General features: G+C 74.8%; 48 protein-coding genes, 2 tRNA genes, 2 pseudogenes and 1 riboswitch (1 of these 53 running past the window's edge). Of the genes and pseudogenes, 24 read left to right on the top strand and 28 right to left on the bottom strand.

Annotated elements, in window-relative coordinates; genetic code table 11:
• Positions 1–204: pseudogene (locus ACIOGZ_RS08995) on the bottom strand (hypothetical protein) (its annotated part extends 317 nt beyond the left edge of the window); the annotation flags it as partial.
• Between the two features lie 152 nt (positions 205–356).
• On the opposite strand from ACIOGZ_RS08995, the gene ACIOGZ_RS08990 reads away from it, so the two are divergent.
• On the top strand, positions 357–1,223 hold the full coding sequence (locus tag ACIOGZ_RS08990) for a TIGR02452 family protein (RefSeq protein ID WP_400985423.1): 867 nt from the start codon (positions 357–359) through the stop codon (positions 1,221–1,223).
• Positions 1,224–1,302: 79 nt separating this feature from the next.
• Here the strand turns inward: ACIOGZ_RS08990 and ACIOGZ_RS08985 are convergent, their stop codons facing one another.
• Complete coding sequence (locus ACIOGZ_RS08985; RefSeq protein ID WP_063348325.1) at positions 1,303–1,638, bottom strand: hypothetical protein; 336 nt, start codon at positions 1,636–1,638, stop codon at positions 1,303–1,305.
• 113 nt (positions 1,639–1,751) lie between these two features.
• Between ACIOGZ_RS08985 and ACIOGZ_RS08980 the strand changes: the two genes are divergently transcribed.
• Positions 1,752–2,324, top strand: coding sequence for an RICIN domain-containing protein (locus ACIOGZ_RS08980; RefSeq protein WP_400985573.1), 573 nt, complete (start codon positions 1,752–1,754; stop codon positions 2,322–2,324).
• Positions 2,325–2,341: 17 nt separating this feature from the next.
• Here the strand turns inward: ACIOGZ_RS08980 and ACIOGZ_RS08975 are convergent, their stop codons facing one another.
• Positions 2,342–3,037 (bottom strand): tyrosine-protein phosphatase, encoded by a 696-nt coding sequence (locus ACIOGZ_RS08975; protein WP_400804497.1) that lies wholly within the window; start codon positions 3,035–3,037, stop codon positions 2,342–2,344.
• A gap of 55 nt (positions 3,038–3,092) precedes the next feature.
• Entirely contained in the window at positions 3,093–3,857 is a 765-nt protein-coding gene (locus ACIOGZ_RS08970; RefSeq protein ID WP_400804499.1) for an SDR family oxidoreductase, read from the bottom strand.
• Between the two features lie 163 nt (positions 3,858–4,020).
• On the opposite strand from ACIOGZ_RS08970, the gene ACIOGZ_RS08965 reads away from it, so the two are divergent.
• Positions 4,021–4,782: a DNA polymerase beta superfamily protein gene (locus ACIOGZ_RS08965; protein WP_400804502.1), complete on the top strand. Its 762-nt coding sequence runs from the start codon at positions 4,021–4,023 to the stop codon at positions 4,780–4,782.
• 37 nt (positions 4,783–4,819) lie between these two features.
• Positions 4,820–4,892 (top strand) — tRNA-Lys (locus tag ACIOGZ_RS08960).
• A gap of 129 nt (positions 4,893–5,021) precedes the next feature.
• Here the strand turns inward: ACIOGZ_RS08960 and ACIOGZ_RS08955 are convergent.
• Positions 5,022–6,104: a fatty acid desaturase family protein gene (locus ACIOGZ_RS08955; RefSeq protein WP_400985421.1), complete on the bottom strand. Its 1,083-nt coding sequence runs from the start codon at positions 6,102–6,104 to the stop codon at positions 5,022–5,024.
• Between the two features lie 465 nt (positions 6,105–6,569).
• Between ACIOGZ_RS08955 and ACIOGZ_RS08950 the strand changes: the two genes are divergently transcribed.
• From ACIOGZ_RS08950 to ACIOGZ_RS08915, 8 genes are all read left to right on the top strand, one after another.
• Positions 6,570–8,318: an LCP family protein gene (locus ACIOGZ_RS08950; RefSeq protein WP_363628072.1), complete on the top strand. Its 1,749-nt coding sequence runs from the start codon at positions 6,570–6,572 to the stop codon at positions 8,316–8,318.
• Between the two features lie 198 nt (positions 8,319–8,516).
• Complete coding sequence (locus ACIOGZ_RS08945) at positions 8,517–8,966, top strand: SRPBCC domain-containing protein (RefSeq protein ID WP_363581379.1); 450 nt, start codon at positions 8,517–8,519, stop codon at positions 8,964–8,966.
• A 237-nt stretch (positions 8,967–9,203) separates the two neighbouring features.
• The gene (locus ACIOGZ_RS08940; protein WP_363581377.1) at positions 9,204–10,004 is read left to right on the top strand and encodes a VOC family protein; all 801 of its coding nucleotides are present in this window, start codon (positions 9,204–9,206) and stop codon (positions 10,002–10,004) included.
• 179 nt (positions 10,005–10,183) lie between these two features.
• A complete protein-coding gene (locus tag ACIOGZ_RS08935; RefSeq protein WP_363581375.1) occupies positions 10,184–10,930 on the top strand; it encodes a beta-phosphoglucomutase family hydrolase in 747 nt (248 codons plus the stop codon).
• Between the two features lie 22 nt (positions 10,931–10,952).
• Positions 10,953–13,358 (top strand): glycosyl hydrolase family 65 protein, encoded by a 2,406-nt coding sequence (locus tag ACIOGZ_RS08930; RefSeq protein ID WP_363628074.1) that lies wholly within the window; start codon positions 10,953–10,955, stop codon positions 13,356–13,358.
• A gap of 114 nt (positions 13,359–13,472) precedes the next feature.
• The gene (locus ACIOGZ_RS08925) at positions 13,473–15,206 is read left to right on the top strand and encodes a pyruvate dehydrogenase (protein WP_363581371.1); all 1,734 of its coding nucleotides are present in this window, start codon (positions 13,473–13,475) and stop codon (positions 15,204–15,206) included.
• A gap of 83 nt (positions 15,207–15,289) precedes the next feature.
• The gene (locus ACIOGZ_RS08920) at positions 15,290–15,922 is read left to right on the top strand and encodes an XRE family transcriptional regulator (RefSeq protein WP_363581369.1); all 633 of its coding nucleotides are present in this window, start codon (positions 15,290–15,292) and stop codon (positions 15,920–15,922) included.
• A gap of 32 nt (positions 15,923–15,954) precedes the next feature.
• Entirely contained in the window at positions 15,955–16,152 is a 198-nt protein-coding gene (locus ACIOGZ_RS08915) for a DUF6126 family protein (RefSeq protein WP_363581367.1), read from the top strand.
• A 22-nt stretch (positions 16,153–16,174) separates the two neighbouring features.
• Here ACIOGZ_RS08915 and ACIOGZ_RS08910 read toward each other — a convergent pair whose 3' ends face one another.
• The 3 genes from ACIOGZ_RS08910 to ACIOGZ_RS08900 all read right to left on the bottom strand — a co-directional run bounded on the left by ACIOGZ_RS08910 (position 16,175) and on the right by ACIOGZ_RS08900 (position 19,532).
• Positions 16,175–17,602, bottom strand: a complete 1,428-nt coding sequence (locus ACIOGZ_RS08910; protein ID WP_363581365.1) for a PLP-dependent aminotransferase family protein — start codon at positions 17,600–17,602, stop codon at positions 16,175–16,177.
• Positions 17,603–17,653: 51 nt separating this feature from the next.
• The gene (locus ACIOGZ_RS08905) at positions 17,654–18,574 is read right to left on the bottom strand and encodes an undecaprenyl-diphosphate phosphatase (RefSeq protein WP_400985419.1); all 921 of its coding nucleotides are present in this window, start codon (positions 18,572–18,574) and stop codon (positions 17,654–17,656) included.
• Positions 18,575–18,719: 145 nt separating this feature from the next.
• A complete protein-coding gene (locus tag ACIOGZ_RS08900; RefSeq protein ID WP_400985418.1) occupies positions 18,720–19,532 on the bottom strand; it encodes an NRDE family protein in 813 nt (270 codons plus the stop codon).
• A 242-nt stretch (positions 19,533–19,774) separates the two neighbouring features.
• Between ACIOGZ_RS08900 and ACIOGZ_RS08895 the strand changes: the two genes are divergently transcribed.
• Positions 19,775–20,260, top strand: coding sequence for a carboxymuconolactone decarboxylase family protein (locus ACIOGZ_RS08895; protein ID WP_400985416.1), 486 nt, complete (start codon positions 19,775–19,777; stop codon positions 20,258–20,260).
• A 20-nt stretch (positions 20,261–20,280) separates the two neighbouring features.
• On the top strand, positions 20,281–21,105 hold the full coding sequence (locus ACIOGZ_RS08890; protein WP_400985414.1) for an isocitrate lyase/phosphoenolpyruvate mutase family protein: 825 nt from the start codon (positions 20,281–20,283) through the stop codon (positions 21,103–21,105).
• A gap of 154 nt (positions 21,106–21,259) precedes the next feature.
• Here the strand turns inward: ACIOGZ_RS08890 and ACIOGZ_RS08885 are convergent, their stop codons facing one another.
• The 11 genes from ACIOGZ_RS08885 to ACIOGZ_RS08835 form a co-directional block, all read right to left on the bottom strand.
• Positions 21,260–21,517, bottom strand: coding sequence for a hypothetical protein (locus ACIOGZ_RS08885; protein WP_400804517.1), 258 nt, complete (start codon positions 21,515–21,517; stop codon positions 21,260–21,262).
• 43 nt (positions 21,518–21,560) lie between these two features.
• Positions 21,561–22,667, bottom strand: a complete 1,107-nt coding sequence (locus ACIOGZ_RS08880; RefSeq protein WP_363581355.1) for a cytochrome P450 — start codon at positions 22,665–22,667, stop codon at positions 21,561–21,563.
• Positions 22,631–24,079 (bottom strand): cytochrome P450, encoded by a 1,449-nt coding sequence (locus ACIOGZ_RS08875; RefSeq protein ID WP_400985412.1) that lies wholly within the window; start codon positions 24,077–24,079, stop codon positions 22,631–22,633. The genes ACIOGZ_RS08880 and ACIOGZ_RS08875 overlap by 37 nt, the downstream gene beginning before the upstream one ends.
• Positions 24,076–24,711 carry a GTP-binding protein gene (locus ACIOGZ_RS08870; protein WP_400327462.1) on the bottom strand — a complete coding sequence of 212 codons (636 nt, stop codon included), beginning with the start codon at positions 24,709–24,711 and terminating at the stop codon, positions 24,076–24,078. The genes ACIOGZ_RS08875 and ACIOGZ_RS08870 overlap by 4 nt, the downstream gene beginning before the upstream one ends.
• Positions 24,689–25,036: a DUF742 domain-containing protein gene (locus ACIOGZ_RS08865; protein WP_350880532.1), complete on the bottom strand. Its 348-nt coding sequence runs from the start codon at positions 25,034–25,036 to the stop codon at positions 24,689–24,691. Before ACIOGZ_RS08865 ends, ACIOGZ_RS08870 begins: the two co-directional genes overlap by 23 nt.
• On the bottom strand, positions 25,033–25,446 hold the full coding sequence (locus ACIOGZ_RS08860) for a roadblock/LC7 domain-containing protein (RefSeq protein ID WP_063348307.1): 414 nt from the start codon (positions 25,444–25,446) through the stop codon (positions 25,033–25,035). The genes ACIOGZ_RS08865 and ACIOGZ_RS08860 overlap by 4 nt, the downstream gene beginning before the upstream one ends.
• Positions 25,430–26,698, bottom strand: coding sequence for a sensor histidine kinase (locus ACIOGZ_RS08855; protein WP_400985572.1), 1,269 nt, complete (start codon positions 26,696–26,698; stop codon positions 25,430–25,432). The genes ACIOGZ_RS08860 and ACIOGZ_RS08855 overlap by 17 nt, the downstream gene beginning before the upstream one ends.
• 233 nt (positions 26,699–26,931) lie before the next feature.
• Positions 26,932–29,205: a SpoIIE family protein phosphatase gene (locus ACIOGZ_RS08850; RefSeq protein ID WP_400985410.1), complete on the bottom strand. Its 2,274-nt coding sequence runs from the start codon at positions 29,203–29,205 to the stop codon at positions 26,932–26,934.
• Positions 29,206–29,287: 82 nt separating this feature from the next.
• Complete coding sequence (locus ACIOGZ_RS08845) at positions 29,288–30,418, bottom strand: PP2C family protein-serine/threonine phosphatase (RefSeq protein WP_079135705.1); 1,131 nt, start codon at positions 30,416–30,418, stop codon at positions 29,288–29,290.
• A 221-nt stretch (positions 30,419–30,639) separates the two neighbouring features.
• Positions 30,640–31,209 carry a TetR-like C-terminal domain-containing protein gene (locus ACIOGZ_RS08840; RefSeq protein WP_363581345.1) on the bottom strand — a complete coding sequence of 190 codons (570 nt, stop codon included), beginning with the start codon at positions 31,207–31,209 and terminating at the stop codon, positions 30,640–30,642.
• Positions 31,210–31,274: 65 nt separating this feature from the next.
• A complete protein-coding gene (locus tag ACIOGZ_RS08835) occupies positions 31,275–32,102 on the bottom strand; it encodes an alpha/beta fold hydrolase (RefSeq protein WP_400804529.1) in 828 nt (275 codons plus the stop codon).
• Between the two features lie 345 nt (positions 32,103–32,447).
• Positions 32,448–32,606: riboswitch (cyclic di-AMP (ydaO/yuaA leader) on the top strand.
• A 12-nt stretch (positions 32,607–32,618) separates the two neighbouring features.
• Between ACIOGZ_RS08835 and ACIOGZ_RS08830 the strand changes: the two genes are divergently transcribed.
• On the top strand, positions 32,619–33,452 hold the full coding sequence (locus ACIOGZ_RS08830; protein ID WP_363581341.1) for a M23 family metallopeptidase: 834 nt from the start codon (positions 32,619–32,621) through the stop codon (positions 33,450–33,452).
• Between the two features lie 60 nt (positions 33,453–33,512).
• Here ACIOGZ_RS08830 and ACIOGZ_RS08825 read toward each other — a convergent pair whose 3' ends face one another.
• Positions 33,513–34,394 carry a hypothetical protein gene (locus ACIOGZ_RS08825; protein ID WP_400985407.1) on the bottom strand — a complete coding sequence of 294 codons (882 nt, stop codon included), beginning with the start codon at positions 34,392–34,394 and terminating at the stop codon, positions 33,513–33,515.
• Positions 34,395–34,436: 42 nt separating this feature from the next.
• Here ACIOGZ_RS08825 and ACIOGZ_RS08820 point away from each other — a divergent pair, with 42 nt between their 5' ends.
• The 4 genes from ACIOGZ_RS08820 (at position 34,437) to ACIOGZ_RS08805 (ending at position 37,277) form a co-directional block, all read left to right on the top strand.
• The gene (locus ACIOGZ_RS08820; protein ID WP_400985405.1) at positions 34,437–35,009 is read left to right on the top strand and encodes a GNAT family N-acetyltransferase; all 573 of its coding nucleotides are present in this window, start codon (positions 34,437–34,439) and stop codon (positions 35,007–35,009) included.
• Between the two features lie 177 nt (positions 35,010–35,186).
• On the top strand, positions 35,187–35,927 hold the full coding sequence (locus ACIOGZ_RS08815; RefSeq protein WP_400985403.1) for a sensor domain-containing protein: 741 nt from the start codon (positions 35,187–35,189) through the stop codon (positions 35,925–35,927).
• A gap of 99 nt (positions 35,928–36,026) precedes the next feature.
• Complete coding sequence (locus ACIOGZ_RS08810) at positions 36,027–36,779, top strand: hypothetical protein (RefSeq protein WP_363628077.1); 753 nt, start codon at positions 36,027–36,029, stop codon at positions 36,777–36,779.
• 36 nt (positions 36,780–36,815) lie between these two features.
• On the top strand, positions 36,816–37,277 hold the full coding sequence (locus tag ACIOGZ_RS08805) for a GNAT family N-acetyltransferase (RefSeq protein ID WP_400985401.1): 462 nt from the start codon (positions 36,816–36,818) through the stop codon (positions 37,275–37,277).
• On the opposite strand, the gene ACIOGZ_RS08800 is transcribed toward ACIOGZ_RS08805, so the two are convergent.
• The 6 genes from ACIOGZ_RS08800 to ACIOGZ_RS08775 all read right to left on the bottom strand — a co-directional run bounded on the left by ACIOGZ_RS08800 (position 37,274) and on the right by ACIOGZ_RS08775 (position 44,283).
• The gene (locus ACIOGZ_RS08800; protein WP_400985400.1) at positions 37,274–38,443 is read right to left on the bottom strand and encodes a hypothetical protein; all 1,170 of its coding nucleotides are present in this window, start codon (positions 38,441–38,443) and stop codon (positions 37,274–37,276) included. The two genes, ACIOGZ_RS08805 and ACIOGZ_RS08800, sit on opposite strands and share 4 nt — an antisense overlap.
• Before the next feature lie 602 nt (positions 38,444–39,045).
• Positions 39,046–39,119 (bottom strand) — tRNA-Met (locus ACIOGZ_RS08795).
• 50 nt (positions 39,120–39,169) lie between these two features.
• A complete protein-coding gene (locus tag ACIOGZ_RS08790; protein ID WP_363581327.1) occupies positions 39,170–40,459 on the bottom strand; it encodes a PrsW family intramembrane metalloprotease in 1,290 nt (429 codons plus the stop codon).
• Positions 40,460–40,575: 116 nt separating this feature from the next.
• Positions 40,576–41,406 carry a tRNA (guanosine(46)-N7)-methyltransferase TrmB gene (gene trmB / locus ACIOGZ_RS08785; RefSeq protein ID WP_363581325.1) on the bottom strand — a complete coding sequence of 277 codons (831 nt, stop codon included), beginning with the start codon at positions 41,404–41,406 and terminating at the stop codon, positions 40,576–40,578.
• A gap of 55 nt (positions 41,407–41,461) precedes the next feature.
• On the bottom strand, positions 41,462–42,697 hold the full coding sequence (lhgO, locus tag ACIOGZ_RS08780; protein ID WP_400985398.1) for an L-2-hydroxyglutarate oxidase: 1,236 nt from the start codon (positions 42,695–42,697) through the stop codon (positions 41,462–41,464).
• A 158-nt stretch (positions 42,698–42,855) separates the two neighbouring features.
• Positions 42,856–44,283 carry a hypothetical protein gene (locus ACIOGZ_RS08775; protein ID WP_063348294.1) on the bottom strand — a complete coding sequence of 476 codons (1,428 nt, stop codon included), beginning with the start codon at positions 44,281–44,283 and terminating at the stop codon, positions 42,856–42,858.
• A 741-nt stretch (positions 44,284–45,024) separates the two neighbouring features.
• On the opposite strand from ACIOGZ_RS08775, the gene ACIOGZ_RS08770 reads away from it, so the two are divergent.
• From ACIOGZ_RS08770 to ACIOGZ_RS08760, 3 genes are all read left to right on the top strand, one after another.
• On the top strand, positions 45,025–47,175 hold the full coding sequence (locus ACIOGZ_RS08770) for an asparagine synthase-related protein (RefSeq protein WP_363581321.1): 2,151 nt from the start codon (positions 45,025–45,027) through the stop codon (positions 47,173–47,175).
• A 96-nt stretch (positions 47,176–47,271) separates the two neighbouring features.
• Complete coding sequence (locus ACIOGZ_RS08765; protein ID WP_363581319.1) at positions 47,272–47,793, top strand: universal stress protein; 522 nt, start codon at positions 47,272–47,274, stop codon at positions 47,791–47,793.
• Positions 47,794–47,937: 144 nt separating this feature from the next.
• On the top strand, positions 47,938–48,642 hold the full coding sequence (locus ACIOGZ_RS08760; RefSeq protein ID WP_363581317.1) for a DsbA family oxidoreductase: 705 nt from the start codon (positions 47,938–47,940) through the stop codon (positions 48,640–48,642).
• A gap of 75 nt (positions 48,643–48,717) precedes the next feature.
• On the opposite strand, the gene ACIOGZ_RS08755 is transcribed toward ACIOGZ_RS08760, so the two are convergent.
• Positions 48,718–51,021 (bottom strand): sigma-70 family RNA polymerase sigma factor, encoded by a 2,304-nt coding sequence (locus ACIOGZ_RS08755; protein WP_400985395.1) that lies wholly within the window; start codon positions 51,019–51,021, stop codon positions 48,718–48,720.
• A 338-nt stretch (positions 51,022–51,359) separates the two neighbouring features.
• Positions 51,360–52,223 (bottom strand): TetR/AcrR family transcriptional regulator, encoded by an 864-nt coding sequence (locus ACIOGZ_RS08750; RefSeq protein WP_400804564.1) that lies wholly within the window; start codon positions 52,221–52,223, stop codon positions 51,360–51,362.
• Between the two features lie 573 nt (positions 52,224–52,796).
• Between ACIOGZ_RS08750 and ACIOGZ_RS08745 the strand changes: the two genes are divergently transcribed.
• A complete protein-coding gene (locus tag ACIOGZ_RS08745; protein WP_380380867.1) occupies positions 52,797–54,134 on the top strand; it encodes an NAD(P)/FAD-dependent oxidoreductase in 1,338 nt (445 codons plus the stop codon).
• Positions 54,135–54,302: 168 nt separating this feature from the next.
• Positions 54,303–55,589 (top strand): annotated as a pseudogene (locus ACIOGZ_RS08740) (PP2C family protein-serine/threonine phosphatase); the annotation flags it as partial.
• Between the last annotated feature and the right edge of the window lie 477 nt (positions 55,590–56,066).

The following is a 56,066-nucleotide window of genomic DNA, read 5'->3' as shown; positions in this document are numbered from 1 at the left end:
GACGACCACCGCTCCGGCGGCCGTCCGCAGGCCTCCGGTGGTGGCTTCGGCCGTGACCGTGACGACCGTGGCGGCGCCCGCTCGGGTGGCTTCGACCGCGACCGTTCCGGTGGCTTCAACCGCGACGACCGCAAGCCGCGCTGGAAGAACTGACGCCGTACGGCCGGTGGTTGACCACCGGTAGCTGAACACCTGAACACACACGACGGGCCCGCTCCATGCACTGGAGCGGGCCCGTCGCGTTCCCCCGATGCCCCCGGTACCTCCCCCGGTACCCCTCGCGCCCCCGAGGCGTTGTTCTGCGGCTGAGAATAACCTGTGGCGCGGCCCGGCGGAAGTCCCGTAGCGTCCCGGACATGAGCAGCAGACTGCACGACGTGGCCCGGGTGAACGAGGAGATCGCCGAGCGGGGGAGCTACCGGGCGGCCGGTGGCGAACTCGTCACGGTGGGGGAGCAGTTGGCGGCCGCCAGGGCCGGCACGGTGTCGTTCGCGCCGCCGGCGCTGGACGCGCTGCTGCGGGGCGGGGGCCCGGGGCCCGGGCCGGGTGGGCCCGGTGGGCCCGTCGGGGCGGTGGAGGTGACGGCCGAAGGCAGCATCGAGGCCGCCCGGCGCTTGGTCGAGGGCGGGGCGGGCCCGGTCGGGGTGCTCAACTTCGCCTCCGCGCGCAACCCCGGCGGCGGCTACCTGCGCGGCGCCCGCGCCCAGGAGGAGGACCTGTGCCGCAGCGCGCTGCTCTACACCTGCCTGCTGGAGGCGCCGGACTACTACGAGGCGCACCGCGCCTCCACCGACCTCCGGTACAGCCACCGGGTGATCGTCTCGCCCGACGTACCGGTGATCCGCGGCCGGGGCGGGGACCTGCTGGCGCGGCCGTACCCGGTCACCTTCCTGACCTCGCCCGCGCCCAACGCGGGCCAGCTGGAACGGCGCTCGGCCGACGTGGACGTCCGGGGCGTGCTCGCCGAGCGGGCCGTCCGGGTGCTCGCGGCGGCGGCCCGGCACGAGGTCCGCACGCTGGTGCTCGGGGCCTGGGGCTGCGGGGTGTTCCGCAACGACCCGGCCCAGGTCGCCGAGGCCTTCGAGGGCGCGCTCTCCCGGTACGGGGCGGCCTTCGAACAGGTGGTGTTCGCGGTCTGGGACCGCTCACCGGTCTCGGCGAACCGGGCCGCGTTCGAGGCGCGGTTCGGTGGAGCGGCGCAGCCCGGCGCGGCGGTGCGCTGAGGCCGCCGCCGGGTATCGCCGCCAGGTGTCGCTGCCGAGGCCGGTGAGCGGGCCGGCGCGCGGCTCGCGCCGGGTGCTGCTACCGCTTGCGGGCGGCCAGCGCCGTCGCGGCCGTCGAGGCCGCCGCGACCACACCGGTGACGGCGAAGACCGACGGCCAGGCGCCGATCTTCTTCGCCAGCGGATGCGAACCGCCGAACGCCGCCACGTACAGACCGGTCAGCGCCGCCGCGGTGGCCGCGCCCGAGCTGCGGTGCCACTGCGCGGCCGCCCCGGCACCGGCCACCGCCAGCACGGCGCCGCCCAGTTCACGCCGGCCGCTCCAGCGGGCGACGCCGTAACCGCCCACCAGGCCGCTCGCCGCGGTCAGCGCGGCGGGCGCGGCGGCCGAGAGCACGTTGGGGACCTTCGCCATCGTCGACTCCACTCGTAGAGGTTGTCCTGACTTCCTGTTCCGGCTTCCGACCATAGCCCGCCCGCCCCGCGCGCCGGTCCGGGCCTCCAGCCTCCAGCAGGCCGCCGTCCTCCCTGCCGTCTTCCCTGCCGTCTTCCCTGCCGTCTTCCCTGCCGTCTTCCCTGCCGTCTTCCCCGCCGTCCGCTCCGCCGTCCTCGACTCCGAGGCCTGTCGGCCCCCGGTGGCAGACTGCGAGCGTGACTGACACCGCGATCACCGACGGCCGCTACCGGATCCGCAACGTCGACAGCGGCCTGCTGCTCGAAGTCGCCGACGGCAGCCGGCGCAGCGGCGCCCGCGTCCGCCAGGGCGCGGACGACGGTTCCGACGCCCAGCTCTGGCAGTTCACCGCCGTCCACCCGGGCGGCGCCCTCTGCCACCTGGAGAACGCCGCCAGCGGCAAGCGCCTCGACGTCACCGGCGCCTCCACCGACGACGGCGTCCCCATCCAGCAGTGGTCCGCCAACGCCTTCGGCGCCCAGGAATGGCTCCTCGAAGCCCACGTGGACGCCCCCGGCACCTACACCATCACCAGCTTCATCAGCGGCAAGCCCCTCACCGCCGCCGCACCCCCCGACCCCACCGTCCACCAGTGGGAGGACACCGACTCGCCCGCCCAGTGGTGGCGCTTCGAACGCCAGGAGTAGGTGCGTCCCCGGGCCGGTCAGGCCGACAGGTTGGCGCGCAGGGCGGTCAGTTCCTCGTCGGTGACGCCGTGGGCGCGGAGGTAGGCGGGGACGGAGGAGTACTGGGTGTGGATCCAGCCCAGGGCGGAGGCGAGGAGTTCGGCGGTGACGGGGCGGGAGACGCGTTCGGTGCCGGTCTCGTCGACGTAGGGGGTGGGACCCCGGTCGAGGCCGAGGCCGACGTTGGAGAGCAGGAAGTCGGCGGTGACGTCGGCCTCCGAGGCGCCGAGCAGGGACTGCAGGACGGCGATGGTCAGGCCGGTGCGGTCCTTGCCGACGGCGCAGTGCACGAGGGCGGGCAGCGCGCCGGGGGCGGCGAGGCGGCGGACGACGGCGGCGAGGGACGGGCCGGCGGTCCGGGCCATGAAGGGGTAGAGCGCCGCCTGGTCCTCGGGCCAGGGCTGGTCGATGTCCTCACGGTTGGCGGGCAGGGTCGGGAGGTTGAGGGCCTCGTGGTCGAGGCCGTGCCGCAGGTCGGGCCAGACCTCCAGCTCGACCGGACTGCGCAGGTCGAGGACGGTGCGCAGGCCGAGGGCCTTGAGGCGCCGGGCGCCCTCTTCGGTGAGGGTGTGGAAGGAGCCGGAGCGGTAGAGCACGCCCCGCCGCAGGGCGCCGATCCCGCCCGCGTCACGGAAGTTGCGCACACCGGGGATGTCGATGAAGGCATCGGTCATGGCCCCACGGTACGGGCGGGGGGCGGGCCGGCGGAAGGAAACCGGAGGGAACCTTTCAGCGCCCGCCGGAGACGTCCAGGAAGGCGTTGGTGGTGTACGAGGCGGCGGGGGAGAGCAGGAAGAGGATCGCCTCGGCGACCTCCTCCGCCCGTCCGCCGCGCCGCATCGGCAGCCCGGGGGCGACCCGGTCGACCCGGCCGGGCTCGCCGCCGAGGGCGTGGATGTCGGTGTGGATCAGGCCGGGGCGGACGGCGTTGACCCGGATCCCCTCGGCGGCGACCTCCAGGGCGAGGCCGCGGGTCATCGAGTCGACGGCGCCCTTGGCGGCCGCGTAGTCGACGTACTCGTTGGGCGAGCCGAGCCGCGAGGCGGCCGAGGACACGTTGACGATGGCACCGCCGCGGCCGCCGTGCCGGGTGGACATCCGGTGCACGGCCTGGGCCGCGCACAGGAACGGGCCGGTGATGTTGGCGGCCCAGATCCGGTTCAGCCGGTCCTCGTCGATGTCCTCCAGCCGGCACTGCTTCTCCAGCGTGCCGGCGTTGTTCACCAGGCCGGTGAGCAGCCCGAGTTCGGCGTCCACGGTGGTGAACAGCCGCTCCACCTCGGCGGTGCGGGTGACGTCGGCCCGGACGGCGAGCGCGGTGCCGCCCTCGGCCCGGACGGCGTCCACCACGGCGGTGGCCGAGGCCTCGTCCGTGCGGTAGTTGACGCAGACCCGGTAGCCGCGCCGGGCGGCGAGCAGGGCGGTGGCGGCGCCGATGCCGCGGCCGGCGCCGGTGACGATCAGGACGCCGTCGTCGGAGGTGGTGGTCGACATGCTCGGTACGCTACCCGGCGGACCGGCCGGGGCGGGCCCCGGAGCGGAAATCGTTCGCCCGGCGCGGCCCGGACCGGCGAGGATGCGGTAGCGGCGCCGCCACCGCAGCCCTGCCGACTGCCAGGTCGTGAGGCGTCGAGAGAGTCGAGAGAGGAGACCGGCGATGTCCGACGCACCCGCACCCGCACCTGCCGTCCCCGGCACCGTCCTGCTCGCCGGGGTGGTCGGCTCCACCGCGTACGGCTTCGCCCACGCCGGCTCCGACGTCGACCGGCTCGGCCTGTACGCCGCCCCCACCGAGGAACTGCACGGCCTGCACCGCCCGGCCGAGTCGCACGTCACCACCGGGCCCGACGTCACCCTGCACGAGGCCGCCAAGTGGTGCCGCCTGGCGCTGTCCTGCAATCCGACCGCCTCCGAGCTCGTCTGGCTGCCGGACGACCTGTACGAGATCCGCACTCCGCTCGGTGCCGAACTGGTCGAGATCCGCTCGAGCTTCCTCAGTGAATCGGGCGTCCGGAAGGCCTATCTCGGTTACGCAGAGCAGCAGTTCCGCAAACTGCTGACCCGCGACACGACCGACCCGGCCACCCGCCGCCGGGCCGCCAAGCACGCCCGGCATCTGGTCCGGCTGGTCGAACAGGCCGTCCGGCTGCACAAGACCGGCCACAACCTGGTCCGCCTCACCGACCCCGGACACGTCCGCGACCTCGGCGAACGCATCGCCGACCGCCCCGCCGTCGCCGAATCCCTGCTCGCCGACGCCGCCGACCGCCTCGCCCGCCCCGGCGTCCTCCCCGCCGCCCCCGACCCGCGCCCCGCCGAATCCTGGCTCCGCCGCGTCCGTGCCGCCCACTACGCTCCGCCCCCCGCCCCCGGCGCGCCCGCGCAATCCACTGGCGGAGCCCTGCGCCCCACCGGGTAGGATCACGGTGGCCCTCCCCAACCGGGACGAGGGCCGCGGGCCACTAGCTCAATTGGCAGAGCTGCGGACTTTTAATCCGTAGGTTCAGGGTTCGAGCCCCTGGTGGCCCACCGAACTGAGGCCAGGTCAGACACCCTCTGACCTGGCCTTTTGCATGTCCGCCGCCGGTGAACGCACTGCGGCACCCCGGCTGGTCGAGTAGCCGGGGTGCCGCGGTGCGGTGTGGGTCGTGGGGCGGATCAGGCCGCGGCGCGGATCGGGGCGCCGGTCTGGTGGAGGTGGGTGAGGATCTCGCGGTACGAGCGGAAGAGGCCGGTCTCGTAGTAGGTGATCTCCTTCTCGGCGCAGAAGTCGCGGGTGAGGACGGCGGCGCGGCGCAGGGCCGGGGTGGGCATGCTGGGGAAGAGGTGGTGCTCGACCTGGTAGTTGAGGCCGCCCATCAGGGCGTCGATGAAGTAGCCGCCGCGGACGTTGCGGGAGGTGAGGACCTGGCGGCGGAGGAAGTCGAGCCGCATGCCGGGCGTCACCATCAGCATGCCCTTGTGGTTGGGGGCGAAGACGCAGCCCAAGTAGACGCCGAGCAGGGCCTGGTGGACGGCGAGGAAGGCGAAGGCCTTGCCGACCGGGAGGGCGGCGAAGACCAGCCCGAGGTAGGCGGCGAAGTGGGCGACCAGCAGGAAGCCCTCCAGGTAGGGGCGCTTCATGATCGGGCTGCGCAGCGCGCGGAAGCTGTTGTAGCTGAGGTTGAGGCCTTCGAGCAGGAGCAGCGGGAAGAAGAGGAACGCCTGGCGGCGGCCGATGAAGCGGGCGATTCCGCTGGCCCTCCTGGCCTGGTCCTGGGACCAGACGACGAGGTCGGGGGAGACGTCCGGGTCCCGCTCCTCGTGGTTGGGGTTGGCGTGGTGGCGGGTGTGCTTGTTCATCCACCAGCCGTAGCTCATGCCCATCAGGAGGTTGGCGACGATGCGGCCGCCGATCTCGCCGGCGCGGCGCCCGGTGAACACCTGACGGTGCGCCAGGTCATGTGCCATTAATCCCAGTTGGGCGAAGACGATGGACATGGCGGCGGCCAGTCCGAGCTGGAGCCAGGTGTCGCCGAGGGCGAACATGGCCCACCAGCCGCCGAGGAACGCGGCGAGGACGAGGCTCGCGCGGACGGTGTAGTAGACCGGGCGTCGGTCGAGCAGGCCCTCGGCGGTGATCCGGCGGCTCAGTTGGGCGAAGTCGCTCCCGCCGGTTCCGGGCGGGGCGGTGTCCGGTGGTCCGGCGGGCGGCTGCGGCCGGGTTTTCGCGGTCGGCGTCCCCGCGGTGTCGGTGGTCATGGTGCTGAGTCTGGTCTAGCGAACGGGCCTTGAGAAACGGGGGCATCCCCCTGGGGTGGGGTGAGGAAAACCCCCGGACCGTCCTGGGTGGCTGCGGACGTGCGGCGCGTGGTGCCTGATGGTGCCGCAGGGGCGGGGAGAGGTGGCGTAGGTCACGTCGTAATCGGCTGGTTTCGGGCGTTCTGTGGCGAGCTTGCGCCGTGGTGGCCGGGGTTGGTGGTGGACCGGAGGTCGGTGATCGCGTCGGGCCTAAATATGATCGGAAGCCACGTTCATCGGTTTGTACCGATGTTCGTATGTGCAACCTGGGAACGGTCCCGACCGTCTCCCTGTGTGCGGTGCGCCAGATCGTCCGGGGCGTCGCTTCCGTCGGTGAAAGGTACGCGCATGTCAGGTCAGTGGGGCGAGGGCCCGGCTCGGGGCGAGAACGCACCCGGCGCGCTCACGACGGGGAGCGATGGGTCCGTGCCTCCGCCGCGTACCGGGGGCCGGGCGGAGGCCCGGCGCGCCGCCCAGGGCAAGGGCGGTGGCCGCGGTGGCAAGGACGGCGGCAAGGACGCGGGCAAGGACGGCGGTCGGGGCGCGGGCAAGGACGGCGGCAGGCCGGAGGCGGCGGCCGGCGGCGGCCGGGCGGCGGCGCGCAACAGCCGCAAGCCCAAGAAGAACGTGAAGAAGATCGTCGCCTGGTCGGCGGCCGGCGTGCTGGTGCTGATCGCGGGCGCCGGCGGGGCGATCTACTTCAAGCTGAACGCCAACATCAAGTCCTTCGACGGCGACGCGATAGCAACCGACCGCCCGCCGGAGGCGCAGGCCGACGCGGACGGCAACAAGCCGGTCAACGTGCTGCTGATCGGCTCGGACAGCCGCGGCAGCAACAACTCCGACCTCGGCGGCGGTAGCGCGGACGGCGGCGCCCGCTCGGACACCACGATCCTGCTGCACGTCTACGCCGACCACAAGCACGCCGTGGGCATCTCGATCCCGCGCAACGCGAAGGTCCCGATCCCGCCCTGCAAACTGCCCAACGGCAAGTGGACCAAGGGGTCGTCCAGCGACCTGTTCAACGCGGCCTTCTCGGTCGGCGGCAGCGACGGCGGCAACCCGGCCTGCGCCCAGAACACGGTGGAGAAGCTCACCGGGATCCGGGTCGACCACACCATCGTGGTCGACTTCAACGGCTTCTCCGCGATGACCAAGGCCGTGAACGGCGTCGACGTCTGCCTGCCGAAGGCCATCTACGAGGGCGACGTCAACCCCAACCTGCACAGGAAGGGCGACCTCGTCCTGCCGCAGGGCAAGCAGACCGTGCAGGGCCAGCAGGCGCTGGACTACGTGCGGCTGCGGCACGGCATCGGCGACGGCTCCGACATCGGCCGGATGAAGCGCCAGCAGGCCTTCCTCAGCTCGCTCGCGAGCAAGGTCAAGAAGGACGGGCTGAGCCCCACCAACCTGCTGCCGCTGGCCGACGCCGCGACCAAGTCGCTGGTGGTCGACCCGGGGCTGGCCTCCGCGGACAAGCTGCTCTCCTTCGGGCTGTCGCTCAAGAACATCGACATGCACGACCTCAAGTTCGTGACGGCGCCCTGGCGTTACCGCACCCAGGACAAGGACCTCGACCTGGTCCAGCCGGACGCCAACAAGCTCTGGGAGACCCTCAAGGCCGACCAGACCATCGACGGGCAGAACGCCACCGGCCAGCAGCCGGACGCCGCCGCCAGCCCGAGCGCACCGGCCGCGCCGCAGTCGGCCGCGCCCAGCGCGCCCGCCGCGCCGGTCGCGGACGCCGGCAACTCGTCGATCAAGGTGGCGGTCTACAACGGGACGACCGAGAACGGCCTGGCCGGCAAGGCGACCGCGCAGCTGAAGGCCGCCAAGTTCGCCGCCACCACGGCGGGCCAGGCGGCGAGCACCAAGTACAAGACCACCATGATCGAGTACGGCTCCGGGCAGAAGGCGAACGCCGACAAGGTCGCCGCGCTGTTCCCGGGCGCCAGCGTCGAGGCCGGCAACTCGGCGGGCGTGACCCTGATCGTCGGCAAGGACTTCTCCGCGGCCAACGGCGGCGGGCCCACCGGCCCGGCCACCGGGACGGGCGGCGCGGCCGCGAACGGCACCCCGGCGCCCCCGGCGCCGCTGCCCACCACCGTCACCAACGACGCCCGCTCGGCGGACGACGACATCTGCGCGAACACCTCCTACGGCAGCGGCGGCTGACCGCACCCGAGCCGTGGGGGCGACCCCCGGGCCGGCGCCGTCCAGGGCGCGCGGGCCCGGGGGTCGTGCCATGGTGGCCGGAGAAACCGGGGGGCGCCCGGCACGGGCGACCTGAGGGACGGGGGCCCGACGCACCGGACCCGGGCACACCGGACCCGGCCCACGGACGAGGGGGGCGCGCACCGAAAGGCGGACCCCATGCCCGAGATCGCCCTCCAGTTCGACATCGCCGCACCCCGGGCCGTCGTCCTCGCCGCGCTCAACACGCACGGCGGGCTGACCAGCTGGTGGACCACCGGCGTGGACCGGGAGGGCGACGTCCTGCTGTTCGACTTCCCCGGCGTCCCCGAGCCGTTCCGGCTGCGCCGCGAGCGGGCCGATCTGGACCGGGTGGTGTGGGCCAACGCCGGGGCCTTCCCGCCGCACTGGGCCGGCACCTGGATCAGCTGGGACCTCGCCGACCAGCCCGACGAGCCCGGCCGCACCCGGTTGCTGTTCCGGCACGGCGGCTGGCAGCCGGGCAGCGAGGACGGCGTCCCGCTGGTCGCCGGCACCTGGGCCGAACTGCTGGTCCGGCTCAAGGACTACGTGCAGAGCGGCAAGGTGCAGCCGTACTTCGTCACGGCCCAGCGGCACGACGCCGCGTGAACGGCCCCCGCGACGGCATGAGCGCCACGACGCCGCGTGAACGGCCCGCCGGCGGCTGAACGGGCCCCGGGCCCGTCCGATCGCCCGCCAGGGCGCCGTCCGGTGGCGGGATCGCGGCGCCGGGCCGATGGTGGGCGGTGTACCCGCCGTTCGCGCCGACGGCCGGCACCGGCAGCCCGGCACCGGGCGGCCGGGACCCGCCCGCCCCGACGACCACTGCCTTCGGGAGGCCCAGCAATGCCCGTAGTCACCGCTCCGTACAAGCCCGGCACCCCGTGCTGGATCGACCTGATGGCGAGCGACCAGCAGGCCGCGCTCGACTTCTACCGCGACCTGTTCGGCTGGCAGGGCGAGGTCGGCCCGGCCGAGTTCGGCGGCTACGCCGTGTGCATGCTCAACGACCGACCGGTCGCCGGGATCATGGCGCGGTCCGCGCCCGAGGGCCAGCCGCTGCCGCCCGTCGCCTGGACCACCTACCTGGCCTCGGACGACGCCGACGTGAGCGGGGCCGCCATCGCCGAGCACGGCGGCACGATCCTCTACCCGGCGATGGACGTCGGCGTGATCGGCCGGATGCTGGTCGCCGCCGACCCGACCGGCGCGGTGTTCGGCGTCTGGCAGGCGATGGACTTCATCGGCGCGGGCGTGGTCAACGAGCCCGGCGCACTGGTCTGGAACGAGCTCAACACCGCCGACACCGAAGCGGCCGGCCGCTTCTACCTGCCGGCGCTCGGGCTGCGCCCGGCGACCATCCAGGGCATGGAGGGGTACTTCTCGCTCAACGCCGGCGACCGTACGGTGGGCGGCATGCAGCCGATCCCCGGGTACCTGGGGGCGGGCACGCCCTCGCACTGGATGGCCTACTTCTCGGTGGACGACACCGACTCCACCGTGGACGCCCTGGTCAAGGCGGGCGGCTCGGTGATCCAGCCGCCGTTCGACATGCAGTCCGGCCGGATGGCGGTCGTCCAGGACCCGCAGGGCGCGGTGTTCGCGGTGGCGGAGGCCGCCGAGGCGCAGATGCCCGACTCGCCGTAACAGCGCCGGGCACCCCTCGCCGTGACAGTGCCGGGCACCCACGAGCCCACCTGGCCACCCACAAACCCACCTGGCCACCCACGAGCACCCGGGCACCCGGGCAACCGGAAGCCGCCCTTCCCGCGACGCGCCGCCGGGAAATGGGCGGCTTCCCCGCGTTCCCGGGTAAGACTGCACCCATGCTGGGGCTACCGGACGACATCCGCGCTTTCCTCTTCGACCTCGACGGGGTCCTCACCCAGACCGCCAAGGTGCACGCCGCGGCCTGGAAGGACACCTTCGACTCCTTCCTGCGCGCCGAAGCCGCCCGCACCGGCGGGCAGTTCGTCCCCTTCGACGCCGTCACCGACTACGACACCTACGTGGACGGCCGCCCGAGACTGGACGGCACCCGGGCGTTCCTGCGCAGCCGGGGCGTCGACCTGCCCGAGGGCACCGACGCCGATCCGCCCAACACCCGTACCGTGCACGGGATCAGCCGGGCCAAGAACGACACCGTCCTGCGGTTGATCCGCGAGCAGGGCGTCCAGCCGTACGACGGCTCGGTCGCGTACGTGCACCGGTTGCGCGCGCTCGGGCTGCCCAGCGCCGTGGTGTCCTCCAGCGCCAACTGCCGGGACGTGCTGCGGGCGGCGGGCATCGAGGGGCTGTTCGACGTGATCGTGGACGGCGTCGTCGCCCAGCGCGAGGGCCTGCCCGGCAAACCCGCCCCCGACACCTACCTGTACGCCGCCCGCACACTGGGCGTCGAGCCCGCGCACGCCGCCGTCTTCGAGGACGCGCTCGCCGGGGTGGCCTCCGGCCGTGCGGGCGGCTTCGGGGCCGTGGTCGGGGTCAACCGCACCGGGCAGGCCGCCGAACTGCGCCGGGACGGCGCGACCGTGGTCGTCGACGACCTCGCCGAACTGCTGGAGGAGCGGGCATGAGTGAGCGGAGTGAGGCAGTCGCATGAGTGGCTTGGACAACTTCTCCGTCGACCCCTGGCTGATCGCCGAGCAGGGCCTGGACCTGACCGCGATGGCCCGCGCCGAGTCGCTGTTCGCGCTCTCCAACGGCCACATCGGCCTGCGCGCCAACCTGGACGAGGGCGAGCCGCACGGCCTCCCCGGCACCTACCTGAACGGTGTCTTCGAGCTCCGCCCGCTGCCGTACGGCGAGGGCGGCTACGGCTACCCGGAGTCCAGCCAGAGCGTCATCAACGTGACCAACGGCAAGATCATCCGGCTGCTGGTCGACGACGAGCCCTTCGACCTGCGCTACGGCGAACTCGTCCGCCACAAGCGCTGGTTGGACTTCCGGGAGGGGATACTGCACCGCGAGGCCGAGTGGACCTCCCCGGCCGGCCGGACCATCCGGGTGCGCTCCTCCCGGCTGGTCTCGCTCACCCAGCGCGCGATCGCCGCGGTCGACTACAGCGTCGAGGCGGTGGACGGACCGGTGCGGATCGTGCTCCAGTCCGAGCTGGTCGCCAACGAGCAGCTGCCCGGCGGCCCCGAGGGCGATCCTCGGGCCTCCGCCGTCCTGGAGGCGCCGCTGCAGCCCGAGGTGCACCACGCGAGCGACACCAAGGCCGTCCTGGTGCACCGCACCCGCTACAGCGCGATCCGGGTCGCCGCCGGGATGGACCACGTGATCGAGGGCCCGGAGGAGCTCGAAACCGTCGCCGAGGCCGAGGCCGACCACTGCCGGATCAGCGTCACCACCGTGCTCCGGCCCGGACAGCGGCTGCGGCTGGTCAAGTTGATGGCCTACGGCTGGTCGGGGACGCGCTCGCAGCCCGCCGTCCGGGACCAGGTGGAGGCCGCGCTGACCGCCGCCCGGTACACCGGCTGGGACGGTCTGGCCGCCGAACAGGCCGCCTACCTCAAGGAGTTCTGGGAGACCAGTGACGTCGAGATCGAAGGCGACGTCGAACTCCAGCAGGCCGTCCGGTTCGCCGTCTTCCACGTCCTCCAGGCCGGCGCCCGCAGCGAGGAACGGGCCATCCCCGCCAAGGGGTTGACCGGCCCCGGCTACGACGGGCACAGCTTCTGGGACACCGAGACCTTCGTCCTCCCGGTGCTCACCTACTGCCTGCCCGGGGCCGTCAACCAGGCCCTGCGCTGGCGGCACACCACGCTGCCGCTGGCCCGCGAACGGGCCGCCCAACTCGGCCTGGCCGGAGCGGTGTTTCCCTGGCGGACCATCCGCGGCGAGGAGTGCTCCGGGTACTGGCCGGCCGGTACCGCCGCCTTCCACATCGGCGCCGACATCGCCGCCGCCGTCGCCCGCTACGTCCGGGCCACCGGGGACGCCGAGTTCGAGCGCGCGTACGGGCTCGAACTGCTGGTGGAGACCGCCCGGATGTGGCGCTCGCTCGGCCACCACGACGTCTCGGGGAAGTTCCGCATCGAAGGCGTCACCGGCCCGGACGAGTACAGCGCCGTCGCCGACAACAACGTGTTCACCAACCTGATGGCGCAGACGAACCTGCGCGCCGCCGCCGAGGCCGCCGCCCGCCACCCGCACGAGGCCGCCGAACTCGGCGTCGACACCGAGGAGACCGCCGCCTGGCGGGACGCCGCGGCCGCGATGTACATCCCGTACGACGAGGACCTCGGCGTGCACCCGCAGGCCGACGGCTTCACCCACCACCAGGTCTGGGACTTCGAGCACACCCCGCCCGAGAAGTACCCGCTGCTGCTGCACTACCCGTACTTCGACCTGTACCGCAAGCAGGTGGTCAAGCAGGCCGACCTGGTGCTCGCCATGCAGGTCCGCGGCGACGCGTTCACCGACGAGCAGAAGGTCCGCAACTTCGCCTACTACGAGCGGCTCACCGTCCGCGACTCCTCGCTCTCCGCGTGCACCCAGGCGGTGATCGCCGCCGAGGTCGGCCAGCTCGACCTCGCGTACGACTACACGGCCGAGGCGGCGCTGATGGACCTGCACGACCTCGGCGGCAACACCCGCGACGGCCTGCACATGGCCTCGCTCGCGGGTGCCTGCATCGCCCTGGTGGCGGGCTTCGGGGGGCTGCGCGACCACAGCGAGTCGCTGTCCTTCCGGCCCCGGCTGCCGGGCGGGCTGATGAGGCTCGGGTTCTCGCTGATGGTCCGCGGGCAGTTGCTGGGCGTCCAGATCACCCACGAGGGGACGACGTACGCGCTGCGCCGCGGCGAGGTGCTGCACCTGTGGCACGACGGCGAGCCGGTGCAGGTGAAGGCCGGGGAGCCGGTCACCCTGCCGACCACCGCGCCGCCGGCCCAGGAGCGGTGCGGCCAGCCGCCCGGCCGCGAGCCCGCCCGGCGGCAGGCGCAGGCGGGCCTGGTCAGCGGCAAGCTCGGGCAGCAGGACCACTTGGCGGCGGAGTAGCCGCGCCGACCGGTCGTTCACCTGTTCGGGCCCGCTCCGGGTGCGGGGCGGGCCCGGCCGTCGGAGGGTGCAGGTGTCCTGCGGCAGTCGGCGGCCGGTGATTGGAGAGCACCCGTGGCGAGCGTGGCCGAACAGATGGTGGAGGTGCTCCGGCAGGCCGGGGTCGAGCGGGTCTACGGCGTGGTCGGAGACAGCCTCAACCCGGTCGTGGACGCGATCCGGCGGACCGACGGCATCAGCTGGGTGCACGTGCGCAACGAGGAGGCGGGCGCCTTCGCGGCGGCCGCCGAGGCCGAGCTCAGCGGTCGGCTCGCGGTCTGCGCAGGCTCCTGCGGGCCCGGCAACACCCACCTCGTCCAGGGCCTGTACGACGCCCAGCGCAGCGGCCTGCCGGTGCTGGCGCTCGCCTCGCACATCCCGTCCGGGCAGATCGGCACCGGCTTCTTCCAGGAGACCCACCCCGAGCGGGTGTTCACCGACTGCAGCACCTGGTGCGAGATGCTCTCCACCCCCGCGCAGCTGCCCCGGCTGATGCGGATCGCCATCCAGCACGCGCTCGGCTCGCACGGCGTCTCGGTGCTGGCCTTCCCCGGGGACGTCGCCGCGCTCCCCGCCGCCGGACCCACCGGGACCAGCCACTTCCTCACCGAGCAGGCCGTCGCCGCGCCGCCGTGGTCCCAGGTGCAGGAGCTGGCCCGGCTGCTCAACGCGGCCCGCAAGGTCGCCCTGTTCTGCGGCGCGGGGGTGCGCGGGGCGCACGGCGAGGTGATGGAGGCGGCCCGGGCCCTGAACGCGCCGGTCGGGCACTCCCTGCGCGGCAAGGAGTGGATCCAGTACGACAATCCGTACGACGTCGGCATGAGCGGCCTGCTCGGCTACGGCGCCTGCCACGAGGCGCTGCACTCCGCCGACCTGGTGCTGCTGCTCGGCACCGACTTCCCGTACGACTCCTTCCTGCCGCAGGCGCACACCGTCCAGGTCGACCACGACGCCACCCGGCTGGGCCGCCGCACCGCGCTCGAACTGGCCGTCCACGGCGATGTCGCCGCCACCCTGCGGGCCGTCCTGCCGCTGTTGGACGCCAAGCGCGACCGCGCCTTCCTCGACGAGATGCTGCGCAAGCACTGCCGCTCGCTGGAGGACGTGGTCGGCGCCTACACCCGGGACATCGAGAAGCACCTGCCGATCCACCCCGAGTACGTCGCCTCGGTGCTCGACGAGGTGGCCGCCGACGACGCGGTGTTCACTGTGGACACCGGCATGAACAACGTCTGGGCCGCCCGCTACCTCCAGCCGAACGGCCGCCGCCGGGTGATCGGCTCCTTCCTGCACGGCTCGATGGCCAACGCCCTGCCGCACGCCATCGGCGCCCAACTGGCCTGCCCCGGGCGGCAGGTGATCGCGATGGCCGGCGACGGCGGGATCGGCATGCTGCTCGGTGAACTGCTGACGGTGGCCAAGCACCGGCTGCCGGTGAAGACCGTCGTCTTCAACAACGGGGCGCTCGGCATGATCAAGCTGGAGATGCTGGTCTCGGGCTACCCGGAGTACGAGATCGACAACGGGGACGTCGACTACGCGGGGATCGCGCGGGCGACGGGCATCCCGGCCAAGCGGGTCACCGAGCCGGCGAGGGTCCGGGAGGTGCTGGCGGAGGCGCTGGAACGGCCCGGCCCCGCCCTGGTGGACGTGGTCACCGACCCCAACGCGCTGTCCATCCCGCCGTACATCACGGCGGCGCAGCTGAAGGGCTTCGCGCTGGCGGCCGGGCGGACGGTGCTCTCCGGCGGGGTCGGGCGCATGATCGACCTGGCCCGCAGCAACCTGCGCAACATCCCGCGGCCCTAGCCGAGAACGGGGATCCGATCCGGGCCTCTTGCCTCTGAGGCAAAAATCTTGCCCGAGCGGCACGGCGGGTGTCCACTGGTCACATGACCACCAGCCCGACCGGGGACGCCGCCCCGGGAGACCGGCTCGACGACCAGGAAGTGGCCGGCCTCGCCGCCCGCCTCCGGGAACACCGGCTCAGCAGCCGCCTGACCCTCGAAGTGGCCTCCGCCCGGGTCGGGCTCTCCCCAGCCTATCTGTCCCGGCTGGAGACCGGCCGCCGCCAGCCCTCCCTCCCCGTCCTGCTCGGCCTCGCCCGCGCCTACGGCACCTCCGTCTCCGGCCTGCTCGGCGAGACCATGGCCGAACCCGACCCGGTCGTGCGCGGCGGCGCCATCGAACCCGGCCGCGCCGGGGGCTGGGGCTACCGCCGGGCCGGCGCCCCCGGCCGGGCGATGCAGGCGCTGCGCGTCCACGTGCCCCCGGGCGTGCAGGACACGGTGGTCCGGGTCCACCCCGGCGAGGAGTGGCTGTACGTCCTGCAGGGCCGGCTCAAGCTGACCCTCGGCGACCGCGTCCACCGCCTCGACGTCGGCGACTCCGCCCACTTCGACTCGCTCACCCCGCACTGCATCGCCGCCGACGCACCGGACGGCGTCGAACTGCTCTTCGTCCACACCCTGCTGCAGAGCCCCGGCGGCGAACTCTGCCTCGGCGGCCCCGCGGCAACCCACTGACCCAACGTCAGAACCCTTGGAGGAGATCCCTCATGGCCGATCCCACCAGCCCCGAGAAGGCCGCCGCGGCCACCGCCCCGGCCGCTCCGACCCCCGCCCCGCTGACCGTCGACGCCGGCATCTCGGCCAACCGCCGGGTCGGGATCCGCCTGGTGATCTACACCGCCGGCATCCACGCCTTCGCCGGCTTCATCATGCTGCTGTTCGAACTGGGCAACCGCAACAAGTAGTTCACCGGGGTGGTCGCGGCCCTCACCGCTCGCGCAGCAGTTCGCAGAGGGCGTCCAGCGCGGCCGGGAAGGCGTGCTCGGGCGGGGACGCGTAGCCGATCACCAGAGCGGGAGCGGCGTCCGGGGCGGCGGCCGACCGGTCGGCGAGGTGCCAGGACAGCCCTTCGAGGGCCAGGCCGGCGGCCTCGGCCCGGGCCAGCAGCTCAGCCTCGGACGCGGAACCGGGCGGCAGTTGGAGAACGGCGTGCAGCCCGGCGGCGATCCCGGTGACCCGCACGCGCGGGGCGTGCTCGGCGAGCGCGGCGACCAGCCGGTCCCGCCGGCGCCGGTAGTGCAGCCGGCAGCGGCGGACGTGCCGGTCGTACGTCCCGGAGGTGATCAGCTCGGCGAGGGTCAGCTGGTCGAGCACCGGGGACATCGTGTCGGCCAGCGTCTTCAACCGGGCCACCGGCTCGACCAGCGCGTCGGGCAGGGCCAGCCAGGCCAGCCGCAGGCCCGGCGCGAGGCTCTTGGCGGCCGTCCCGGCGTACACCACCCGCTCCGGGTCGAGCGCCTGCATCGCGCCGACCGGCTGCCGGTCGTAGCGGAACTCGCCGTCGTAGTCGTCCTCGACGACGTACCCGTCCCGCTCGCGCGCCCAGCGCACCGCGGCGGCCCGCCGGTCGGCGGCCAGCGGCGCACCGGTGGGGAACTGGTGCGCGGGGGTGAGCAGGACGGCCCCGCACCGGCCGTCCAGCCGCTCGACCCGGGCGCCCGCCCCGTCCAGCGGCACCGGGACGGTGGCCAGCCCCGCCGCCCGGGCGACGGCGTGCTGCGGCGGCAGCCCGTACTCCTCGACCGCGAGGGCGCGGTCCCCGCGCTCCCGCAGGGCGGCGCAGAGCAGGCCCAGGCCCTGGGAGACACCGGTGCAGATCAGCAGGTGGTCGGGGTCGGTGCGGACGCCGCGGACCCGCGCCAGGTAGTCGGTGAGCGCCCGTCGCAGCTCGATCCGGCCGAACGGGCTGCCGTAGCCGAAGGCCTCGTGCGGCGCGGTGGCGAGGGCCCGGCGGGCGGCGGCGAGCCAGGCGGTGCGGGGGAAGAGCGAGAGGTCGGGCCGCCCGGCCATCAGGTCGTGCCGGACGGCCCGCCGCCCCGCCGCGGGCCGGGCCACCCGCCGGCTCCGGCCGGGCGCGGCCCGCCGGGCGACGGTGGTGCCGGAGCCCTGCCGGGAGGTGAGCCAGCCCTCCGCGGTGAGCTGCCCGTACGCCTCGACCACGGTGTTCCGGGCGATCCCGAGGTCCTCGCCGAGGGCCCGCGAGGACGGCAGCCGGGTGCCGGGCACGAGCCGCCCGTCCTGGACGGCCTCGCGCAGCGCGTCCTCCAGAGCGGCCCGCAGCCCGGCCCCGGCGGCGCGCCGCTCGGTGAGGTCCAGGTGCAAGTCGCCGCCGAAGGAGGTCCAGGAGCTGCTCACGGGCCCGATTATCGCGCGGCCCGGCATCCTCGACCGCGAGTCGGTGGCGGATCAGACCGACAGGTAGACCGCGCTGCCGACGCCGGCGAGGAAGCAGTAGAGCGCGAACGGCGTCAGGCTGCGGGTCTCGAAGTACTTGGTGAGGAAGCGCACCGAGACGTAGCCGGCGACGAAGGCGGCGATGCTGCCGGCGACGACCGGGCCGAGGACGGCGGAGTTCTCCGGCTTGAACAGCTCCGGCACCTTCAGCACGGAGGCGGCCAGGATGACCGGGGTCGCGAGCAGGAAGGAGAAGCGGGCGGCGTCCTCGTGGTGCAGGCCGCGCAGGATGCCGGCGCTCATGGTGACACCGGAGCGGCTGATACCGGGGAAGAGCGCGAGGATCTGGGCGGCGCCGATCCAGGCGCCCTGGACGAAGCCGAGCCGGGCGAGGCGGTGGTCGGAGGCGATCGCCGGGTCGAGGCCCGGTTCCTCGGCGGGCGGGGCGGCGTGCCCGGCCCGCCGGCGGCCGGTGCCGCCGCGCTTGAGCCGTTCGGCACCGAGCAGCACCAGCCCGTTGAGGGCCAGGAAGACGGCGGCCGGGACGGGCTTGCCGAGCGCGTTGCGCAGCGCCTTCTCCAGGGCGAGGCCCGCCACCCCGACCGGGATGGTGGAGATGATCAGCAGCCAGGCGAGCTTCTCGTCCCGGCTCTCGACCCGGCGGCGGCGGATCGAGCTGAAGAAGCCGCCGATCACCCGGACCCAGTCCTTGCGGAAGAACACCACCAGCGCGAACGCGGTGGCCAGGTGCAGGCCGACCAGGACGGCGAGGTAGGAGGAGCCCTCGGCGGTCATGTCGAGGTCCCGCTGGATCTTCCCGCCGATCAGGGCGGGGAGCAGGATGCTGTGGCCCAGGCTGGAGACCGGGAAGAGTTCCGTCACACCCTGCAGCAGGCCGACGCCTATCGCTTCCGGGTAGGTCAGGGTGGACATCGCGCACCTTCGCTCGGGGGTCTGGATCCGGGGGAGCCCCGCGAAGCTACTACGGGCATGTAGACGCCCGGCAGCCCCGCCGCCAGAAGTTCATCGAGCGGACGTCTGGGCGCCACCGCCGCCGGTCAGCCGCCGGTCACGCCGGTCAGTCGCCGGACCGCGCCGCCGACCCGCCTCCGCCGAGCGGCACCCGTCGCCACGCCCCGCCGCCGGCGGGCACCGGCGCGGGGGCGAAGTCGTAGCGCGGCCCGTCCGGCCCGAGCGCGAGCAGAGAGATCGAGGAGGACCCCCAGATCCGCCCGTCGCCGAAGTCCCGCCGCTGGATCAGCGCCGCGTCGTCGTCCAGCGGCAGGCCGTCGCCCGCGACGATCGGCAGCCAGTCGCCCCAGGCCCGTTCGGCGGACCCGTCGCCGGTCGGCTCCGGCCGGGGCGCGGCGGCGAGGCGGGCCCGGAAGCGGTCGGCGCGGGCGGCCATCAGCGCGCGGATCCGCTCGGAGGCGGTCCGGTTGGCGGCCGCGCCCTCCAGCCCGTCGTTGAGCACCACGCTGAGGCCGACCGGCAGTTCGCGCTCCTCCAGTCGGCCGCCGCCCCAGCTGGCGACCCGGGCGCCGTCGGGCCGGACCAGGACGAGGTGGAACGGGTCGTACGGGGTGAGGTCGAGGTGGCCGATCCCGCCGTCCCGGACGGCGGTGAGCGGCAGTTCGCCACGGGAGAGCCGGGTGTCGGCGGGGGCGAGCGGCCCGAAGCCGTTCAGTAGGCAGGCGGCGGTCCGCCGCCCGGGGTCGACGGCCAGCCAGGTGCCGCCGGCGGCGAGGTCGAGTCCGCCGACCAGGGCCGGCCGGTCCGGCCAGTGGTGGTCCGGCGGCAGCCAGTCGCGCCCGAGGTACTCGTCCCGGACGGAGAGGAGCAGCACCGGCACAGCCGCCCCCGGTTCGATGCTGACGAACGCCGTACACACGATCGCGGCCCCCTGACCTCGCCCGGCGGGGGCACGCGTGGTGGCGCCCCCGCGGTCGATCCTCGCACTCCCGTTCGCGCGCCGGGAGTGCGCGTCCGCGCCCGGAGGTTCCCCCGGGCCCTCCCCTTTCGGCCGCCGCCGTGCCACACTCGCCCCACGGCCGGGCGCACGCGAAGTGGCCCAGGATTCTGTGGTTCGAATGCACCAGGAAACGGGTCCACCAGGTCCCTAGGCTGGCGGTCATGACGACGAACGAGCACCAGCCGACCGAAGCGCCCGTCCCGGCCCCCGCCCAGCGCCTCGCGCTGCACAGCCTGGCCCCCGACTTCTACCAGGCCATGATCGCGGTGGACCGCGCTGCCCGGAAGGGCATCGACCACACGCTCGCCGAGCTGGTCAAGGTGCACGCCTCGATGATCAACGGCTGCGCCTTCTGCATCGACATGCACAGCACCGACGCCCTGAAGGGCGGCGAGCAGGACCACCGGCTGCTCTCCCTCCCGGCCTGGCGCGAGACCCCCTGGTTCACCGCCCGGGAGCGGGCCGCGCTGGCCCTCACCGAGTCGATCACCCTGCTGACCCAGGGACACGTCCCGGACGCGGTCTACGCCGAGGCCGCCGCCCAGTTCGACGAGACCGAGCTGGCCCAGTTGATCGCGCTGATCGTCACCATCAACGCCTGGAACCGGATCGGGGTGGCCTCCCGGCTCAGCCCGGCCGCCAAGTGAGGCCCGGGAACATGGCGGACATGACGGATATGGCGGACATGGTGGACGTCCAGCAGGAGAAGGCCCGGCTGCTCCGGGAGCTGCACCGGCCGGGCGAGCCGCTGGTGCTCGCCAACGTGTGGGACGCGGCGAGCGCCCGTCTGGTCGCCGCCGCCGGAGCGCGGGCGGTGGCGACGGCCAGTGCGAGCGTCTCCTGGTCGCTCGGCAGCCGGGACGGCGGCGGCGCCGACCTCGAACAGGTCCTTGTACGGACGGCGCAGGTGGTCCGCGCGGTGGACCTGCCGGTCACCGCCGACCTGGAGAGCGGCTTCGCGCGGACCGCCGCCGGCGTCGGCGAGTCCGTCGCCGCGCTGCTGGCCACCGGCGCGGTCGGCGTCAACCTGGAGGACGAGGGCCGGCCGGCGGCCGAGGCCGCCGAGCGGATCGCGGCGGCCCGGGCGGCGGCGGACGCGGCGGGCGTGCCCGCCTTCGTCAACGCGCGCACCGACGTGTTCCTGCACGGGATCGGCGCGCCGGAGGGCCGGCTGGACGACGCGGTGCGCCGGCTGCGGGCCTACGTCGAGGCGGGCGCGGACGGCGTGTTCGTGCCCGGTGTCGCGGACCGGGAGACGATCGCCGCGCTGGCCGCGGCCGTCCCGGTGCCGCTGAACGTGCTGGCGGGGCCGGGCGCGCCGTCCGTCCCGGCGCTGGCGAAGCTGGGCGTGGCCCGGGTGAGCCTCGGCCCCGGGCTGGCCGAGGTGGCGTACGCGGCGGTGCGCCGGGCCGCCGCGGAGGTGTACGCGAGCGGCACCTACACCGCGCTGGAGGGCGGACTGACCTACCAGGAGCTGAACGGCCTCTTCTGAGCGGGCTTCTCGCGGTCCGTCCAGCGCTGAGCGGGCCCGGCGGCGCGGGCTGGACGGCGCCGGGCGGGCCCGGGTACGGCGAAGCCCCGGCTGCCGTCGACGGGGGTGGCGGCAACCGGGGCGGTGCCCGGTGGGCGTGGTCGGCCGATCCGGGTCAGCCGATCTGACCGCTGAGCCCCGGGTGGGTCATCTGGTTGGTGCCGACGGCCTCCACCTCCTGGGCGGCGTGGCCGACCACCGGCAGCCGGCCGGCGGCGTGGATGGCGAGGTCGGCCGGGGAGAGGTTGAGACCGTCGGTGAGGCCCCCGGTGGCGTCCGGGGAGCTCGCGGTCTGGGTGGTGGCGGACGCCGCCGGGGCGGCGAGCGCGAGGCCCGCCATGGTGAGGGCGGCCAGGGTGGCGAGTTTCTTCATGCACTGCCGAACGACCCGGGCCGCCTTCAGGTAACCGGACGGCTCAGACCGTCACCCGCAGGGTTCGCACGCTGTTGCTGATGAAGGAGCCGATCGGCTCCGGCGCGTCGCCCTCGGCGAGGGCCAGCCCGGGGAACCGCTCGAACAGGTGCCGCAGCGCGGTCTCGGCCTCCAGCCGGGCCAGCCCGGAACCGAGGCAGAAGTGCGGGCCGTGACCGAGCGACAGGTGCCGGTTGGGCCGGCGGGTGACGTCGAAGCGGTCGGCGTCCGGGTGGTGCCCGGCGTCGCGGCCGGCCGCCGCGTAGGAGGCGAGCAGCGCCTCGCCGCGCCGGATCACCACGTCACCGACCTCGATGTCCTCGGTCGCGTAGCGCAGCGGGAACTGGCCGACCGGCGAGTCGTAGCGCAGCGTCTCCTCGATGACCGCCGACCACGGCTGCTCGCCGGAGAGCACCAGCCGCAGCTGGTCGGGGTGGGCGAGCAGGGCCCGGACGGCGTTGGTGATCAGGTTGAGCGTGGTCTCGTGCCCGGCGACCAGCATCAGCAGCAGGGTGCCGACCAGCTCGGCTTCGCTGAGCCGGTCCCCGGCCTCGCGGGCGGCGATCAGGTCGGTGGTGAGGTCGTCGCCGGGCGCGGCCCGCTTGGCCGCCACCACGGAGCCCAGCAGCGCGTACAGGGCCTGCTGCGCGGCGGCGGCCGCCGCCGGGGTGGCCGAGCTGGAGACCAGGGTGTCGGAGAGCTCGTGCAGCCTGTCCTGCTCGTCCAGCGCCAGTCCGAGCAGTTCGCCGATCACCTGCATCGGCAGCGGGTAGGCGAAGTGCTCGCGCAGGTCGAACGCGCCGTCCAGCTCGGCGACCCGGTCGAGCAGCGAGACGGTGCGGGCCTCGATCGCGGGCGCCAGGTCGGCTATTCGGCGCGGGGTGAAGGCCTGGCTGACCAGGCCGCGCAGCCGTCGGTGGTCGTCGCCGTCGGCGGTGACCATGCCGGGCACGGTGACGAAGTTGAGCAGCGGCCAGCCCTGGGGCAGCCGGCCCTCCCGGAAGGTCGTCCACAGCTGGGCGTTCTTGCCCACCCGGTGGTCGGCGAGCAGCGCCTGGAGGGTGTCGTGGTGGGTTATCGCCCAGACCACCACCCCGCCAGGGAGCTCCACCAGGACCGCGGGGCCGGCCGCCCGGAGGCGGGCGTTCTCCTGGTGCTGGTCGCGTCCGAAGGGGTCGAGTCTGACGGGCTCGGGTCGGGGGTCGACGGCGGTGTCCATGCGGGCCTCTCGGGGGCTGGCGGGCGGGGCGGGGTGAAGGCGCTGTACAGCACCGGCAGGCCGAGCAGGGCCCGTGACCACGGGGACGGGCGCCATCCCAGGTCGCCGGACGGCACGGCGAGTTGGAGATCGGGCAGGCGGTGCAGCAGGGTCTCGACGGCGGTCTCGACGATGATCCGGGCCGGGTGCTGGGCCGGGCAGACGTGCCGTCCGGCGCCCCAGGCGAGGTGGGCCCGGTTGCCGCCGAGCGAGCCCTGGGCGGCGGAGGCGACGCCCTGGGCGGCCGGGTCGGCGTTGGCCGCGGCCAGGCCGAGGACGAGCATGTCGCCGGCGCTGATGTACTGGCCGCCGAGGACGGTGTCGCCGGTGGCCCAGCGGCCGGGGAAGTTCTGCGTCGGCGGGTCGCGCCAGAGCACCTCCTCCAGCGCGTCGGAGACGGTGAGCCGCCCGCCGGTGAGGGTGGCCCGGAACCGGCGGTCGGTGAGCAGCAGCCGCAGCGTGTTGCCGGTCCAGTTGATGCTGGTCTCGTTGCCCGCGACCAGCATCACCACCAGGTGGTGCACGGCCTCCTCGTCGGTGAGCGCGGCCGGGTGGGCGAGCAGCCAGGAGGTGAGGTCGGCGCTGGGGGCGGTGCGGCGCCGCCGGACCAGGTCGACCAGGATCGCCTGGAACTCGGCGTTGGCGCGCACCGACTTGGGGCCGCTGTCCACGAAGTGGCTGATCAGCTCGACCAGGTGGGGCCCGGCCTCGCGGGGCAGGCCGACCAGCTGGGTGAAGACCAGCAGCGGCAGCGGGCGGGCGTACTGGGCGATCAGGTCGGCGGTGCCGTCCGGGCCCCAGCTGTCGATGAGGTCGTTGGCGCAGGCCTCGGTGGTCTCGCGCAGCTGGCGGTGGTCGATCTGGGAGAGGGTGTCCGAGACGGCGGAGCGCAGCCGCTGGTGCTCGGCGCCGTCCAGGTTGAGCAGGGTGGGCCGCCAGGAGGTCATCGGCAGCAGCCGGGAGTCGGGGGGCAGCCGGCCCTCGGCGGGCACCCGCCAGCGGCGCGAGTCCTTGGAGAACAGCGCCTCGTTGCGGGTGAGTTCGAGCAGTTCGGCGTAGCCGAGGACGAGCCAGGCCTCGACCCCGGGCTCCAGCTCGATCGGCGCGACCGGGCCGTAGCGCTGGCGCAGCCGGGCGTACAGGCCGTGCGGGTCCTCGGCGACGGCGTGGCCGTACAGCGGGGTCAGCGGGATGCCGGTGGGCATGCTGCCGCCGTGCGGGACCGGGCAGCCGGGGGAGGCGGTGCCGGGTTCGGGCGCGGTCATCCCTGGAGCTCCAGGATCGAGCTGCGGTGCAGGTGGTCGACGAAGTCGATCAGCAGGTCGTAGGACTGCCGCCGGTCGCGGGCGTCGCAGTGCAGGATCGGTACCTCCGGCAGCAGGTCGAGGGCGGAGCGCAGCTCCTCCTCGGGGTAACTCGGCGTGTCCGAGAAGGTGTTGACCGCCACGGCGAACGGGATGCGCTGCTCCTCCAGGCGGCCGAGCACGTCGAAGCTCTCGTCCGGGCGGCGCAGGTCGACCATGGCGATGGCGCCGAGCGCGCCGCGCGACAGGTCGTCCCAGAGCGGCCAGAACCGCCGCTGCCCGGGCGTGCCGAACAGGTACAGCGCGAGCCGCGGGTTGAGCGTGATCCGGCCGAAGTCGAGCGCGACCGTGGTGGTGGTCTTGTCGCCGCGCCCGGTGAGGTCGTCGATACCGCTGCTGGCGGCGGTCATCGTCTCCTCGGTGCGCAGCGGAGTGATCTCGCTGAGCGAGCCGACCAGCGTGGTCTTGCCGACCCCGAACGGGCCGGTGACCAGGATCTTCACCGCGCCCTGGACCGAGGACGGCAGGTACCGCGGCTCGGCGGGCAGGTCGGCGGTGGCCCCGGGGGCTTCAGCGGAGTTGGCGGAGGCCAACGAGCACCTCTTCCAGAAGGGTTGCGGGCAGGCGTTCGGCCTGCGGGACGGGCGGGAGGACCTGGACGGCGCCGAGGTCCCAGAGGTCGCCGACCAGCACCTTGACGACGCCGAGCGGCAGCCCCAGGTGGGCCGCCACCTCGGCGATCGACAGCAGGCTGTGGCAGAGCGCGAGGATGCGCCGGTGCTCGCGGTTGAGCAGGGCGTGGTCGGGGAGCTCCGGCGGCTCGGGTAACGCGCTGACCAGGCTCTCGATGGCCAGCTCGGCCCGGGTGGACCGGCTGCGGCCACCGGTGATGACGTAGGGCCGGACCGGCCCGCTCACCGGTGTCCCCCCGCCGCGTGGTCGACCCGCGGCGGGCTGGTGAGGTGGCTGCCGATCCGTTCGACCAGGACCTGCATCTGGTAGGCGACCAGGCCGGCGTCCACGGCGTCGCTGGTCACCACGGCCAGGTGCGCGCCGGCCCCGGCGGCGACGATGAACAGGTAGCCGCCGCCGTACTCGATGATGATCTGGCGGGTGGCGCTGCCCGGTCCGCCGAACCCGGTCGCGACGCCGCGGGCCAGCGACTGGAGTCCGGAGCAGGCGGCGGCGAGCCGTTCGGCGTCCTCGCGCGCGATGTTCGCGCTGCGGCCGATCTCCAGGCCGTCGTTGGAGACGACGACGGCGTGCTGGACCTGCGGGACGTTGACGATGTCGGCGAGCATCCAGCCGAGATCAGGGGTGGTGGTCATGGAACTCTCCGGAGCGCTGGGGAAGTCGGGGGGAAGCGGGCAGGGAAGGGTCGGGCTGGGCCTGGGCCCGGGCGGCCGATCGGCCGCTGGCGGTGCCGGCCTGGAACATCGCCATGAACGCCTGCGCGTCCCGGGCCGAGCGGTACGGCGGGGCGGGCGGCGGCGCGGGAGAGGCGTGCTGGGCGGGGCGGGCGGCGCGGTCGCGTCGGTGGCTCCGGCGGGGCAGCGGCGGCGGGGTGTCGGCGGCCGCGGGGGGTCGGCCGGCCGGCGGGATCTCCACCAGGGGGTGTCCGGCGGGGTGTCCGGTCGGCCGGAGGTCGGTGCTGAACGCCAGGTCGTCCGGTCCGAGGCCGGGGACGGTGGGCGGCAGCGGTTCGGTGAGCAGGGCGTTCGGCAGCATCACGACGACGCGGACGCCGCCGTACGGCGAGGGCGCCGAGCTGAGGGTGACCCGGAAGCCGTACTGCTCGGCCAGCCGGCCGACCGCGGCGAGGCCCAGTTGCGGCACCTCGCCGAGCCGGGAGACCTCCAGGCTGGTGCCGCCGGCGAGGGCGGCGGCGGCCTTGGCGACGGCCTGTTCCGGCATGCCGACGCCACCGTCGTCGATCTCGATGACGGCTCCGTTGTGCACCGGCATCAGGGTGACGAACACCTGGGTGCTGGGCGGGGAGTAGCGGGTGGCGTTGTCCAGCAGCTCGGCGACGGCGTGGATCAGCGCCTCGGCGGCGGCGCCGACCACCGCGGTCTCGATCCGGCTGCGGACCACCACCCGCTGGAACGGCAGGATGCGGGACTGGGCGCCGCGCACGACGTCCTCCAGCGAGACCGGCTCGGGCCAGTGGCGGCCGGCCCGCGCGCCGCACAGCACGGCCAGGGTCTGGGCCAGCCTGGCCTGTTGGGCGGCGGCGTGGTCGGCCTTGAGCAGGCCCTCCAGCAGCGCCGGGTCGTCGTGGGTGCGTTCCATCTCGTCGAGCAGGGCCTGCTGGTCGTGGGCCATGACGAGGATGCGGCGGGCGACGCTGAGGAAGGCCCGCTGGGTGGAGGCGGTGAGTTCCTGCTCCTGCTGGACGGCGGCCAGGTCGGCGCCGCGGCGGGAGAGTTCGGCGCCGAGCTGCTCCTGGAGCCGGGCGAGGTCGCGCCGCAGCCGGTCGGCGCGGCGGCGCTGGGTGACGGACACGACGCGGTACCGGGCGGTGGCCACGAGGGCGAGGGCGGCGAGTACGCCGGTTGCCGTTGCGCACCACTGAGTCATCGTCACGCCGCGAATTCTAGGGTGATGATCCTACGAAGGTGTGAACGGATCTCGCCAAGTGACCGGATCTCGTCAATATCCAGTCAATACGGCGTCAAACCGGCGCCGTTCGACCGCGATCCGGGCGGCCCGAGGACGTTCGTCCCCGGTGGGGCGCCTGCGGCGCGTCGGCCGGGCCGGGCGGGAGATGGCCGAGTCACGTCCTGGGATGTGTGGGGAACGTGTGCACGGTGTTACGGAAGGGGCGACGTCCGGTGCAGGAGCAACAGCGCCACGTCGTCCGGCCGGGACCGCCGCTCGGTCACGTTCAGCGTGAGCAGGTCGGCCAGCCGCTCCAGCGCGGGCGCCGCGCCGGCCCGGGCCGGGCCGGTCTGCCGGGCCCACAGCTCCAGCCCGCCGAGCATCCGCTGCACCGACTCGTCGTAGTCCTCCTCGCGGTCCTCGACCAGCCCGTCGGTGTACACCAGCAGCGTCTCGCCGACCGCCAGCCGACCAGCCGTCAGCGGGTACGGCTGCCCCGGGTCCACGCCCAGCGGCGGCCCGCCCGGCAGGTCGAGCTCGACGGCCCCGGCGTCCGCGATCCGCACCGGCGCGGGATGCCCGGCCCGGGCCGCGGTCAGCGCGCCGTCGGTCGGGTCCAGGGCCAGGAAGAGGCAGGTCGCGAACAGGTCGGTGTCCAGCTCGGTCAGCAGCCGGCTGGTCCGGGCCAGCGTGGCGGCCGGATCGTGCCCGTCCGTCGCGTACGCCCGCAGGCCGCTGCGCAGCTGGCCCATCACCGCCGTCGCCTCCGCGTTGTGGCCCTGGACGTCGCCGATCACCAGCCCGATCCGGCCGTCCGGCAGCCTCAGCAGGTCGTACCAGTCGCCGCCGATCTGCATGCCCTCGGTGCTCGGCAGGTAGCGGGCGGCGCTGGCGATCCCGGGCAGCCGGGGCAGGGTGCGCGGCAGCATCGCGCGCTGCAGCTCGGTGGCGCGGTGGTGGTGGGTGTCGTACAGCCGGGCCCGCTCCAGGGACTGCGCCAGGATCCCGGCGAAGGCCGAGTACAGGGTGCGGTCCTCCCGGCCGAACGCCCGCTCGGCGGAGAAGGTGATCAGGCAGGAGCCCACCTGCCGCCCGGAGGCGACCAGCGGCAGCACCGCCCAGGAGGCCGGGGTGAGCGGGCCGTGCCGGCCCCGGCCCGCGTCGGGCTCGCTGAACAGCGGGGCCGAGCGGGTCAGCGCGTGCTGCATCACGTTCTCGGAGAGGTCCGCCAGCCGGGTCAGCTCGGTGCGCCTCGGCCCGCCGTACACGGTGTGCGAGACGGGCAGCAGCCGACCCTCGTCCACCAGGTCCAGGACGATGCTGGCGGCGCCGAACGCCGGGCGGGCGACGTCGGTGACGGCGGTGGTGACGTCCCGGACGGTCACCGCCCGCGACAGCGACCGGGTGAGCGCGAGCAGCAGTGCCGTCCGGGCCCCGCCTGGGGTGGCCTGCTCCTCGGCCTGCTCCCGGGGGTGTTCCCGGCGCTGGTCCCGATCCTGGCCCTGGGCCCGGCCCTGGTCCCGGTCGGAGAGCAGCCCGGCGACCCGGACCGGCCGGCCGTGGACGTCCAGCATCACCTCGCCGGTCTCCTCGATCCGCGCCACCTTGCCGCCCCCGCGCAGCACCCGGTACCCGATCCGGTACCACCCGCCGGTGGTCAGCGACTCGGCGAGCGCGGCCTGCACGTCCGGCAGGTCCTCCGGGTGGACGATCCGGTCCAGCTCCGGAGCGGAGCCGTCGGCGGTGGCGGGCTGGCCGGTGACCCGGAACGCCGCGGCGTCCCAGTAGCTCTCGCCGGTGACCAGATCGCGCTCGAAGGCACCGTGCCCGGCCGCCCGGACGGCGAGCGACAGCATCGGGTGGGCCAGCCCGGCGGGGAGGCTCCCGGCCCCGTCCGGCGGTGCCCCGGCCGGATCCTGGGGTATCCGGGCGTCCGCGTGGTCGAGCAGGTGGGACAGCCGGTGGGCGCAGGCCTCGCCGATGGTCTCCAGGACGTCCAGGTCGCGGCGGGGGACGGTGCCCCGGTGGGCCAGCGCGAGGGCGAGGACGCCGACCGGCCGCTCGTCGACGACCATCGGCAGGGCGATCACGGCGACCATGCCGGTGCCCATGCCGACGTTTTTGTTCGGGTAGTCGACGCTGGTGTGCTCGGGACTGAGCAGGTAGGGGCGGCGTAACCGCAGGGCCATCGCGGCGGGGAGGTCACTGGCCGGATCGACGGTGCTGTAGCGCTCGTGGGCCCAGTCCGGCAGCCCGTGCGAGGCGGTCAGTCGGAGCATCCCGGCGGAATCCAGCAGGTAGAGCGCGGAACCCTCGCCGGTGATCCACCCCGGCCCCTCGGCGAGGACGGTGCCGAGCAGTTCGGTGGCGCTGGTGCAGCCGAGCAATAAGCGCACGCAGCGCATGGGGCTGCGGGCGGTGGGACTGCTGCGCGGCGTCCGGCTCTCGTCCTCGGAGGGGGGAACCCACGGAGAGCTCAGGTCCATCGGATACCCGGCCTTTCCGCTCTCGGGGGGTGGGTGCCCTCTGGGTGCCCGAACGGGCACTTAATTCTTAATACCTTATTTCTCAAGCGGGTGCTGAAGCGGGTGAATGGTGACCCAGACGGCGCACCAGCACCAGCGTCCGGTCGTCCGCCGCGTCCCGCGCCACCGTCCGGACCAGCCGCTCCGCCGCACCCCGGGTGAGCTGCTGCTGCGTCCGCCACGGCCGCACCACGGGCTCGGCCGCCGCCAGCAGCCGACCCACCCCCTCGTCCAGATCCCGACCCGGCACCTCCACCAGGCCGTCACTGAACAGCAGCAGCGAATCGCCCCGCCGCAGCCGCCCCGACACCGCCGGATACAGCGCGCCCGACACCAGCCCCAGCGCCGGGCCGCCGTGCCCCGACCGCGCCCAGCCGCCGCCGTCCGCCCGGCGGAACTGCGCGGGCGCCGGATGGCCTGCGTTGAACAGCAGGTAGTCGCCCGTCGCCGGGCGCAGCGCGAGGTGCACCGCCGTCGCGAAGTCGTCCTCCCAGCCCATCCGCACCAGGTGGTCGTTGGCCGCCGGCAGGAACGCCTCCGGCGGCACCCGCCCCAGCAGCATCGCGAACGCGCCCGACAGGTGCGTCGAGCGGGCCGCTGCCCGGCTGCCCTTGCCCGACACGTCCACCAGCAGCAGCTCCAGCAGATCCTCCTCGGGGCGGTGCGCGCACAGCAGGAAGTCACCCGAGAACGAGGTGTCGCCGGCCGGCGCCAGCGCACTGTCGAAGTGCCAGTCGAGCAGCCGCTCCGGAAGCCGGGCCAGCGTCCGGGTGTGCTCGGCCAGCTCCAGCAGCATCGAATCGCCCTGGGTCCCGCGCAGACCCAGCCGGTGCCGGAACCGGTTCGCGGCCAGCACCGTCACCGCGGTCGCGGCCAGTACCAGCGTCACCCCGATCCGCACCCCGAGCGGATCCCGCACCACCGCCCCCAGCACCCCGCCGGCCAGCGCCGCGCACACCAGCACCAGCAGCTGCCCGCGCCGCAACAGCAGCCCGCCGACCACCAGCGGCAGCACCAGCGCCGACGGCGGCCAGCTGTACGGCAGCACGATCGGCAGCACGCTCAGCACCGCGGTCACCCCGAGCAGCACCCCCAGCGCGTACCGCGCGGCCCGGGCGTTCCCGTCCAGCAGCCGCAGGTACCACCGCCGCGCCCTCGCTATCGGTGCGGGCACGTGGACCTCCGCCAAGGGGTCGGCGGTCCCCTGTCATGACCACCAGTCAGCCCGGCCACACTAACCCGTCCGGCCCCACCACCCCCAGGCCCGCTGCCTGCCCGCCGCACGGGAAGTCGGCGGGTCCGACTTCTCGCGCACGCCTCACCCGGTGCGCCGGCCGTTCCGTCGTCGTGGGAGACCGGGTGGGTCGTGCCGCGGCCGGTGCGGTGGCCGGCGTCTCAGGGGGTGGGCCAGGTGCGGAGCCCGGTGGTGAGGAGGGTGATGAGGCGGCTCTGGGTGGTGGCCAGGTCTTCGGCGAGCTGGAAGCCGCCGCCGATGGAGAGGGAGGCGAAGCCGTGGGCGACGGAGCGGACGGTGCGGGCGGCGTGGATCGCCTCCGCGCCGTCGAGGCCGTACTCCCGCAGGACGGCGATGATCACCCCGACGAGCCGTCCGGCCGCGCGGGTGAGGTCGTCGTCCGGCTGCGGGGCCTGCGGGAGGGCGTTGTAGCGGTGCGGGTACTCGGTGGCGTACGCGTGGTAGGCGCGCAGGACGGTGTCGACGGCGTCGTCGCCGCTGCGGCCGACGGCGGCCTCGGCGAGCCGGTCGGCGAGTTCCTCGGTGACCCGGACGGCGATGAGCCGCCGCAGTTCGGCGAGGCCGCCGCTGACGTGCTTGTACAGCGACGGGGTGGCGACCCCGGCCCGGGCGGCGACGGCGGCCAGGGTGAGGGCGTCGGCGCCCTGCTCGTCGATGAGGGCGATGGCGTGGTCGACGACCTGCTCGGGGGTGAGTCCTACTCGGGGCATGGTGTGGGCTCTCCGTCGGTGGAAGGCGTACGTGGCGTGGCGGGGCTGACGTGGGCGGGCGGGGCTCAGGCGAGTTCGGCGAGGAAGGGCAGCAGGGCGTCGGCGGTGGCCTGCGGGTTGTCGGCCATCGGGTAGTGCCCGGATCCGTCGATCATGACCTTCCGCGCGTTGAGCGCGATGGCCTGCCGGTCGGCGACGGCTTCCGGCTCGGGGAAGTCGGGGTCCTTGCTGCCCATGATGACGAGCGAGGGGCAGCGCACGGCCGCGGTCCAGCCGACGGGCGCGGAGTCCCCGCTGACGTGTCCGCGGGTGGCGGTCTTGCGGCCGGGGGTGCGCATGGCGGCGACGAGTCCGGCCACGTACGGGTCGAAGTCGGCGGGCTTGGCGCCCGGGTAGGCCAGCTTGCGGTGGTAGAGGCCCCAGAAGGCGGGCGAGTGGACGGTCAGGAAGCCCATGACGCGGAGGGCGCCGCGCATGAGGGCGCCGGGCGGGGGGTTCTCGATGAAGGCGTCGATCAGGGCGATGCCGGCGACCCGCTCGGGGGCGTCGCCGGCGGCCTTGACGACCGTCGCGCCGGTGTAGGAGTTGCCGACCAGGACGGCGCGGTCGATGCCGAGGTGGTCGAGCAGGGCGAGGACGTCGGTGGCGATGGCGGCGGGGGAGTAGTCGTCCCAGATGATCGAGGATTCCCCGAAGCCGCGCAGGTCCATGGTGATGACCCGGCGGCCGGCGGCGGCCAGCAGCGGGCGGAGGTGCCGGTAGGCGGCGCGGGTGTCGAGCATTCCGGGGAGCAGCACGACGGGGGCGCCGTCGCCCTGTCGGGTGTCGTCGTAGGCGAGGCGGCCGCCGGTGACGTCGAGGTACTGGGTGGTGGGGGCGCTGGTGGCGTTCATGGTGGGCCTCCGGAGGGTTGCCGGTGCGGGGCTTCGGCGCTGCCGCCGATAGCCATAAAGCTAAGGCTAATAGCCTTAGCCGTCAAGCCCTCGCGCCCTGCGGAGCGGGGGAGGCTGGCGGGGGGTGCGCGGATGAAGGGCCGTTCGTTGACGTCCGATCACGTGAGGTGGCGTCAACGGTGCTCAAGGGGGTGCAGGGGCGTCCAAGGGGAACAAAACGCCCGTCGTGCCCCGGAGTGCCCCGCCCGTCTCCGGTCGTCCCGGGCGAACGGCTTGGAATCAGGGCCTCCTAGGATTAACGTTTGATAACGCAGCGCGGTCGTCAACGCCGTACCCAGACGGCACCGTGCGCCGTCGCCTAATCCCGCCGACCGGCCTCCGGGCAGGTCAGGGAGCCGGGGAACCACGTTCCTTGGGGTGAATCGGCGGGGCTCCGGCCCGGCCGTAGGAGACCTTCCTGCTCCGAACCCGTCAGCTAACCCGGTAGGCGCGAAGGAAGGAAAGGAGCGCGCCTCCGTGGCGTCGACGCACACTCCGGCACACCCGGCCGGCCTCGCAGCAGGTACCCGGCTCCTCGACCACCCCGGCCCGGACGGCCCCGAGTACGCGGGCCCGGAGGCCGAGACCAACCGGCACCGGATGCCGCGTCAGGTCCGTGGGGCCTCCCCGCTGCTCGGCGTCACCGCCGTCGCCGCCACCCTGGGCGCCACCGGCTTCGCCTCCGCCACCCCGGCCGCCGCCCCCGCCATCGAGACCCCGGACGAGACCCCGGTCGCCCTCTCCGCCGACCCCGGCCTCGCGCTCGCCGCCCGCATCCAGCTGCAGGCCGACAGCCAGCGCACCGCCGCCGAGGAGGACGCCCGCGTCCAGGCCGCGAAGGAGGCGGAGGCCAAGGCCGCCGCGAAGGAGGCCGAGGCCAAGCGGGCCGCCGAGGAGGCCGAGCGGGCCAAGGCCGCCGCCCTCACCCTGCCGGTGCGCGACTACCACCTCACCGCCCACTACGGCCAGAGCGCCCGCTACTGGGCCCACCTGCACACCGGCCTGGACTTCGCCGCGGACACCGGGACCCCCGTCTACGCGGTCGGCCAGGGCACCATCACCTCGGCCGGCTGGTCCGGCTCGTACGGCTACCGGATCGTCGAGACCCTGCCCGACGGCACCGAGATCTGGTACTGCCACCTCTCCTCGATCATCAAGGGCTCCGGCAAGGTCGGCTCCGGCCAGCAGATCGGCAAGGTCGGCGCCACCGGCAACGTCACCGGCGCGCACCTGCACGTGGAGGTCCGCCCCGGTGGCGGCGCCCCCGTCGACCCGGAGACCTGGTTCCAGCAGCGCGGCGTCAACCCCTGACGCACCCGCGAAGCCCCGGCCGCCGGAACCAGAAGGCACCGCGGCCGGGGCTTCGCCGCGTCACTCCTGCGCCGGGTCTGCCAGCCCGGCCAGGTACGCGTCGATCTCCTCCTGCCCCGGCTCCGGCGCGAGGTCCGGGAACTCCTCCACCAGCAGTCGCGGCAGCCCGGGCACCGTCCACTCCCCGTACAGGTCGAGCGCGGCCTCCACCGCCGCCTCCTCGAACGCCCCGAAGTCCCCGGCCAGTTCGTCCGGCATCGGCCGGCCCAGCGCGGTCAGCTCGGCCAGGTTGCGGTAGCTGCGCCGCATCAGGCCCTGCTCCAGCAGCCGGCGCGCGCCGTCGGTGGCCATGCCGACCGAGATCACCCGGGTCGGGCTCCAGCCCTGCTCGTCCACCTCGTCCAGCCAGCCGGTCTGCGCCAGTGCGGCGAACACGGCCAGCCGCTCCTCCTGCGCCAGCTCCCGGAAGCCGGTCAGCCACTCCCGCACCGCCTCCGGATCCGCGACGTCCGCCCCGTACGCGTGCAGCAGCAGCGCGTACAGCCGGGGCCAGGTCACCAGGTCGGCGCGGCGCAGCAGCCCGGCCGCGACCTCGCCCTGCCACTCGGCCTCGGCGTGCAGCCGCTCCTGGCGCTTGGCGTTGAGCCGCTTGGCGGCCCGCTGGTGGTCGGTCAGCAGCCGGACGGCGGCGCCGTACGCCAGCGGGTCCGCCTCCGGTTCGGGTTGGACGTACAGGTAGAGCCGCTCGTACAGCAGGTGCTCCACCGCGTTCGAGGTCAGTTCGGGCCAGCCGTCGTGCATCCTGCCCTCGCCCAGCTCCAGCAGGGCCAGCACCGCGCGCAGCGGCGCTTCGGCCACCGGGGCGCGGTCCTCTTCCGCCGCCCAGGCGAGCAGGTCGGAGGCCCTGGTGCGCGGGGCGAGCCGCAGGTCTTCGTCGTTCATAGCTCGAACGGTAACCGCTGGCCGGGGGTAGGGTCGGCTGCCATGGTCCCCGTACGACTCACCGGCCCCCGGCTGGCCATCCGCGAGTATCACCACACCGCCGGCGACGTGGACGCGCTGTACGGGCTGTTCAGCGACCCGGAGGTCACCCGCTACCTCCCCTTCGAGCCGCGCGACCGTGAAACCTGCGCCGACCAGATCGAGCTCTACCTGGAGGAGGCGATGGCGCCGGAACGGGACACCTACCGGCTGGCCGTCACCCGGCGCGACGACGCCGAGGACCCGGTGGACGCCGTGCCGATCGCCCACGCCTCCCTCACCCTCGGCAAGCACCGCTCCGCCCACCTCGGCTACGTGCTGGGCCGCGACGTCTGGGGCCGCGGCTACGCGGGCGAGATCGCCGGCCTGCTCTGCGAGCTCTCCTTCGAGGCCCTCGGCGTGCACCGGCTGGCGGCCCGGGTCGACGTGGACAACGCCGCCTCGGCCAAGGTGCTCCTCCGGCTCGGGTTCCAGTTGGAGGGGCGGGTCCGGCACGACCTCTACAAGGGTGGCGCCTGGTCCGACTCGTACCTGTACTCGCTGCTCGCCGACGAGTGGAGCGGCGCGACCGGCTGACGGCCCGGCGTGGACGTCCGACGCGGACGTCCACGCGGACCTGGGGGCAGGCCTGCCGGGTCAGGCCCGGGGGGTTAACCCCACCCCCGATCCGCCAGGCCTCCGGATCCTCCCCGGCCCGCCGTTCGACCAGACTGATGCCATCAGCAGTCGAGAACGAGGGACCGGGGCCGGGACATGAGCATCAGCCGAAGCACGCAGGACCGCGAGTGGGACGTCCTCGGTGGTTACGGCGACGACCCGCGTCCCGCTCGGGCCCACCGGACCGAGGAGCCGCCGGCCGTCTGGCGGGCGCCGTTCTCCGGGCACTACTACCGCGAGATCGGCTACACGCTCACCGGCCTGCCGCTGTCGGTCATCGGCTTCTCCGTCTCGATCGTGCTGTTCTGCATGGGGATCGGCACCTTCGTCACCGTCCTCGGCCTGCCCGTCCTCGCCCTCCTGACCACCGTCGCCCGCGGCATGGGCCGGATGGAGCGGGCCCGGGTGCGCGGCATGCTGGCCCTGGACGTGCCCGCCCCGGCGCCGGTGCGCCAGACCCGCCCGGGCACCTGGGGGGCGATCACCGCGCGGCTGGCGGACCCGGCCGGGTGGAAGGCCGCGTTCTACCAGGTGGTGATGTTCCCGTGGGCGGTCCTCAGCTTCGTCCTGTCGCTGGTGTTCCTGCTGCTCGGCTGGGCGATGGCGCTGTACCCGCTCTACCACTGGGTCTTTCCGGCCTTCACCTCCTGGCGCGGGTACCGGGTCTTCGACTTCTACGACAGCGACAACGTCCAGCACGTCTACTACATCGAGGGGGCCTGGCAGATCGCCGGCCTCTCGCTGGTCGGGGTGCTGCTCATCATCCTCACCGCCCAGCTGGTCCGCGGCCTGACCAACGTGAACCGGGCCGCCGCCCAGGGCCTGCTCGGCCGCTGAACCCCACGGCCCTCCCCGGCCCCGCCCGCCTCCCCGGCCCCGCCCACACCCGGACGTGCTCCGGATGCGGGTGGGGCCGGCCCGTGTTGGGATGGCCGGGTGGCCGCCGCACACACCCCCGCCGACCCGGGCGCCCTGGGCCGGGACATCCTGGTCACCTCCCGCCCGCTGGACGAGTACTGCGACCTGTTCGACCTCACCCGGGCCCAGCTCGCCGCGCTGCCGGGCCCGGTGCTGGACTGTCCGGGCGGTGCGGCCGGCCTGGCCGCCGAGGCGCGTCGGCTCGGCTGCCGGGTGATCGCCGCCGACCCGGCGTACGCGCTCCCCGCACCCGAGGTCGCGGCCCACGCGCTGGCGGCCCGGGCGTCGATGGCCACCGCGATGGCCGCCCGTCCGCACCTGTACCCGTCACCGCGCTCCTGCCGGCCGGACCGCTACCTGCGCAGCTGGGACCGCGCCCGCCGCCTGTTCGCCGCCGACTCGGCCGCGCACCCGCAGCAGTACGTGGCCGCCGCGCTGCCCCGACTGCCGTTCGCGGACGGCGCCTTCGCGCTCACCCTGAGCGGCTACCTGCTCTTCGCCTACCCCGAACTATTCGGCCTCGAAAGGCAGTTGGACGCCCTGGTGGAACTCGTCCGGGTGACCTCCCCGGACGGCGAGGTCCGCGTCCAGCCGCTGCACGACGGCCACGGCCTCCGCTGCGCCCACCTCGACCCGCTGCGGTACGCGCTCGGCGAGCGCCGCGTCGCCAGCGAGATCCGCCGCTTCCCCCGCGCCGCGGACGGCCGCACCCGCCGGGTCCTGGTCCTGCGGGCCGCCGACCGCCGCCGCCGGTCTGCTGCCGAAAAGTAATGGTCTCTCCTGGTCAGCGCCCCTATACTCGCCCGCATGAACGAGACGACCGTCAGGCGTGCCAGGGCGGCCGACGCCGACCGGCTCACCGAGCTGATACAGGCCTCCACCGCCTACCGCGGCCACTACTCGGCGATGATCGACGGCTACCGGGTCACCCCCGAGTACATCGCCCGGCACGAGGTGTTCCTGGCCTCGGACCCGACCACCGACCGGCTGCTCGGCTTCTACGGCCTGATCCGCGAACCGGCCGAACTGGACCTCATGTTCGTCGCCGACGAGGCCCAGGGGCTCGGCATCGGGCGGAAGCTGATCGCGGACATGCTGGAGCGCGCCCGGGCCGCCGGGATCGCCTCGGTCAAGGTGGTGTCCCACCCGCCCGCCGAGGGCTTCTACCTCCAGGTGGGCGCCGAGCGCACGGGCACCCGCCCGCCGCAGGTCAAGACGCCCTGGGAGCAGCCCGAACTGCGCTTCACCGTCAAGGAGTTCGGCAGCTAGCTGGGGTCGCCCGCCGACGGAGCCGACTGGACGGGCTGAGCGGGCTGAGCGGGTGGGACCGGCTGTCCCGGCTGTCCCGGGTGGTCAGGCTCGGCGGGTCGGGCCGGCTGCGTCGGGACGAAGGCCGTCGCCTCCAGCCGGGACAGTATCTTCTCCGCCAGCCAGCTGCGGTCCGACCCGTACGGGATCCCCTCCGGCAGCACCAACTGCCCGGCCACCGCGTCCCGCAGCCGCTGCGCCTCGGCGCCGGGCAGCCGGGAGAGCAGGCCCCGGGCGGCCAGCAGCGCGTGGTACTGCTCGAAGCCGGAGCGTGGACGCTCGATCGCGTCCAGCAGGCTCGGCAGGTCGGCCAGCGACGGGTCGCCCTGCATCAGCGCGAGCGCCTGGATCCGGCGGCCCTCGGAGCCGTCCGCGTACAGGGCCCGCACCTGGTCGGCGGTCAGCGCCGAGCGCCGCGCCGTCGAGCGGACCTCGGCCACCACGCCCTCCGGCCCGGACGAGGGTGAGGAGGCGGGCGGCAGCTGCGCGGCGAGCGCGGCCGACTGCTCCGCGCTGCCCCCCAGCAGCCCGAGCTGCTGCATCGCCCGGACCCGCAGGTCGTCGGCACCCACCTTGTCGCCCCGCCGGTCGCGGTCCTGCCCGGCGAGGAAGAGGTCCAGGGCCTGGTCGGCGTCGGTCAGCACCTGCGGCAGTGCGAGCCTGGTCACCAGCCAGCCGGCCAGGAAGCCGAAGACCACGAAGTACAGCACCAGTGCCGCCGCGAACGGCACCGCGGCGTCCTCCCCGCCCAGTGCGGGGGCCAGCGCGGTGCCGAGCTGGTGCAGCCGCTCGCCGAGCGAGCCGAGCTGGGTCAGCCCGACGCCCAGCAGCACCTTGGTCAGCCAGTCGGACACCTGCTCCAGGTTGGTGTTCGGGGCGTACGAGCCCTGCGGCTCGCCGCTGCCGCTGCGTACCCGGGGCACCCCGAACAGGAAGCCGAGCGCGCCGCCGAGCACCGTCGAGGCCCCGGCCACCACCAGCCCGCCGCCGAACGCCTGCCAGGCCTGCTCCCGGCCGAGCGAGAAGAGCAGCAGCCCGAGCAGGCCCGTCCCGGCCAGCACCCCGGTCGCGGCCCACCGGGCCGTCCGCAGGGTCGTCGTGCCGCTCCGCCGCCGGGCCTTCGCCATCGCCTACCCCCTGTGCCTGCGCCGCTCCGCTCCGGAACCCGCGCCGACTCTAGCGCCGCGGCCCCACCCCGGGAACGACCCGGGGGCGCCCCGGGTACGACGCGGGGGCGCCCCGGGTACGACGCGGGGGCGCCCCGGACGGGGCGCGGGTGACGGCGAAGAGCGGCGGAAGACACCGGAGAGCGGTGGAGAACGCAGACAGCCCGCAGGCTGCTCCTCCGCGCCGGCCCGTGCACTGGCCTGGCGCCGAGGCACCGGGGATGTACCGGTGGGCCTGCGGGCCGGGTGACTGCTATGGATTTCGCCTGCCGGAGGCCTCAGGCCTCACCCCGCGCAGGCAGGGGCGGCTCTAGCGAGCAGCCACCTCACGCATCCTGATGGAACTCAATTCAGGATCACCTCCCTTCAGTGTGCCGCCACGATAGGCAGCCCACCGGCCGGAGGGCAACGGATTTATCGGCGGCCCGGCGGCGTCGTTCGGGCGGTCTCCGCTGACGGGGGCCCAGGTCCGTTGCGGCTTCGCGGCAGAACGTTCCTTCGCCGTGCCGGGGAACGCGAAGGGCCCGGAGGACGAATCCTCCGGGCCCTTCGTTGCTACTGAGTAGCGGGGACAGGATTTGAACCTGCGACCTCTGGGTTATGAGCCCAGCGAGCTACCGAGCTGCTCCACCCCGCGTCGGTGAACACAACAATACGGGGAAGTCGCCGAGATGGGAAATCGGTTCTTCAGACCACCCCGGCAGAGCGCCTGCCGCGCCGGGCGGCGTGCCGGGACGCCCGGGACCTGGCCCAGGCCGCGAAGCAGACCAACGCGGCGAAGCAGGGCACCATCAGTGCCCCGTACACCGCCAGGAAGCCGTCCGTGCCGAGGTCGGCGGCGGCGTTCCAGGTGCCGTGCAGCGCCATCGCCAGCAGCAGCCCGGTCGGCGCGGCCAGCCGGGCCAGCCAGCGCCGCCCGGTGGTCAGGGCGACGGCCAGGCCGATCCCGGTGAGCGCGGTGAACAGCGGGTGCGCGAAGGGGGAGAGCAGGGCGCGCAGCACGAAGGTCTGCACGGTGCCGTCGAAGTCGCGCAGGCTGGGCGGATCGCCGAGGCCGATGCTGTCCAGCCGCTGCCGCTGGTCGGTGGTGAACGCCCGGCCCAGGTAGAGGGCGTTCTCGGTGAAGGCGAAGCCGCAGGCGGTCATCCCGCCGAGCACCACCCCGGCCGCCAGGGTGCGGGGCCGGGAGCGGCGGTGCGGGCCGCCGCCGGAGGGCGGGGCCGGGCGCAGGTACGGCAGCGGGCGCAGGTACGGGCGCAGCCGCAGCCGGCCCCGGGCGTGCGGACCGGCCGGGCGGCGGGCGTACGTCCGGGGGAGCCGGGGGGCCGGCAGCCGGTGCAGCAGCGGCGCGCAGGGGCGGCCGGTGCGGCGGCCGTGGCAGCGCAGCCGCTGGCCGAGCGGCAGCAGCAGCACCAGCAGGGCGGTGGCCTTGGCGGTCTCCTCGATCAGCGGGGTGGCGATGCCGGCGCCCAGCAGTTCGCCGAGCGGGCCCTGGTGCGAGGTCAGGTAGCTGGCGGTCCAGTTGTTGGCCACGATGGCGACGGTGGTGGCCGCGCAGGCGCCCCAGGCGAGGCAGAACACGGTGTGCCGCAGCGGTACCCGGGCGGTCAGGTTGAGCCAGGCCAGGGCGCCGAGCACGAACGGCAGCGGCACCATCGCCAGGCCGACGCCGACCAGCAGCCCGACGGTGCCGGTCTGCCGCTGGACCAGGTGCAGGATCAGCACCCCGCAGCCGGCCAGGGTCAGTACGGCGGTGGCGGTGACGGAGGAGATTGCCACCGAGCGGCCGCGCCGGGGCGGTGCGACGGCTCCGGCCGGCGGCGGTGACGCGGCGCCGGCCCAGGGCGCGAGGCGGTGGGCCCGGCGCCTCCGGGGCCCCGGGATGGTCCGGGTGTCGCCGGTGCGCGGGACCGTCTCCGGTGCGTCAGCGGCGGCCTGGACGGTGGCCCGGGACCCGCCGCCGGCCGGGCTGCCCATGCGGCACAGGGTAGGCCACCGCACCCGCCCGTCGGGAGGACTCGGGACGAACCGTCCGTCCGGGGAACGGCCCACCGGTCATCGCGCGGTGGCCTGTTCGAACGGCCGGCGGCGGCTCAGCGGCGGCGGAACAGCAGGTCGTGGACGACGTGTCCCTTGGCCAGCCCGGCCCGTTCGAACTTGGTGACCGGGCGCCAGTCCGGCCTCGGCGCGTAGCCGGGGATGCTGCCGTCCGGGTGGTCCGCGGGCTCCAGCCAGCCGCTGCCGTCACCCTCGGGGTGCAGGTTCTCCAGCTCCGGCGAGGCGGACAGCACGGCCAGCATCTGCTCCGCGTACGGCTCCCAGTCGGTCGCGCAGTGCACCAGGGCGCCGGGGGCGAGCCGGGGCAGCACGAGCTCCAGGAAGGACGGCTGGACCAGCCGGCGCTTGTGGTGCTTGGGCTTGGGCCACGGGTCGGCGAAGTAGACCCGCAGGCCGGCCAGCGAGGCGTCCGCCAGCATGTCGCGCAGCAGGATCACGGCGTCGCCGGCGGCCGGCCGCACGTTCCGCGAGCCGTCGCGCTCCAGCAGGCCGAGCAGGTTGCCGTGGCCGGGGGTGTGGACGTCGGCGGCGAGGATGCCCATGGCCGGGTCGGCGGCGGCCATGGCGGCCGTGGTCTCGCCCATGCCGAAGCCGATCTCCAGGGTGACCGGCAGCTCGCCGAACAGCTCCCGCAGGTCGAGCGGGCTGCCGTCGATCGGTATGCCGTACGCCTCCCAGCCCCGGTCCAGGGCGCCCGCCTGGGCGTTGGTCATCCGGCCCCGGCGCGGCTGGAAGCTGCGGATGCGCCGCTCGCGGTGCTGGGCCTCGGTGGCCTTGTGCGGGTACATCGGCGCGGGGTAGCCGGCCGGTGCGGCGGACAACCGGGCGGACGGCGAGGGCTGGGGGATCGGGGCGGTGGCAGTCACAGTTCCCCGAGTCTACGGGGCCCCCGGGCCCCTCCCGAAGGTGCTGTGACCGGGCTCATCCGCCGGCCTCCAGTGCCGCCAGCGCCCGGCGGGCCACCTCGCGGCCGATCGGCAGCGAGGCCGTGGCGGCGGGGGAGGGGGCGTTCAGCACGTGCACCGCGCGGCGCGGGGAGCGCGGGTCGGCCGGGTCGAAACCGGCGAAGGCGAAGTCGTCCAGCAGCGAGCCGTCCCGGGCCACGGCCTGGGCTCGGACCCCGGCGCCGGCCGGTACCAGGTCCTCGGGGGCGACGGCGGGCAGCAGCCGCCGCACGGCGGCGGTGAACGCCCGCTTCGACAGCGAGCGGTGCAACTCGCCCACCTCCTGGCGCCAGTGCCGCCGGGCGATCCGCCAGGCGCCGGGGAAGGCCAGCGTCCCGGCCAGGTCGCGCGGGCGCACGGTGCGCCAGTCGTAGCCCTCGCGGGCCAGCGCGGGCACCGCGTTCGGGCCGACGTGCACGTCCCCGTGGACGCCCCGGGTGAGGTGCACGCCGAGGAACGGGAAGGCCGGGTCGGGCACCGGGTAGACCAGGCCGCGCACCAAGTCCCGTCGCCCCTCGGCCAGTTCGTAGTACTCGCCGCGGAACGGCACGATCCGCACCCCGGGCTCGTCCCCGGCCAGCCGGGCGATCCGGTCGCTGTGCAGCCCGGCGCAGTTCACCAGCACCTGGCAGCGCAGCTCCCCGGTGGAGGTCTGCACCGTCACGCCGTCCGCCCGTCGGGCCACCGCCCGCAGCTCGCAGCCGAGCCGGAGCTCCGCACCCGCCTCCCGGGCCAGCCGGGCGTAGGCGGTGGCGACGGCCGGGAAGTCGCAGACGCCGGTCGTGCCGACGTGCAGCCCCGCCACCCCGGTGACCTGCGGCTCGTACCGGGCGATCCCGGCCCGGTCCACCTCGGTGACGGGGATGCCGTTCGCCCGCCCGCGCTCGGCCAGCGCCGCCAGCCGGGGCAGTTCCTCCGTGCCGGTGGCCACGATCAGCTTGCCGGTGACCTCGTGCGGGACGCCCTGCTCGCGGCAGAACGCCACCAGCTCGCCGGCGCCCGCCACCGCGTACCGGGCCTTGTACGAGCCCGGCCGGTAGTAGACGCCGCTGTGGATCACCCCGCTGTTGCGCCCGGTCTGGTGGGCGGCGAAGCCGGGCTCCTTCTCCAGCACCGCGAGCCGCAGTCCCGGCCGGGCCCGGGTCAGCGCGTACGCGGTGGCGAGGCCGACGATCCCGCCGCCCACCACCAGCACGTCGAAGTCGTACGCCACCGCCCGCTCCTCGCAGTCCGCCCGGCTCCCCCGCCGCCGATGCTGCCACGCCGGGCGGGACCGGTCGAGGGCGCCCGGGCCCAGGTGGCGGTGCCGTACCTGAGCGCGCCCGGCCCCTCTCGCCGGTGCACCTCAACTGCCGCCGGGCACGCCCCCGGTCACGCCGGGGCGACCAGGACCGCGCGGGCCCGTTCGGTCAGCTCCCGGACACGGCGCTCGCCCTGGAAGGGCTCCAGGCGGCGCAGCATCTCCACCACGTACTCCCGGCTGCGCTGGGAGGAGATCCGGCCGGCCACCTCGACGGCGCGCTCGCCGGCGGCGACCGCGGCGTCCAGGTTGCCGGCCTCGGCCTCGGCCATCGCCGAGACCACCAGTCGCAGTCCGTGCGAGCGGACGAAGCCCTCGGTGGGCTTGGCCAGTGCCTCGCGGGTGAACTGGCGGACCTTGGAGGGCACTCCGAGGTCGCGGAAGCACTCGGCGGCGTCGGCGGCGAGCCGGTCGTAGGCGTAGAAGTCGATCCACGCCGGATCGGGATCCCCGGCGCGGGCCCGTTCGAGTGCGCTCTCCGCCGCGCCGAGCGCCGTCGCGCACGCCGCCGCGTTGCGGGCCTTGGCCTGGGCCCGGGCCTCCACCAGGTGGAAGAAGCTCATCGTCCGGGCGGTGGCCAGGCCCCGGTTGCGCTCCAGGGCGGCCTGGGCGAGGTCCACCGCCTCCTCGGCGAAGCCCCGGTAGCCGGCCTGGAGGCTCATCGAGGCGAGCACGTAGCCGCCGAGCGGCACGTCGGCGGCGGCCCGGGCGAGCCGCAGGGCCTGGATGTAGTAGCGCTGGGCGGCCTCGTGCTGCCCGGTGTCGAAGGCCATCCACCCGGCCAGCCTGGTCAGTTCGGCGGTCGCGCCGAACAGCGCCCGGCCGACGGTGTCGCTGTACGAGGCCAGCAGCAGCGGGGCCGCCTCCACCCGCAGGCACTCCGGCACCATCGACGAACGCCAGTCCCCGCCGCCGTACTTGGAGTCCCAGCGGCGGGCCTCCTGGGCGGCCTCGCGGAGCTTGGCGGCGTCCGAGTGGCCGACCCGGTAGGAGGACGCCTCACTGGGCGCGCGCGGCGCCTCCCGGGCGACCGAACCGTCCGCCGGGGTGATCAGCCAGCGGGACACCGGCGTCGCGTAGGCGGCGACCGAGAAGGTGCCGGCCAGGCTGTCGCTCCAGCGGCCGCCGCCGGGGCCGCGGCGCAGGTCGAGGTCGACCCGCCACAGGTCGGTGGCGGAGCGGACCGCCTCGGCGACGTCGCGGGGGAAGGCCAGGCCGAGTTCGGGGGCCGGGTCGGTGTCGCCGAGGCCGATCTCCTCCAGCGGCACCGGGCGGCCGAGCTTGCCGCCGATCGCGGTGGCGATCAGGTGCGGGACGGGACCCTGCGGGACCATGCCCTTGCTGACCCAGCGGGCCACCGAGGTCTTGTCGTACCGCAGGGTCAGCCCGCGCTGGGCGCCCAGGTCGTTGACCCGGCGGGCCAGTCCGGCGTTGCTGATCTGGGCGAGGGTCAGGAGCGTGCCGAGCCGTTCGTTCGGTCCTCGTGGGCTGACGGTCATGGTGGCGGCGGCACCTCCTGCGGCCTTGTGCTCGGGGCCCGGGCGGCACCGGGCCGTAGCTGCTGTACCTAGAGTAGTCGGACGCGTTCCGACGGTTAAGAGGCCGCATTCCGGATGGCGGGATCGTGCACCCGGCGGTGCGGCGCCGGCTCCTCGCCGGGGTTGGTCCGGACCACTCGGATCGGGCCGGGGGTGCCGCGCGCCGGAGCGTCGTGCTCCGGTCCTGTGTTCACGTGCGCCCGGCCGTGCCCCCTGGCTCGACCGGCTGGTCGGCGATTCGCTGGTGGTCGTGGGTCGGCCCGCCGTCGAGGACCCGGCGGGCCGGGGGATGCCGCCGCCTCAATCCCCGCGGGCGGCGGCTGAGTCCGGGAGGGCATGCGGATGCCCTCCCGGGCTGGGCGACGCCTTTCGGCCATCTCGCGATGCCCATGCCAAAGGCGGCACGGGGGGCGGTCCGGGCCGGGGAGGGGAAGGCCCGGCCCGCCCCGCGGACCACGCGAACACGTCAACACCCGTTGCCCGCAACGGGATCGCCGCCGGGCCCGGAACCGCCCCGCACCGGGACCACCGGCGGAACCGGAACCGGCAACACGGGCCACGGGAGCGCCAACCGGTGGCACGATGTCTCCTGACGGCGCGCCGGTACCCGGGGCGGCCGCCACGGCACACCGCGGACCGGCGAGGAGCCGCCCGGCGGCGGAAGCGCCGTACGGGTGCAGGTCCTCGTCCGGTGGAGGCGCGATGCGGTGGCTGACGGGCTGGAGCACGGGCACGCCCCGGGCGGGCGCACCAGCGCACGAGGCACTCGGTACGGTCGCACCGATCGCCGCGCGCCCCCTGTGGACCGGACCCAACCCGCTCTGGGCCGTCGGGGACTGGCGCCCCGAGGAGATCCGCCTCGCCACCCTCCGCCCCGGCGCCCCCGCCACGGTCACCACCGGCCCCACCGCCCCCGACCCCGTCGAGGACACCCCCGCCACCCTGCGCCTCGCCGTCCTCGGCCACTGCGGCGCCACCGACGCGGAACTCGCAGCCGGCCTCGCCGCCGCCCGCGGCGGCGCCGTCCGCCACCTCACCGCCTGGCCCGGCAGCTACACCGCCGTCCTGCGCACCGGCACCCGCTCCACCCTGCTGCTCACCGACCTGGCCGGCGCCCAGCCGGTCTTCCACACCCCCTGGGCCGGCGGCACCGCGTACGCCACCGCCGCACTCCCGCTCGCCGACCTGGTCGGCGCCCCGCTGGACACCGGACACCTCGCCGCCCGGCTCGCCTGCCCCGAATCGCCCGAGGCCCTCGGCGCCGGAACCCCGTACCTGGGCGTCCAGCGGGTGCCGCCCGGCCACGTGCTCGCCATCCGCAGTGGCCACCCCTACCTCTCCGCCTACGACGACCCCGCCGTCCGGGAGCAGCCGCGCGACGAGGCGCCCGCCGTCCGCGAACTCACCCGCGCGCTGCTGGAGTCCGTCCGCTCCCGGGTCCGCACCACCGCGCCCGCCACCGCGCGGGGCCCGGCCGGCCGCGCCCGGCTCGGCGTCGACCTCTCCTACGGCACCGCCTCCGCCACCGTCGCCCTGCTCGCCGCCGCCGTGCCGCTGCCGCCGGTGCCCGCGAGCACGGGCCCGGAGCGCCTGCCGGCTGTCGGCGCCGGGGCCAGGAACGGCGCGGTCAAGGGCTCCTGGGCCCGCGTCGCCGCCCAAGAACCCTCCACCCCGGAACAGTTGGCCGCCGTCACGCTCGGCGAGACCGAACCCCCCACCACCCTCGCGCTCGCCCCCGACACCCCCCGGCTACGGCACACCGTGCTCCACCCCGGCCCCGACACCCTCCCGTACGCCGGACTGCACGCCGACGCACCGCCCGGCCGGCTCACCGACGAGCCCGGGCCCGAACTCGTCGCCGCCGCCCGTGCCGAGGCCCGCTTCGACGCCGGCGGCACCGACCACCTCACCGGCTACGGTGCCCGCCAGGTCCTCGACGGCCACCCGGCCCGGCTCGCCGACCTCATCCGGGCCGGCCGCCCGCGCGAACTGTTGCCCCCGGTCGCCGCGCTGGCCGGTGCCGACCGGGCCGTCGTCGGCGTCCTGGCCGGCGCGCTGCGCACCCCGCTCACCGTGGTTCGGGCCGCCCACCGGCTCTCCCGGGTCCGGTACGCCGAGGCGCTGGACGACGCCGCCGCCAAGTTGACGGCCCGCCACCTCCCGGGCGGCGGCCGTACGGCGGGCGACCGTTCGGTCGGCGACCTCGCCTGGTGCGTCCCCGGCCCGGCCGCCCGCTGGCTCTCCGACGAGGCGCTCTCCTCCGTCGCCCTCCGGCTGCGACTGGCAGCGCGCAGACCGGCGCCCGACGAACGCCCGGGCGCACACCGTGCCCGGCACGCCCTCTACCGGCACGCGCGCTCCTACCGCACCCTCGTCCACGCCGCCGAACAGCCCGGCCAGCGGCTGCACGCGCCGTTCCTCGACAACCAGGTGGTCCGCGCCGCCCGCCTGCTCCCCGACGACGTCCGCCTCCAACCCGGAGCCCGGCACGCCCTCCTGCACGCCGTCCTCACCGGCGCCGGCCGCACCGACCTGCCCCCCGACTGGGGCCGCGGCCCCCGCCCCGACCGCACCGCCCCCGCCCGGGCCGGCCTGCGCCTCGCCGCCGACGGCCTCGCCGAACTCTTCGACGCCCCCCTCCTCGCCGAAGCCGGCCTCATCGACCTCCCCGCCGTCCGCGCCGGCCTCGCCGACCCCGCCACCCCCCTCTCCCCGGCCGCCCTGGCGGGCCTCGCCGACCTGGTCTCCACCGAACTCTGGCTCCGCCGCGTCCGCGCCCGCCGCCACGGAGCCTGCTGGACCGGCCTTCCCCTGGCCCAACCCCCGGCCCTCGGCCCCGTCCGGCCCTCCTGACCCCCTCCGGGCGCCGCGCCCGGCCGGGCGGCGGGGTCCGGGAGCCGGGGCAGGTGATGATGGCGGGCAATGAGTCCGTCGGTGAGGAGAGCCGTGGTGGCCAGCGTGAGCCCGGAGCAGTCCGTTCCCGTCGTGCTGTCGGTGTCGGGACGGCCGCCGACGGGGCGCCCGCCGGGGGTACTGGCGGCCTGCGACGGGTCGGACGGGTCGCTGTGGGCGCTGGACCGGGCGATGACCGAGGCGGAGTCGTTCGGGCTACCGCTGTACGTGCTGGCCGTGGTGAACCCGGCGCCGGCCGGCTACCCGCCGGGGATGGCGGAGCTGGTGCAGGAGAGCGTCGAGACGCTGGTGGAGAGCATGGCGGACGGGCTGCGCCGGGCGGTGGTGGCCGTGCAGGGGCAGCGTTCCCGGCCGTACGCGGGGGAGATGTCGCTGCACGTGGTGCTGGGGAACGTGATCGAGGTGCTGCTGGAGGCCTCGACCCGGCAGCACACGCTGGTGCTCGGCACGCGGGGGAACGGGGGGTTCGCGCGGTTGCTACTGGGTTCGGTGAGTTCGGCGGCGGTGCACCACGCGGCGTGCCCGGTGCTGGTGGTTCCGGCGCCCGCGGAAGGCTGATCCGGGGCGGGGTCGGGGTGCTGACCAGCCCGGGTCAGGGCGTCGCTGACCAGGGAAGCTGACCGGGGTGCCGGGAATGTACCGAGATGGTTCATCGTTCACCTATCCCGATACCCGTCCCCGCCCCACCCCTGGAGTCCCCTCATGAAGGTCGAGATCTGGTCCGACATCGCCTGCCCGTGGTGCTACATCGGTAAGCGCCGTTTCGAGCAGGCCCTGGAGGGCTTCGCCGGCAAGGAGGGCGTCGAGGTGGTCTACCGGCCGTACCAGCTGGTCCCGGACGCGCCGGCGACGGCGAGCCCGCACCGCGCGTGGCTGGCCGAGCGCTACGGCCCGCAGTCGGTGGCGATGGACGCACGGGTGGCCGAGCTGGGCCGCGCCGAGGGCATCACGTACGACTTCGACGCCGCGCTGCACGCCAACACCTTCCTGGGCCACCGCCTGCTGCACCTCGCCGAGACCGAGTACGGCGCGGCCGTCCAGGGGCGGCTGAAGGAGGAGCTGCTGAAGGCGCACTTCACCGACGGTGTCGACGTCGGCGACCGCGCCGCGCTGACCGACGTCGCCGTGGCAGCCGGCCTGGACCGGGCGCGGGTGACCGCCTACCTGGCGGGCGACGAGGGCGCCACCGAGGTGAGCGCGCAGCTGGCCGAGGCCCGGGAACTGGGCATCACCGCCGTGCCGACCTTCGTGTTCGAGGGCAAGTGGGCGGTGCAGGGCGGCCAGGACGCCGAGACCTTCCGCAAGGTGCTGGAGCAGGTCGCCGCCGAGATCGGCGAGACCCGCCCGGCGCCGGTGCAGGTCGCCCCGGCGGGGGAGGCCTGCGCGGACGGCTCCTGCGCGATCTGACCCCGCACAGGCCCACCCCGCACAAGCCCCACCCCGTGTGGGTCCCACCCCACGCAGCCCCCGCCGAGGCCCGTTTCAGGAACACCTGAAGCGGGCCTCGGCCCAGTCCGCCACGTTGAGCGCCGACCAGATCCCGTGCACCGGGGTGACCACCAGCCGGATCGACTTCTGCCCGGCCAGCGGCACGTGCACCGGTACCGCGTCGTCCCCCGCGGCGAGCGGGAGGGAGCGCCACAGGGTGCCGCCGTCGCCGCCCTGGACGGAGAAGACCACGCCGCCCGGCGAGAGCGTGGCGTCGTCGACTCCGGCGACCGCGTCGAAGGACGTGCAGCTGCGGTTGAGGTCGATCAGGGTGGTCGCCGGGGCGTGCACGGTGATGGCGTGCCCGTGGCGTTCGCCGCCGATCCAGGCGCTGTCGTGCTGCCAGAACCAGTCGCTGCCCTTCTGCCGGATGCTGGGGCCGGGCGGCGGCACCCGGTTGTTGCCGGGCTTGACCACGGGCAGTGAGTCGGCCCAGAAGTCGGTGGGCGCGGGCGGGGTGACCGTCGGGGTGGGCAGCGGCGGCACGGTGGGCGTGGGCACGACGGGGACGACCGGCGGCTCGGGCGTGGGCAGCGGCGGCACGCTGGGCGTCGGCACGGCGGGGACGTCCGGGGCCGGCGGCGGCGTGGGGGTCCGCTTGGGCGTCGTCGAGCTCGGCGTGACCGGCGACGCGGCCTTCGTCGTGGTCTGGGCGGCTGCCGGGGCGGGCGTCGACCGGGTGACCGGCGTCGGGCTCGGGCTCGGGCTCGGCTCGGACGGTGCCGGGGCGGCCGCGGTGCTGCTGGGCGCCGGGTCGGCGGGCGCGGGCGGCCCGGGTGCGGGGGCCTGCGGCCGGGGGGTGGCGGGGGCGCCGGCGGCGGGGGGCGCGGCCGTGGGGGGCTTGGGTTCGGGCGAGCCGGTGAGCGCGTACGCGGCGACGGCGGCTGCGGCCACCGCGACGGCGGCGGCGATCCCGGCCTTGGCGGCGGTGCCCAGGCCCTCGCCGGCCGCGGCGCCGGCTCCGGCCCCGCCTCCGCCGGAGGCCGCACCGGCGCCCGCACCCGCTGCACCCGCACCCGAACCGGCTCCCGCGGTTCCGGAGGTGGCCGCCGCGGTGCCCGCAGCCGCACCGCCGACCGCGGCGGCTCCGCCGACGGCCGCCGCGGCGGCGCCGAACCCGCCGACCCCGATCCAGACGAGCACGCCGCCGGGCAGCAGCGCGCGCAGGCCGGTGTTGATCTCGGTGAGTTCGAGGCAGGCGGCCGTGCAGCGGTCGCACCCCTGGAGGTGCCGTCCGACCTCCGCCGAGGCCCGCTTGCGCAGCGATCCGCGCGCGTACGCGCCGAGCCGGTTGGCGTACGCCTCGCAGGTGCGGTCCTGGCTGCCGGAGACGTGCGCCTGGAGGAAGGCGGCGGCGAGCCGGTCGCGGGCCCGGTGGGCCTGGACGGCGGTGGCGTTGGCGGTCTTGCCGAGCATCACGGCGACGGTCTTCGGGGACTCCCGCTCGACCTCGGTGTGCCAGAGCACCACCCGGTCGTCCTCGGGCAGTTCGGCGTAGGCCTGCATGACCATGCGCTGGTCGGCCATGGCCATCGCCCAGGCATCGGCGCCGGGGTCGGCCAGGTCGAGGTCGACGACGGCGGCCGAGGTCTGGGCGAACACGCTGAAGTCGTCGACGAGTTGCTCGCGCCGCTCGCTGCGGGTCCAGGCGGCGGCGACGTTCCGGACGGCGGTCAGCAGGTAGGCGCGGACGGCGAACTCCGGGCCCTTGCCCGCCCTCAGGGCTTGCAGGGTGCGGGCGAAGACCTCGCCGGCGAGGTCTTCCGCGGTGAAGCTGTCCCGGCAGCAGGTGCGGGCGTAGCGGCGCACCGAGTCGGCGTGCCGGCGGTAGATCTCCTCGTACGCGGTGTCGTCGCCGGCCCGGACCCGGGCGGTCAACTCGGCGTCGGAGGCCGGGCGCTCGCCGTCGACCGGGTCGGCGGGGGCGGGCACGGTGGGGCGGGCGGGGCGGCCGGCGCCGACGAACGCCTCGGGGGCGACGCCGCCCCGGCCGGCCGGGGCCTGGCCGGGCACCCGTCCGGGTGGCAGCGCGGCGGCGGAGGCGGAGAGGGACTCGCGGCTGGGCATGCCCGCCTGGTCGGGCACGTGTCCGGTGGTCGGGCCGGTGGCCGAACCCGGTGCGGCGCCGGGTACTTGGGCCGGGCCGCCGGAGGCCGTGGCGGGGCCTTCGGACGTACTGGACGTACTGGACGTACTGGACGTGCTGCCGGACGAGCCGTCGGCCAGTCCCCCGGTCAAGCCTCCGGACGGGCCGAAGTCGAGGCCGTACCCGTAGTCGTTCTGTTCCTCGGCGCTCACAACGGACCCCAGATTCCACGACAGCCCCCGCAGTGTGGCAGGGCGCGCGGGAGCGCGTGGGCGCACGGTTCCGCGCTGTACGGCGCCGAGGGCGCGCGAAGGGCGCGCATCGGGACATTGGCTCCAACCACGGGCAAAGGATGGCATAGCGCAGAGATGGGCGGTAGCCGGACCGGCCGGGACCCACTCTTCCGAGGAGCCGTCGCGGATGTGTTCGGCCAGCACAGGGCGGGTGGTTGCGTACCGCCCGCACCCGGCGCGCGTGACTGGTCCGCGCGCCGGTCTCCCGTCCAACTCCCGTCCCCGCCACCTGCGGGGGCCGCACCCGTGGTGGCGCGTCAGCGTGCCCGCAGGCCGTCCAGCAGGATCTCCAGCAGCCGGTCCGAGGGGCCGGCGGTCGGCTGCCCCTCCGCCTGCTGCACCCCGGCCGAGAAGCCGGCCGTGGTCGGCGCGGTGCGGGCCGCGTGCACCGGCACCGAGGCGGTCAGCACCAGCACGACGTCCGACACCGTGACGCCCGGCCGCAGTTCGCCGGCCGCGCCGACCCGGGCGACCAGGGCGGCCAGCAGTTGCAGCAGCAGCCGGGGATCGGCGTCGGCCGCCGACGGCTCGACGGCCGCACCGTTCTGCGCGTCCTCGCCGCGCAGGTCGAACCGGACGGCGGCCGGCTCGGGCACCCGCTGCTCGGGCACCCGGCCCAGCTCCTCCGCGTACCGGAACGCCTCCGGCGGCAGCAGCCGCCCGGCACCGGTGCTGACCGCCCGGGCCAGGTAACCGGCCAACGACTCCCAGGCGCCGCCGCCGCCGTACAGCGACTCCCGCGCCTGCGCGGTCAGCCAGGCCACCTCCTCGGCGGCGATCCGCTGGACCAGCACCTCCTTGCTCGGGAAGCGCCGGTAGACCGTCCCGACGCCGACCCCGGCCCGGCGTGCGACCTCCTCCATCGGCGCGCCGTAGCCGAACTCGCCGAACACCTCGCGGGCGGCCCGCAGCACGCTCTCCAGATTCCGCCGGGCGTCCACCCGTAGTCGGGCCCCGGGGACGTGCACGGTGGCCGGTGGTGGCTCCACCCGGTAGGGGACGCCCGGATAGGCGGCCCCGACCTCCGGTGGCAGGTCCACCGGGCCGCGCTGTTCCGGCACCATGCCCTGGCCGGCGTGCGGTGTTCCCGTTCGCCCCAACACCTGCTCCTGCTCCATCATCCCAACTCTCCCCCGCAGGCGCCCGAACCCGGACCCTGTCGTCGCCCGCCCCTGCACCCCCCGGTGCAGCTCAGCCCGTCAGAAATGACCTGATGACCCATCGCTCGTTGCCGCCCGTCCCGTTTCGTGACCACGGTTCGTGCCTCCGGGCCGGCTCGCGTCCGGCTCGGCGCGTCGGCACCGTCCGGGGCCTTGTCCGGGAACTACCCTTCCCCGGATGACTGTCCCGCAGTCGGGTTCTCGAGCCAACGCTGGAACTGGCCGTAGTGGCCGCTCCACGGTGCGTCGCCGCCGATTGTCATGGCGGTAACCGCTCCGGCACACAATCCGACCATAGTTCACGCCCGTTCGCGGCCGAAAGTCCGTCAGAAAGTCGCCCGGGCAGCACAACTGGCCCCACCCGTCGACTCCCGTCACATCCGGCGCGGTACGGACTGTGGACAAGACCGCCCCTGCCGGTCCTTCATAGGGGGGCGCGAGGGGGGACACCCCCGGCCGCGGGGCCGGGAGGAAGCGCCAATCGGCAGGAGGTGCACCATCAGAATCCTGATCGCCGGCGGAGGCTGCGCCGGGATGGCCACCGCGCTGCACCTCCAGCGCGGCCTGCGGGAACGGCTGCGACGCGGCGAGGTCGAGATCACCGTCGTCGAGCCCCAGGCCTACTTCACCTACCACCCGCTGCTGGCCGAGGTCGCGGCTGGCTCGATCGACCCCCGGCACGTGGTCGTCCCGCTCCGCCGGGCCCTGCCGGACTGCCGGGTGCTGACCGCCCGGATCACCCGGATCGAACACGCCGCCCGCCGCGCCTTCGCCGACGCCGCGGGACCCGGAGAGGCCGCCGCGCCGATCGAACTCCCCTACGACGTCCTGGTGGTGGCGCCCGGCTCGGTCTCCCGGACGGCGCCGGTGCCCGGCCTGGCCGAACACGGCCGCGGCTTCTCCACCGTCGGCGAGGCCGTGGGCCTGCGCAACCACGTCCTGGAACAGCTCGACCTCGCCTCCGCCACCCGCGACCCGGCCCTGCGCCAGGCCGCGCTCACCTTCGTCTTCGTCGGCGCCGGGTACGCGGGCGTCGGCGCGCTCGCCGAACTGGAGGACATGGCCCGGACCGCGGTGCGCGGCTACCACAACGTCCGCCCCGAGGACCTGCGCTGGGTCCTGGTCGAGGCCACCGACCGGATCCTGGCCGAGGAGTCGCCGGAGCTGGCCGAGCACACCCTCGGCCAGCTCCGCGAACGCGGCGTCGACATCCGGTTGCGCACCACCCTGGCGTCCGCCGCGGACCGGGTCGTCGCCCTGTCCGACGGCAGCCGCTTCGGTGCCCGCACCCTGGTCTGGACGGCCGGGGTGCGGCCGGCCCCGCTGCTGCGCGACACCGACCTGCCGCTGGACACCCTCGGCCGGGTCCGCTGCCTCGCCACCCTGCAAGCCGTCGGCCCGGACGGACGCGCGCTGCCCGGCGTCTGGGCGGCCGGGGACTGCGCCGCCGTACCGGACCCCGACGCGGACGGGGCGCCCTGCGCGCCCAACGCCCAGCACGCCTTCGCCCAGGCCGAGCTGCTCGCCCGGAACATCGCGGTCGCCCTGGACGCCGGACCGCACGCCCCGGGCCTCGCCGAGTACCGGCCGGGCCACGCCGCCTGCTCGACCTCGCTGGGCCTGCGCCGGGCCGTCGCCCACACCCGGCGCGGCCGCCGGATCACCGGGCGGCGGGCCTGGTGGCTGCACCGGGCCCGGCACCTGCGGCGCCTGCCGAGCGCGGAGCGCCGGGTGCGGGTGCTGATGGACTGGGTGCTGGGCGGGCTGTTCTCCCGCGAGGTGGTCTCGCTGGGGGCGGCGGAGCATCCGCGTCCGGAGTTCGAGGCCGGGTCCGGGCCGCGGCCCGACGGCGGTCCGGACGCCCCGCGGTGAGCGCCCCGGTGCCCCGCGCCGGGGCGGAACGGGCGGCCACGCCGGGCGGGCGACTTCCGGAATCGGGCCCTTGCCTGACAGGATCAGCCCAACCTAGTCATTACCCCGTGTGCTGATGCGCACACAAAAAGTGATGATATGCCTGGAAATCGAGGAAGCGGCCGTCGTTTGAACCTCATGCGCTGGAGCGCCCGGCTCACCGGAGTCCCTTGGCGTGCCGCCCCGCCGACCGGGGCCGGCACCGACGAGGGCGCGCCCTCCGCCGACGGCGTCGTCGTCCCCGGCCCCCGCGACCCCACCAACCTGGCCACCGCCGCCGAACTCCTCGACCTGCACAAACCCCAGAACCTGCGCGAGGTCCTCAACCGGATCCCCGCCCCGGTGGCCGTCACCTACGGCCCGCTCCACCAGCTCGGCTACGCGAACCGCGCCTACCGCGAACTCTTCGGAGACCGCACCACCGGCCTGCCCGCCGGAGAAGCCCTCCCCGAACTCGGCACCATGGGCGTCCTGGCCCTGATGGACCAGGTCATCCGCGGCGGCCGCCCGCGCAGCGTCAAGGCCCGCTGCATCCTCGGCCTCACCGGCAACCGCTACTACAACGTCTCCTGCGTCCCGCTCGGCCCCGGGGACACCGGGGACACCGGGGACACCCCCACCGAGGGACCGCCCGCCGGCGTCCTGATCTTCGCCGCCGAGGTCACCGACCAGGTCCTCGCCGCCGCCCGGCTCCGCGAAGCCGAACGCCGCCAGCGCGAGGCCGCCGTCACCCTCCAGCGCAGCCTCCTCCCGCAGAAGCTCGACCAGCCGGCCGACCTGAGGGTCGCCGCCACCTACCAGCCCGGCGGCGCCGAGGCCGCCGTCGGCGGCGACTGGTACGACGTCATCGCCATCGACGGCGGCCGAACCGCCCTGGTCATCGGCGACGTGATGGGGCGAGGCCTGCGCGCCGCCGCCGTCATGGGCCAGCTGCGCACCGCCGTCCGCGCCTACGCCCGGCTCGACCTGCCCCCGCACGAGGTGATGCGCCTGCTCGACGGCCTCGCCATGGAGATCGACGCCAACCAGATCGCCACCTGCACGTACGCCGTCTGGGACCCGCAGCGCCGCACCCTCTCCTACGCCTCCGCCGGGCACCTCCCCATGCTGCTGCGCTGCCCCGACGGGACGGTCCTGCGCAGCGAGGAGCAGAACGGCCCGCCGCTCGGTACCGGCGACGGCCTCCACGTCTCGCACACCCTGCGCCTGCTGCCCGGGACCACCGGCGTCCTCTATACGGACGGCCTGGTCGAACGCCGCGACGAGGACATCGACGAGGGCCTCGACCTCCTCGCCCGCACCCTCACCGGCGCGGTCGGGGCCCCGGAGGTGATCTGCGCCCGCCTCCTGCGGGCGATGGGCGTGACCTCCGAGCACGACGACGACGTCGCCGTCCTGGCCTTCCACCTGCCGGCGGAGGAGGCGGAGGAGAAGGCGGAGGAAGAGGTGGCCGAAGAGAGCGCCACCGAGGCGGAACCGGCGCTTGACTCGGCCTTGCCCGAGGTCTAGTGTTCTTCGAGCTGCCTGGCAGGGAGCACCGGACACGCATTTGCGCGGACGGTCCCGCCGTAGCCAATCCTTTCGAAACACCACTTCCCGGTTCGGGCTGGGTCGCGTCTTGTCGCGGCTTGGTTCCTATTCGGCGTGTTCGTTTTATTGGATTGCGGTCGATTCGCTTTTCGGAGCGGGGATCGGCTAGAGTTTGAAACGTCGGACGGGGCGTCAAGCCGCAGAAGACACCAGCGAGTTGGATGAACGAAGCGCCGGAAACGGAGCGGAAAACATCTGGTAAGCTGGGAACACGAAAGAACGAAGCGCCCGGAGGGCCCGCTGGAAGGCGGTCCGAAGGAAGTGTCCGTTCCTTGAGAACTCAACAGCGTGCCAAAAGTCAAC

This window comes from Kitasatospora sp. NPDC088160 (assembly GCF_044741445.1).
Classification (GTDB): Bacteria; Actinomycetota; Actinomycetes; order Streptomycetales; family Streptomycetaceae; genus Kitasatospora.
This window is presented reverse-complemented; position numbering and strand designations above follow the sequence as displayed.

Excerpts from the sequence above, each read along its gene's own strand:
- ACIOGZ_RS08840 (WP_363581345.1), bottom strand. The coding sequence starts at position 31,209 with ATGCCCCGAGTAGGACTCACCCCCGAGCAGGTCGTCGACCACGCCATC.
- ACIOGZ_RS08800 (WP_400985400.1), bottom strand. The coding sequence starts at position 38,443 with ATGGCGAAGGCCCGGCGGCGGAGCGGCACGACGACCCTGCGGACGGCC.
- ACIOGZ_RS08915 (WP_363581367.1), top strand. The coding sequence starts at position 15,955 with ATGGCCGATCCCACCAGCCCCGAGAAGGCCGCCGCGGCCACCGCCCCG.
- ACIOGZ_RS08885 (WP_400804517.1), bottom strand. The coding sequence starts at position 21,517 with ATGAAGAAACTCGCCACCCTGGCCGCCCTCACCATGGCGGGCCTCGCG.
- ACIOGZ_RS08745 (WP_380380867.1), top strand. The coding sequence starts at position 52,797 with ATGGCCACCGCGCTGCACCTCCAGCGCGGCCTGCGGGAACGGCTGCGA.
- ACIOGZ_RS08760 (WP_363581317.1), top strand. The coding sequence starts at position 47,938 with ATGAAGGTCGAGATCTGGTCCGACATCGCCTGCCCGTGGTGCTACATC.
- ACIOGZ_RS08750 (WP_400804564.1), bottom strand. The coding sequence starts at position 52,223 with ATGATGGAGCAGGAGCAGGTGTTGGGGCGAACGGGAACACCGCACGCC.
- ACIOGZ_RS08990 (WP_400985423.1), top strand. The coding sequence starts at position 357 with ATGAGCAGCAGACTGCACGACGTGGCCCGGGTGAACGAGGAGATCGCC.
- ACIOGZ_RS08965 (WP_400804502.1), top strand. The coding sequence starts at position 4,021 with ATGTCCGACGCACCCGCACCCGCACCTGCCGTCCCCGGCACCGTCCTG.
- ACIOGZ_RS08985 (WP_063348325.1), bottom strand. The coding sequence starts at position 1,638 with ATGGCGAAGGTCCCCAACGTGCTCTCGGCCGCCGCGCCCGCCGCGCTG.
- ACIOGZ_RS08920 (WP_363581369.1), top strand. The coding sequence starts at position 15,290 with ATGACCACCAGCCCGACCGGGGACGCCGCCCCGGGAGACCGGCTCGAC.
- ACIOGZ_RS08815 (WP_400985403.1), top strand. The coding sequence starts at position 35,187 with ATGAGCATCAGCCGAAGCACGCAGGACCGCGAGTGGGACGTCCTCGGT.
- ACIOGZ_RS08890 (WP_400985414.1), top strand. The coding sequence starts at position 20,281 with ATGACGGATATGGCGGACATGGTGGACGTCCAGCAGGAGAAGGCCCGG.
- ACIOGZ_RS08835 (WP_400804529.1), bottom strand. The coding sequence starts at position 32,102 with ATGAACGCCACCAGCGCCCCCACCACCCAGTACCTCGACGTCACCGGC.
- ACIOGZ_RS08825 (WP_400985407.1), bottom strand. The coding sequence starts at position 34,394 with ATGAACGACGAAGACCTGCGGCTCGCCCCGCGCACCAGGGCCTCCGAC.
- ACIOGZ_RS08930 (WP_363628074.1), top strand. The coding sequence starts at position 10,953 with ATGAGTGGCTTGGACAACTTCTCCGTCGACCCCTGGCTGATCGCCGAG.
- ACIOGZ_RS08820 (WP_400985405.1), top strand. The coding sequence starts at position 34,437 with ATGGTCCCCGTACGACTCACCGGCCCCCGGCTGGCCATCCGCGAGTAT.
- ACIOGZ_RS08850 (WP_400985410.1), bottom strand. The coding sequence starts at position 29,205 with ATGGACCTGAGCTCTCCGTGGGTTCCCCCCTCCGAGGACGAGAGCCGG.
- ACIOGZ_RS08940 (WP_363581377.1), top strand. The coding sequence starts at position 9,204 with ATGCCCGTAGTCACCGCTCCGTACAAGCCCGGCACCCCGTGCTGGATC.
- ACIOGZ_RS08860 (WP_063348307.1), bottom strand. The coding sequence starts at position 25,446 with ATGACCACCACCCCTGATCTCGGCTGGATGCTCGCCGACATCGTCAAC.
- ACIOGZ_RS08805 (WP_400985401.1), top strand. The coding sequence starts at position 36,816 with ATGAACGAGACGACCGTCAGGCGTGCCAGGGCGGCCGACGCCGACCGG.
- ACIOGZ_RS08855 (WP_400985572.1), bottom strand. The coding sequence starts at position 26,698 with ATGACTCAGTGGTGCGCAACGGCAACCGGCGTACTCGCCGCCCTCGCC.
- ACIOGZ_RS08905 (WP_400985419.1), bottom strand. The coding sequence starts at position 18,574 with ATGTCCACCCTGACCTACCCGGAAGCGATAGGCGTCGGCCTGCTGCAG.
- ACIOGZ_RS08945 (WP_363581379.1), top strand. The coding sequence starts at position 8,517 with ATGCCCGAGATCGCCCTCCAGTTCGACATCGCCGCACCCCGGGCCGTC.
- ACIOGZ_RS08955 (WP_400985421.1), bottom strand. The coding sequence starts at position 6,104 with ATGACCACCGACACCGCGGGGACGCCGACCGCGAAAACCCGGCCGCAG.
- ACIOGZ_RS08770 (WP_363581321.1), top strand. The coding sequence starts at position 45,025 with ATGCGGTGGCTGACGGGCTGGAGCACGGGCACGCCCCGGGCGGGCGCA.
- ACIOGZ_RS08875 (WP_400985412.1), bottom strand. The coding sequence starts at position 24,079 with ATGACCGCGCCCGAACCCGGCACCGCCTCCCCCGGCTGCCCGGTCCCG.
- ACIOGZ_RS08790 (WP_363581327.1), bottom strand. The coding sequence starts at position 40,459 with ATGGGCAGCCCGGCCGGCGGCGGGTCCCGGGCCACCGTCCAGGCCGCC.
- ACIOGZ_RS08935 (WP_363581375.1), top strand. The coding sequence starts at position 10,184 with ATGCTGGGGCTACCGGACGACATCCGCGCTTTCCTCTTCGACCTCGAC.
- ACIOGZ_RS08895 (WP_400985416.1), top strand. The coding sequence starts at position 19,775 with ATGACGACGAACGAGCACCAGCCGACCGAAGCGCCCGTCCCGGCCCCC.
- ACIOGZ_RS08975 (WP_400804497.1), bottom strand. The coding sequence starts at position 3,037 with ATGACCGATGCCTTCATCGACATCCCCGGTGTGCGCAACTTCCGTGAC.
- ACIOGZ_RS08775 (WP_063348294.1), bottom strand. The coding sequence starts at position 44,283 with ATGACCGTCAGCCCACGAGGACCGAACGAACGGCTCGGCACGCTCCTG.
- ACIOGZ_RS08970 (WP_400804499.1), bottom strand. The coding sequence starts at position 3,857 with ATGTCGACCACCACCTCCGACGACGGCGTCCTGATCGTCACCGGCGCC.